Genomic DNA, 57671 nt, shown 5'->3' with positions numbered 1-57671 from the left:
CAGGAAGGATATCTAACTTAAAACGTTCGGCCAAATAAAACGCGCCTTTATGAAAACGATTTATTTTGTTGGTTTTAGACCTTGTGCCTTCTGGGAAGGCTATGAGGGAAAATCCTTGGTTTACTTTTTCCTTTAAATAAGCCTCTCCATTCTCAATGCCTCCAGATACTGGATATGCTCCAGCTAATTTTGCGGCACTACCAAAAATGGGGGAGTTATAAACCCAATCATTCACCAAAAAGATGATTTTTGGATGTAGCATACCAATACATAGAATATCAAGAAAGGAAGTGTGGTTGGCTATAATCATAGTTGGTTTTTCAAAAGTTTCCCCAAACGGATTTAGAATTTTCTTTTTTACAAATGGATTGGTGTATAATACCGAGCCCATTAACTTAGAGACCGATTTATGGAAGCCTAAATTTTCTTGATGGACCCTGTTAGGATTAATTTTCATTATAACCCAGGCGTACACAGAAAACAACAGTCCACCTAAGCCAAAATATAAAAATGAAAGTACCGAGTGCACAAAATACCGTAATGAAATTGGTCTCTTTTTGGTGTTCCCTACAAATAGATGGAACAACCAAGGTTGTAAGACAAAGGCAACAAAGGCAGCTGAGAAAATACCGATTAAAGAAACTTTTGAAATGGTATATAATGCTGGGTGCTTGGCAAAAATCATAACGCCAACACCTGCAATAGTAGTGATTACAGAGAAAAGTATAGATGTTTTGTGCGTTGGAAGACTCTTTTCCCCTGTTCTATATTCTGTAAGAAAACCATTGGTGATAAAAATACTATAATCTACACCAAGTCCAAAAATGAAACTACAGATGATAATGTTGAAAATATTAAATTCTATTCCCAAAAGCCCCATGACACCAACCGTTAAGAACCAACTTACAAATATGGGAATTGCCGTCACCATGGTCAAAGACAAACTTCTATAGAATAGTAGCAATATGACGACCACAGTTAACAATGAATAACCTAGAAGCCTGTTAAAATCGTTTTTTAAGGTGCCAAGAAAAGTCTCGTTTACCTGCTTGCGATTAATTAACAGGGTGTTAGGGGTGTTGCTAAAGGCAATAGTTAGATTTTCCAGTTGGCCTTCATTCAATTTAACAAGCGATGTGACCGTTATACCATTTTCATCCTCAACAATGTAGTCTTCAATGTTAAAGGCTTTAATATCCTGTATTTGTTGGATGGTGGCGGGTTTAAAATCACTTTGTAACCAATTGTAAAAAGGGTCAAAGGTATTTTGTTTAAAACCAAGGGTGTTTCCCGTGAAATTTAGTGTGTTTTGTAGTGAATCTACTTGTGGTGAAGTCCAAAAGTTATGCCAATCCGCAATTTTACTACCTTGCGTTTTATTTGATTTGGCAATACTGCCAACCGAAGTAAAATTAACAATCTTGTTGTCTTTTTTCAGCGCTTCTAGTTGATGAAATATCTGGTCATTTTGCTGTAACACTTCTTCTTGGTTTTTGCCAAAAGTGCTTAGATATATAGATTTTGATTCAATATCCGTTAGGTTTTCCAACTTTTTCCTGGCGGTGATCAATGCATCGGATTCGTAATTAAGCTTACTGATGTCTTGGTTAAAGTTCACTTTGGAATAGGTGAAAATACTTAGGAAGACAAGGAGTACTACAACACCTAGTGCCCATCGGTTTTTATGTATCTCAAAAATGGACAGGCGGTCTATAATGGTTTGTTTTGTGGACGTGATGGCTTTGTATTGATATAAATGTGGAATGCATAGCAATGCAAAAATAGACGCCCCTGAAACACTTACCGCGGCAAAAATACCTAGATCTTGTAGGGCCTGTGAGTCTAAAAACAAAAGGCATAAAAATGCTGAAGCTGTGGTAAGGCTGCTCATGATTACAGAGGAGGCTACTTCTTCATATAATTTTTTAATGGTACTTCCATTTCTAATATGTGTTAGTATGTGAAGGGCATAGTCTAAGGTCACACCAAGTAATATTGCCCCAATGCCCAGTGAAATGGCAGAAATGTGAGATCGAATTAAGGACAGGAAAGCAACAGCCAACAGGGCACCAAAAACCGTGGGGGCAAAAAGGATCAACGGTAGGGTTATTCTTTTATAAAATAGCATTAACAGTACAACCAATAGGGTCATGGCTATGCTAACGGTAAATTGTATATCGGTTTTAATTTGTCCGGCATTGGCAACAGCCACCAAGGAAGCACCAAAAAAGGAAACGCCAATTTGATTGCCAAATTTGTGCATTAGCTGATCTTTTAGGGCATATAGACCATCGGATAAGGGTTTATTTTCAACGGTGGCACTAGAAGGAAACGTGGGCGTTATAAAAAGAAGGATATTGGTTTCATCTTTGTTGACCAAGAATCCATTTTTTAAGGTAAAATCTTCTGCGACCCCTAGTTTTTGTAACTTTTTCAATGCTATAAAAGACATACCCAAAGGGTCCTTTAAGATGCTTTTTTTGGCAACGATACCCGTTGGTGACACCAAGGTCCTATAATTTTGTGCCATCCGTTCCTTTATACTGTCTTTTAAAAGACTGAGCTGGATTTTGGTATAGTCGGGCCCGTCCAAGAATAATGGAAGATTATCATATACAAAATCAAAGGTTTTAAGAACATCTTCATCATTTACCTTTCCCTGTATATGTTTTATATAATTGGGGTGGGAGTGCAGGATGCTATCCATAAATGCGGTAGCATATAGTGTTAGTTCATCAACGGAAGCATTAGGACCTTTTTCTATGTTCACAATAATTTTATCTGTGAACGAAATAGATTTTAATACCTTTTGTATGCGGATGGTTTCTTCGTTTGCTGGAATTAGGGATGTAATATCATCCTCAAATTTAATTTTAGATGCAAAGAATGATAGTATAGCAACAATAACGAGCAATACGCCGATGCTTATTATCCTATTTTTAGCGATTGTTTGGTATGTCCTATAAAAGAAGTTACCCATTGTTTACGGCTATTTTCCGCTTTCCAAAATAAGTAAGCATAAGGTAACCAATAGTGCCAAATACAAAGGCACCAACAACAGCTAAAATTAAACTTCCAACCACATAAGACCTCAGATTGGTAAGAAAGCTAAAATCTGTGGAGATAGACTCCAAAGACAACACAAAAGGCTCCCCCAAGGCCCAACTTCCCAACTGTAAGCTAAAAAGGACGATGAAGGGTATGAATGGTGGTAAACTAACGTTCGAAAATGCAAAAGCAATGGGTTTGTTAAGTTTAAAAACAAAGGCCAATAAAAGAACCAGTAAGGTGTGTAAACCCCAAAATGGACTAAATCCTATAAAAACACCTAAGGCTATTGAAGATGCTTTTTTACCCGGAGAATCTGAACTGCCCAACATGTCTTCGAACAGGAATTTTTTAACGCCCTTTTTTTTAAGATTTCTATAGAGATCCCTTGGTTTAATATAAAACAGTGCAACTAAAACCAACCAAGTATTTACAATGCTTATTCGTGTAAAATCTGGTATCGTCCTAAAATGGGAAACCCTTTCGTCTTCATCATAAAGAATTTTCACGGGAATGTTTTTGACCAAGGTACCCTGCCATGAAGCCTTAACAATAACTTCAATCTCAAATTCGAATTTGGGGGTAAGCAGCCTTAATTTTTCTATTTCACGCAAGGGGTACAAGCGGTATCCACATTGGGTATCGGTAAGCCAAATGCCTGTTTCAAACCAAAACCAAAAATTGGAAAACTTGTTTCCAAAACTACTTTTTCCGGGTACATCTGATTGATTCATATTACGTGCCCCTATATACAGTACATTTTTAGTGTTCTCTTTTTCTAGGGCATCAATGAATACTTCAATGTCTTCTGGAAAATGTTGCCCGTCAGAATCTATGGTAATTGCAAAATCATAATTATTTTCAAGCGCCGCTTGAAAACCTATTTGTAGCGCATTTCCTTTTCCTTTGTTCACAGGAAGATGAACTTGGGTAATTTGAGGAAATTCTTTAAGTAGCAATGCTGTATTGTCAGTAGCCCCATCATTTACAACAATAATATCTGGTGTTAATTCCATAACACCATGTATAACCCTAACCAGGGTTTTGGCATTGTTATAGGTAGGAATTAAAACAACGCAACGTAATTGTCGTAATCTTTCTGCTATGGTGGGTTTTTGGTCTGTCACACTTGTAAAAATTGGTAAGCTGCTTTTGGTTGATGGGAAATTATAAAACAAAGATAAGCATAAGGTAAGGCCTAAAACAACTGCTTTTCTTCATCGGTAAATAAGGCCGAAGTCACTATGTAGTTTTTAATCAACTTTTTCACCGCTTTTTCTTTGGCATTCTTAAAATCGGTCAGAATGAATAGTTTATCTTCTTGTAGGTTACTGTTATACTTCACTATTTTTGGCGCATGTTCTTGAATGCTTAGCCTGATGAAACGGAGTTCTAAATTCTCTGGATGGGCACCAATGGCAGTTTCTAACAAGGCGATGCCTTGTTTAAAGTATATTTTTTTCTCCTTTATTACCTTGCTATGTTTTGCCTTTAAAGTATATATTGCCCCTTTGTACCCTAACAAAACCCCATTGTTTCCTTCAGGTAAACCAATAAATTCAGCATAAAGTTCTTCGGTAACCTGTGGGTCGTTTAATGCTTGGGGATATTTAAGGCGTACTTCCGCTACATCAATAGTCAATGCAATGATAAAAGCAATTAACAATAGCTTCATACGGGCCTGTTTTTAAATGTAGCATTCAATTTTAATGCCAATATATCATCTATGTGTACGGTGTTCTTCACCTTAACGCCCTCTTCTGTTGATGTTATGTGTAGTTGTAGTTGAATGGTGTCATTTTTTTCTGGATTGATGACTGCCATAAACTTTACATTGGAAGCAACGGAAAGTATTAGGTTTTTTTGTAAGGCTTTTTCTGCCAGTTCCTTAATAATCTGGATGACACAAACCCCTGGTAAAACGGGATGTCCTGGGAAATGGCCTTCAAATATTTGATGGTCTTTGTTCAACCTTATGACAGCGTCAACAATATCGTCCTTGTATTTAAAATCCACAAGTTCATATAATCCTTCTATCAGCATTTACTTAAGTTTAAATTTATATGCAGCACCAAATTGTACTACCCCGTTTAAGTTACTACCATCTTTTTCATAAAGGTCGTCAGCACCAAAAAAATCTACGCTAACGGTCCCTTGTTTGTATCTTGCTTCCAAGATAAGGCCAAAGGGAAATTCATAACCTATTCCTCCAAAGACAACAACGTCAAAAGGTGATATTTCATCATCTCCGTCACCATTGAATAAATTGACAAAGTTGTTTTTTATATTAATGTCCAAACCGGCACCAAGATTAAAGTGAAAACCTTTATTGCTCCCTATAAAAAATTTATTGGCAGCGGCCAGTGACAAATAATCAATTTCTACATCTCCATATTCAGTGGAGTTAGAAGCACCACCTTGACTGGAATAAAATATTTCTGGTTGAAGGCTGTAATAGTCCGTAATACTAATATCCAGGATTCCTCCTATGTATAGACCGGTTTTGGTATCTAAAGTAGTCTTGCTTATGTTGCTATTGTTCCACCCCAATTTAAATCCGGGTCTAGCTTGGGAGTACGCTTTTGGGATAAAAAGTAACATACAAAAAAACACGAAAATTAAAGACTTCCTCATTTAGAATGCTGTTAGAGAGATGTTAAGTGCTAGGTTTTTGTGTTGAATCTCTATATTGTTTACAATGTTATCACTTATTTTCGAGAATGTAAAAAGCACCTTTTCTTTTTGATTTCCAACCCGTGTAATCTTATTTAGGGTATCGTTTTTATATTCGTAGTAGTGTAATTTTGAATCAATTTTTGTTGAAACTATAAGGCCATTATCATTTTGAAAATTTACTTTGGCAGTTCCTTTTTCATGAATTAAGGCTAGAAAATCCTTTTTAAGAATAGAAATAAGAATATTACGATCTAATGCTTTTATAATTCTATTGACCTTAAATCCGCTTTCCAAAAAGGAGAAATCAAAAATAGTATTGCCTAATTCCGTAGTAAATACAATACGATGCTCTTTAGGAGCGATTTTTTTTATAACCAGTATACCACCAAACTCCTTTTTAAAAGCCTTGATCCTCGCTTTATAAACATAGTCTTTTTCTACATTGGCGAAATAAGGATTTGTCGCCTCAAATACTGTTAATGGTGCTTTGGAATAGCCTAGCTTTTTTGGGTAGGGGGTACAGCCAAAGAACAGCAAAAGAATGCTAATGGGTAAAAACCTCATGTGGTATGGTTTGGTTTTCTACCCTGTTAGAGAATATAATGTGTGTATAGTCATTACTGGGTTCTATCATTTTAACCTCTAAAACCTCTCCTGTGTCAGAAAATAGGATATGAAAGACTTTTATAAACTCAGAAAATTGAGGATCTTTTGGTGTAAAATGGACCAGACTTTTTTCATCAACCTTAAAATAGTCCATATCAAAAGTTTCGGAAATAAACATATCGCCACTTATACTCGCCGTAATCAATTGATTCAATTGGGTAAAAATCGTATTCGAACTCAGGTCCATATTGCTTTTATTGCCATCATCGTTTATAAACAGTTTTTCTTCTTTAAAAAGTACGGTGTACGAGAATGGGGAAATATACTGCCAGCTTACCATATTTGGAGCTTTAAACGCTAGTTTTCCAGTAGACTTAATAGCGTTGGAAAGAAAATCTAAATGCTTGTATTGTACAAAATCACAAGTAATGGTTTGGGTTTTGGCGGCTTTGGCTTTTACCAATGAACGTAGGTTATTGGCTTCCGAATTGTTCATTTTAGTTTGCCCATGTACAGCACCAATAGTAAATAGAACAATTAACAAATATTTATACATAGGCATTAAGCTGTAGCAATTGGTCTACCGTGACCGATTGTAATTTTTTCTCCTGTAAAAATAACAATAACCGTTCCAAAACAGCTACAGTTTTAGCACTGGTGTCATGCAAAAGAACAATGTCGCCTTTAGTAACTTTGGAAGTTATCCTCAGCAATACCATAGCTTCATTGCGTGGGGTGGTGTCTAGGGATCTTACATTCCACCCAATAGAGTGTAACCCTAATTCTTGTACCGCCTTTTTTATGTTTGGATTGGTAACGCCAAAAGCAGGGCGGTAAAGGTTCATTTTTTTATCTGTAAGTTTTTTTACTAAGTCGGTAGTACGTTGCAATTCTTGTTGTACCCTGGCAGTGCCATAAAAACCAAAAGATTTGGAATGGGAATAGGTATGGTTGCCAACGGTATGGCCATTTTCCAAAATGGCATTCAATAGTTCTGGGTGCTGTTCTATTTTATGGCCAATACAGAAAAAAGTTGCCTTTGCATTATAGTGCTTTAATAGTTCCAAAACCTGAGGGGTGAAAATGGGATCAGGGCCATCGTCAAAAGTAAGTGCTATGCAATTATTGGGAATATTCTTATTGGAATGAATGGAAGTATAATGAAAATTCCAACGTATTAAAAAAGAACCGAGAAGGGTCATTAAAAACCACGTTATGAAGACCAAAAGATACATCCACCAAGGAATAGTCACAAAAAAAGAGCATATGGCCAATAAAACAACGGCAAGGATAGAAAGGATGTTTATCGGTTTTCTTTTTAGCATTTTTGTAATAAAACCAAACTATGATTTACACCTCTATACTGATTGTAAATTAAAATTGTTTTTGGTGCTGTTGTTTTTATGTTGTTCAGTAGGGTTGCCTTTGGCACACTACCTGTTTTTAGAATTTTATTGGCAAGCCAAAATGCAAATCCAGAAGCGGTATCATATTCGCCAGATAAATGTTTATAGGCCAATTGGGGTATGTTTTCAAAAAGCGTAGCGCCTAAATCATTGTAATAATGGTCAAATTCTACATCCCCGTTGTTGCCCATAATAACCGCATCAATAGATGCCAAGCTAACATTTGAATCTTCCAGAAACCTAGTTATGGTTTCGGGAACTTTTGATTTGTCCAAAGTGTTATACGTACGTATTGCCAAAAGCTTGGCATATGTGGAGTCCTGTTTTATATTTGAAAGGACAAAAAAATGAGATCCTTCACCAATAACACTTCCTTTGGTTTTAGATGTCAGCACATCTTCCAAGGCAATAGGCTCATTTTTAATATGGCCAATTAATCTATGGGTATCTACATGATGTTTTACCATTTCATCCACACCACCAACAAGAATATTGCTGGCTTCATCCGTTGCAAGCTGTAAATTTGCATCTATCAAACAGGATTCAAACGATATGGACGAATGTACGTATGTGAAATTATAGCCCTTGCAATCCATAGCTAAAGCTATTACGCCTGCTACCGTATTATGTGAGGACTGAATAAATCGGGTGGGGGTAAGGTATTGTTCATCGTTATCAATAATATCACTTACGAATTTTTCGGAGTCTCCAAGGCAACCTAATCCGGTACCAACTATTATAGCATCAACAGCCTCTAATCCAGCTTCCTTTAGTGCCGTTTGCGAGCTCACTGTGCTCATTTTTATACCTTTTGCCATTCTGCGTGCGGCAGCTGGCGGTATATAGGCCTTATAATCAGGATCCACTACTTTGAGCGTAGTATCCTTATAGCTTAGAATATCCTCTAAAAAAGAGGTGTCGTCAAACGTTTTCTGTACCGATACAGAACCTATACTGTTTATATAGACCGATTTCTTCATGCCTCTTTTGAAAATATTAAGGTGGAACAATTACCTCCAAAACCAAAAGAGTTTGATAATACGGTATTAATTTCTTTTCGCTTTAATTCTGTTTGCGGCAGTAGCTGAAACTCCTGCATTGGGGTCTTAAAGTTCAAATTAGGATAGACTACATTATTTTGTATGGCTAGAATTGCAAATATGGCCTCAATGCCTCCAGCAACAGCTAATGTGTGTCCCGTATACGCCTTTGTAGAGCTAAAATCTGGAACTTGGTCACCAAATATGCGTATCAAGGCCCTACCCTCAGAAAGGTCGTTATTTGGTGTGGCTGTACCATGGGCATTAATATAGTCTATATCTTTTGGCTGTAGTCCCGCTACTTTTAAGGCTTTTTCCATGGCAAGAACGGCCCCGTCGCCATTATCTGATGATGCTGTTTGGTGAAAGGCATCATTGGCATTACCATAGCCTTTTACATATCCCAGAACTTTTCTATTTTCTTTTGCTACCAGCTCACTGGATTCCAGAACTAAAAAAGCGGCTGCCTCACCTAAGTTTAATCCTTTTCGATCGTCGTCAAAAGGGGTGTTATAGGTGTCGGACAATATCATTAGGGTTTTAAACCCGTTAATAGTGAACTTCGAAAGCGCATCCGAGCCACCAACCACTACTCGGTCCAATTCTCCAGATTTTATCATTCTGGCACCCATCATTATAGCGTTGGCTGCAGACGAGCATGCGGTACTAATGGTAGTGACAAAACTTTCTTTTAAACCAATGGCATCAGCTATTTTATGGGTAGAATCACCGGCATGCAAGGCATTTATATGGTTCCAATGGGCGTCATTACTAAAGTAATCGTAAAAGTATTGTTCTGCCTTATCCATTCCCCCAACAGTAGTGCCAGATATAAGTCCAGTTCTATAGGCATTGATATCACGTATTCCTGCTTGTGCCAAAGCCTCCTTTGCAGCAACAATTCCAAGCATTGGGGTGCGGGAATGACTATTTGGTGCTAACTGTAGTATTTCCTCAAGTTTAGCATTGGTAAGGGGAATTTCGCCAACCATAATATCATTGGCATGTGCTGTCTGGATTTGTGAAATACGGCTAATTCCTTTTTTTCCGGAAATTAGTGACGCATAGTTTTCCTCTACATTGTTCCCAATAGCAGAAATCAAACCCATTCCCGTAATTGCAACTCCTTGATTCATATCGTCTATTAAACAGGACCCAGATTGCACATTCCTATTGAGAACGAACAAAAAAAGGAACAGTGCTATGCTTTATTGGCAGAAATATAAGCGGCCATAGTATCTATGGATTCAAAGATTTTACGACCTTCTTTTGGGTCGGCCAATTTTATGCCATAATCTTTATCTAACATCACAATAAGTTCCAAGGCATCTATGGAATCTAACCCTAGACCATCACCAAAAAGAGGGTCATTGTCAGCAATTTCATCAACAGAGATATCCTCTAAGTTTAATTGCTCTATTATTTTTTCTTTTAATTCTAATTTCAAATCACTCATGGTCTAATATAATCGGTTTATTTCAGCTATGGAATGTACAAAAGTACCCTTCTTTGCTACAACATACAAAAATGCATTATAATTTTCATTATCTATATCAACCCAGCCACAAAGTACTTTTTCAGCTTTGTTCGTGTCCAAAAGTTCATTAGCGTAAGTGAGTAAGTCATCTGGTGTAAATTCATCGGATACAAAGAAACTGTTTTCTGAATATAATTGGTGTTTTATACTGATTTCACCCATACAAATATTTGGCAAAGTGTATACAAAAACCGCTGGACTAGGGTAATATTGTGTAGCATCCTTAATGGATTCTTGATACTTCCTGTCCGTATCCAAACTCGATGCCCTGTTGGACAAGACCAAGGCCATATTCTTTTCTTTTTCCTGTTTTAAAAGCATATCTGAAGCAATAAAAGCAAGCTTGCTCAAATTATCCATTTTAAAAAATTTGGGATAATCGGTATTCAGTTCTTTGTAGGCAGATTTTATTACCGATTTAAATTCGGTGTCCAAAGATTTAAAGATAAGTTTTCCATTTACAGAAACCTCACCGTTTTTAACGTGACTATAATCTTGTATGTAATACTTGTTTTCCAAATACAGCTTATTTCTTTTTACAAACGAACAAGGTATGAAATTCGCCGAGACTAATATCCTCTTTTATATTCAGTCCGGCTTCTTGTGCAAGGGCAAGTAACTCGGTAGCCTTGTACATTTTACTATTGCCATTGGCAAGTGCCGTAAAATATAATGATGTGGCTTCTAAGGTAAATTTGGCATTAGCAAATTTCTGGCGATCGGTATAGGTTTCAATAATTATTAGCTCAGTATCATTGTCCATAGCATTTGCGGCAACTTTCAAGATTTTCAAAATCTCTTCTTTAGAAAAACAGTCCAAAAACTGACTCATCCAAATGGTGTCTGCGCCCATTGGAATTTGTGGGTTCTTTGACAGCCAATCTATTTCGGTTCCGCTTACTCGCTCTCCAAAACCTTTTTCGGCCGTATTTGCCAAAGCTTTTTTAAGTTGTCCTGGCAAATCAAAAATGTGTACGTTAACATTCTTATTGTAATCACAACATTGAATGGCAAATTTTCCGGTATTGCCACCAATATCAAAAAGTAATTTAGGTTTATGTTTAAAAACAATTTTCAAGGCATCCTCAAAAATACCGTCAGAATAAAAATGATCAAATTCAAACCAAGATTTCTGAATATGTGGGTCTAACTGTGAAAGGCCTTCATAAATGGTTTTCCAGTGCCCCAACTCCTTTAAGCCGGCGGGCTTTTCTTCTTTAATGGCTTCCTGTAAATGAAACAGACCTTGGTAGCAAACATCGTGGGTAAAGTTTAGGTTTACCTCGGTCATTGGATTGTAACTTAGGAAGTATCCTATTTTGGTGAGTTCATATTTACCCTCATTATCTAAGCTAACAATATCTGCACTTTCTGCAATTTCTAGTAGTACACTTAAGCTATATTCACTTAGCGTTAATTGCGATGCAATTTCGGAAAGGGTTACACCACCATTGGTATTGTTATTAAAAATAAAATCAAAAACACCTAGTTTTTTTAAGGAAACCGTGGTTTGAAAAACAAATGGGGCAAAGGCTATTTTTTGTGCTTCCTGTAAAGCATCAATTGCTCTTATATTCTTCTTGGACATTACAATTGTTTAACTGAACAAATTATGTCATTTGATGTAATGACGGAAATCTATTAATTTAAAACCGCGAATTTAAGGCTATTCCTATTATTTTTAAACTCATACTTTTTGAAAGATTGCTGCCGTGTTGGAGCCACCAAACCCTGAAGCGGTTTTCAAAAAAGTGGTTATATTCTTTGATGTTGTACTGCGTATTATGTTCAATGGTTGGGAAACACCCAGTTCTTGAAATCCTTTAGAGGCAAATAATGTATTTTGATGTAGCGAATGCATACCAATTATGGTTTCCAGCAATCCCGAAGCACCCAAAGTGTGTCCAAAATAACTTTTTAAGCTATTCAATGGGGTATTGGCCAGACCAGCACGGTTAAAGGCAATGGATTCCATTTCATCATTGAACATAGTTGCTGTACCGTGCGCCGAAATGTAATCTATTGCTGATGGATTTATATGGGCCTGTTCCAATGCAATGTTCACACTTCTATACAAACCTTCCCCTGTTCTTGACGGACCAGAGATATGGTTGGCATCATTACAGGATGCCTCACCCAAAATCCTAACCGATTCCGATGAAATTTTACTTTCATTCTTGGTGACCAAAACACTTGCCGCTACTTCGCCAATATTTATCCCTGTTCTTGTATTACAGTAAGGTCTACATGGAGCCACGCTTAAAGCTTGAAAGGCATTAAACCCAGATAATATAAACTGGGTTACCAAATCACCGGCAACCACAAAAACGTCATCATACCTGCCTTGCTGTATAAACCTTTTGGCTACAGCAATCGCTAAAACTCCGGATACACAGGCATTGGATACAATAATGGGCTTGCTTTGAAATCCAAAAAATTGCTGGATTTTTGTGCCTAGCGCAGATAAATAGGCTCTATCTTCAGGGAAAGGATTACCCTTCTCAAAAACATCTATATTCCCTTTGGTAGTTGATAGAATAATGCCAACTCTATTGGTAGGGGTAACGGCAGATTTTTTCATAGTATCCGCTAAAGACACTAAAAGCATTTGCTCCAAACGGGTATGGGCCTCCTTAGGATTTAGAGCCTCATATTGTTTTTTAAGACCAACCTGGTCTATTCGTGATGAACAAAAAGTCTCATGAAGCACATGTTTGTCATCGTATTGGGTAAGACTTGTAATTTCCTGCTTTATCTTATCAATGGCAGAAGTACTGTTAAACCCGTATGCGGAAACAATATTGTTATGTGATAAAAATATGTCATCCATGTAATAGGCCTACTTTTTTCTTCCAATCCTTAAAAAACTCTGGTATTACTAGAGAAAGGTCGCCGTGTAGCTCTACAAATACTTGTACTGTTTCCCCAGTACAAACTACCTTCCCTTCTGGATTTAGAATTTCGTATTTAAAAATCATTTTGGCCGCCGGACTATCCACATAGGTAGTTTTAATTTCCGCGACATCACCATATTTTAATGGTAATTTATGCTCACAGGTAGATTTTACGATAGGTGTGGAGAAATTATATTTTTTTTGGTCTAAATAGGATATGCCATGATGTCTACCAAAGGCTTCCCTGCCATCTTCAAAATACTGTATATAATTCCCGTGCCAAACAATACCCAATGGATCGGTCTCCGTAAAACGTACCCGAACCTTGCTTGTAAAACTAATTTCTTTAGACGGCATTTTTTCTCTTGTTATAAATGATAGCTATACCTGTTGTCATCAAAAAGAAAAACAATAATAGCGATAATTCCGGAATTAATTCTGACAAACCAACATCGCGTAAAAATACATCATAAAAGGCATTTAGGGCCCAATTCATGGGGGATAGATTTGAAATTGCCTGCATGAATTTTGGCATGGCAAATACAGGAACCCATACGCCCCCAATAGCAGCTAAGATAACTACAAATGTTGCTCCAAAGGGAGCAGATTGTTCTTGGGATTTTGCAATGGTGCCTAGTAATAAGCCAAGACCTGTTGCTGCCAAACCAGCAAAAAATGCAACCAAAAATAGTAAAGGCAGTCTTCCCCCTATTTCTAATTTAGGAAGGTTTATCAGTGGAAATAGATAAACACCAACCAAGAGCATTAGCCCAAATTGTAATAGAGACACGGTTAAGAATACTAAGGCCTTGCCCGATAAAACAATGGCATAAGGGACTGGTTGTGTGCGTAAACGGACAAATGTTCCTTGGTTTTTCTCGTTGACCATATTGATGGACAAAGGAAGGATAATAAAAAAAATAGCAAACAACGTCCAAGCCGGGATATTATGCTGGGTAGAATTTGGAATAAGTTCTTTTTTGCCAGAATTAGGTATGATTTCCTTAAAAGTGATAAAATTACCGGTGTCAAATAAAATATCAGAATCATCACTTCCCAATTCTTCTTGAAAGGCCTTATAGATAGATTCACTCTCTATCTGGGCAATCATTTTATCGATATTGTTACGAACAGAACTTTTAAAGGATTCCTGTGTAGCTGGATCAAAATAAAGCCGAATCTCCTTATTTTTAGCTGCCGTAGCTTGCTCTTCAGATTCCTCTTCAACACCAAACTTTGCCAATATACCCGATACATTTTCCTCAATCTTTAGATTTAAATCACGGGAGAGATTTTCAGGCAACACAATTGCTAATTGGTTCGTTCCTTTTTGGACCAAATCTTTAGCCTTCTTTTCTTCATTTTCTATGATCAATTCAAAATAATCCGCATTGGTCAATGTCGTTTTTATTTTGTCAGAGACAGATCCATTATCAAGATCAACCAATAGTATCGGGATCTTGTTTTCTTGTATTATTTTAAACGTATTGTCCTGAATTACAGTAATTGTAATTACCAATAACAAGGGCATAACAAATAAGACAGCTAACCCACCTAAATCCCTGGTGAGAAGTAATAACTCCTTATATGCTGAGATCCAAATTTTATACATGGTCTCGTAATGCTTTTCCGGTTACTGCTAAAAATACATCTTCTAAATGCTCGGCATCAATTTGATTTGAAATAAGCTCTTTCGGAGTTCCAACACTAATAATATGTCCATGGTCTATTATACCTACACGGGTACAAAAATGTTCAGCTTCATTTAAATGGTGTGACGTGTAAATTATTGTAGTGCCGTTTTTGTTCAATTTGGTCAGAAATTCTATAATAACAGATTTTGATTGTACGTCTACACCTACCGTGGGTTCATCTAGAAATAAAACCTTAGGTTGATGCAGTATACTTGCTATTAAATTGACCCGTCTTTTCATGCCTCCGGAAAAGCTTTTTATTTTTTTATTCGCAAATTCTGAAAGGCCTAAAATTTTCAGGTGCTCATGAATTTTGGTTTTAAGAGCATGGTCTTTTAGCCCATACATACAGCCAAAATAATGTAAGTTTTCATATGCGGTAAGACTTGGGTATAGGGCATATTCTTGGGGAACGATACCTAAAAAATGTTTAAGTGCCTTTTCATTGGCAATAAAGTTCATTGAATTGATATGAAAAGAACCGGATGTAGGTTTTAGTAATCCACACAACATTGAAATTAAGGTGGTCTTGCCGGCACCATTAGGGCCAAGAAGCCCAAATATTTCACCCTCTTCTATGTCCAAGTTTATATTGGAAACTGAATAGTGTGTGGCACTTTTATATTTTTTGGAAAGTTGTTCTAATTTGATCATGATAATCGTATTCTAAAAAATCAACTAGACAGCTTTTCTTAGCGTTCTGAAAAATTTTTCCTCGCGATCTGCTATGGCTTCCAATTGAATGGCGATGTCCTCGTAGCCATTGCTTGCAGCATTCCTGTTTTTATATATGCGCGAGGCATCCACAGCGAAATCCCGCCAGGCATCACCAATGGAAGTCATTTCTTTTGAGAGGTCCAATAGTTTGTTGTTTTGTAAAAGCTCACTTGATTCTTGAAGAAAAGCGGCATAAATATAACGGAATCCTCCACCACCAGTTCCAATCTCCTCTTGCATGCGTACAATTTGACCTAGATAGTGATTTGCTTTTTTAGCCCCTAGCTTTTTAGGCCATTTTCTGATGTTTTTGGCAACCCAACGCATGGCCTTTACCCCAACAATGGGCACTGGTGCGGTCATATCACGACTCGTTTGCCTTATGCCTTGAACAATGGCTTTTTCTAAGGTTAATTTCTCTGGAAAGGATACCGGGTAATACATGTGACCCTTTGGGGCAAAAGCACCTTTTGCAAAACGCACTTTTTCCAGTTCTTTGCTAGATAGACTGGTAACTATTTCCATTACGGGGTCACTTATTAAGTATCGATCTCCTTCCCTTCCATAAACTACCATGTTGTGGGCGTTAAAATGAAACCGATATTCATCTGGGAAATATAGAAGATTATAGACGCCTACCTGTAACCCTACCGGGGTATTATTGGCCAAATTTTCATCCAATCTGGCTTTTGCCATTTTAGGATTTTTAAATTTTTCCTTTTTCATTTTAATCCCAACGCGCTTGGCAAATTTATTAAAGATAAAACCTGGCATTGAACGGTAGGTAAAAACAGGCGCGTAATTTACTTTTAGAAATGGTAGATAACTAAAAAGTAATCCAGAGCCTATGCCAAATACCATAGGTTCGCTAATTTCAAAACCATTATGGCGCATAAGGTTAGAAATAACACCATTTTCACAATGTGCAGATTGTTTGTGCGCAAATTCTACTTTTGGGTCTTTAGCCATTACTGTTTTTTAGTTGTTCAATGCTTATCTCAAAAACTTCGGCATATTTTTCAAGTGTTCTTTTACTTAATTTTTTGAAAACAGATGGTTTAAAATGTCTTTTAACGCGCCACTGCCATATGCCAACATAACTGGCTAGTACGGGGATATCCATTTTATGGAGTTCCATATAGTAGGGTATAGGACTTGTCTCTTTTTTTAGTACTTTTTCTTTGGCAAGGGTAATACGTTCTTCTATTTCCTTTATGGCATTGTCAAGGGCTATTGTTTTTGGGTCCCAACCTGTACTTAAGGTAGTGGTGTATTTGCCATTTTCATCAACAGCATATACCATTTCTCTAATATTAGCGGATGCCAAATTGCTTTTATCTTGTGGTACTTCTTCTTTTTTCACCTGGCTAGTTTCTGAATAGTTAAACTTGCAACTTACAGTTTTGTTACTGTATATTGGATCTTATACTTCGTGAATAAGACAATTTAGGACACAATCTACAATTAAATCATCATTTCTAAAAGTGGAACAACTAATGGTGCATATGCTTAATTCGTCGGAGTCATAGCGCGAGATTAAATTTGCTTTGGTTATCAAGGATTCACCAACTTTGGGCAATTGATAAATTTTAACCGATTTAATAGCGCTTATATAACCAATTAAGTTGTTGCTGGTACCTTCCAAATCTTCATCATCATAATAACTTTGACCAACTATTGCAGAACAAGTTTGTGCCGCGTTTTCTATGAGGCCTGTTTCAACAAAATAATCGTCCTTAATAAAAATACAGTCGCTGGTAAGATGAAACTCTGTAATTACAGAGGTGTCATCAATAAAGGGCATGTTACTAACCAATAACATGGGAGGTCTATGTGGCAAGAACTTTCTAATATCAATTTTCTGTTGGCCTCCTCCCATAATTTAAGAAGCTAGTGCAGTTTTTATTTCACTACTGGCAATAAGGGTTTTACCACATTCTATTTTGGCCTTAACTAAGGTAACTCCCATAATATCATGAAGAATAGTAACGGTGGTAACAAGTTCATCGCCTAATTTAGGGAGGGTGAAAATTTCAGCCTTTTTAATAGCACCGATATATCCCACAGGGGCAGCTTCGTTTTTAAGATAATACGTATAGCCTTTATGCATTGCAACGGTTTGAGCCATATTTTCTATGAGGCCAGGTTCTTGGAATTCATTTGAGGAAAAGAATAGATTGGACGCGGTAATTGTTAATCCTGAAACAATTTCATTTTTGGAAAAATGATGCAACTTATCTACCATTACGAACGGCCATTTTTGTGGAATAAGCTCATTCACAAAAATTGAGTTTGTAATTGGTGGCTGCATTGGACTCATTTAACAAACGGTTAAATACGCGTACATATATGAAAAACGGGCACTTTCAGGTACATGTAACAATATTTTGTCGCCTTTTTTTAGTTTGCCAGAATCTATAAGTTCTTCTAGCATTACATAAATCGATGCTGCGCCAATATTACCTACATGTTCTAGGTTTAAGAACCACTTTTCCCAAGGTATTGGTATGCCTTGTTTTTCCATTTCTTTATAGAGCCCTTCTTTAAAGTAGTAAGAGGAAATATGTGGTAAGTAAAAGTCTACGTCATCTGGACCAATTCCGTGTTTGACAAAGGTTTGTTTTAAGCTATCTACCCCTTTTACCAAGATATTGCTTCCTAACAACCTTGTGTCCTGTTTCATGGCGAACAAAGACATTTTACCCCATTTATCTGCCGGAAATTCACTCCACGGTTGTAGATGGCCATTTTCTTGCTTTTCCCCACCGGCATACATACATGCCTCAATTTCATGGGCGTAAGAGTAGCCATCCATCCATTCTATTTTTAATGGATTGGGGCCATTCGCCTCACTCTCCAGTAACACCGCTCCGGCACCATCTGAGAGCATCCATCTTAAAAAATCTTTGTTAAAAGCGAGCATTGGATTATCTTCTAAATCCTTTAAATGTTCCACTTCATCTTCAAAAACATCACTTTTCATCCAAGAGGATGTGCGTTCAGATCCCGTGCATACCGCATTGTCTACTTGCCCGGTCATTACTGACAAAAAACCATATTTCAATGCATTCATTCCAGAACAACAGGCACCAGAGGGCGAGTTGATTTCCATATTGCCATTTTTTAAAAAACCATGAACCATGGCGGCATGTGATGGTAAAATTTGATCTGGACTAGAAGTGCCACAAGAAAGTAGTTGTATATCCTTGGTCGTGAAATTTTCATCACACAATACTTCTATGGCCTCTTTTGTTAATTGGGCATTGTTATGTGTGGTCTTGCCATTGTCATCTATGGCGTAGTAACGTTGTTTTATTTGATTATTCCTTAAAACAATACGACGTGCTTTTGATGCTTTACCATTGATGAAACCAAGTTTGTTTTCCATTTCTTCATTGGTAACCGGCTTGTTGGGTAGAAACTTCGCAATCTTTGTGATAAATACGTCCTTCATTAATTCTCTTTTAAGGCCACGGAGGAATAATAGGCCTTGTCAATTTTTCTTTGTTTAAAGCTTGGCAAATAAGTGATCAAAAATACGACAAAAACTATTGGTGCTATGACCCAAATGGCAAATAACAAATAAAATTTGAAGAAACCAATCCATTTTGATCGCTTTGGATTTCCGGGTTCACCTTTCTTAATAATTAGGTTGGCCCATTTAGAAAATAACACATTTCCACGTTTATCCGTCATTACCAAAAACGGGATTATTTTCACCCCGTTCAATGCTATTATTTCTTTTTGCAAGGTCCGGAAATTGTTCGACTTAATTGCCTTTTTAATAGGGGGTCCAAATCTTTCTGCTTGGGAAATATCCAAATCAGAAACTCCTGGTTTAGGAAAAATACCTAGATAACGGTCTTTTCTACCAGAAAACATCCAATGGGAAATTGTAATTACACTAACATGATTGATATGACGGTCTACCAATGCAATATGGCCTACTAAATTGGCGCCAATCACATGCAGTAGCTTTTTCATTTTTTCTTGGGCCTGTATCCACATATTTCTACAGGCAAGTATTGTTACTACTGGAGTGTTTTTCAATAATTGCTCGGCGTATTCTGATTTTAAAAAGGAATTGATTGGTATAGAAGGGGTGAGATACCAAACTTGGTAACCGAGAATAACCAAATCATACGACCTATCTAATATCTCTTTGGATGGTGCTTGAAAATCTCTTGGTACTTGTAAAAAGGATTCCGGAAAGGCATCATAAAATTTTTCTGGTTGCCATGGGAATTCAAATTTAGGTTTTGGAATAATTTCAAAATAGGATATGTTCACATCATCACCATGAATATGTTTGGCAACATTGTCCAAAATTGTACGAAGTTGCCCAGTTTGGGAATAATAAATGACTAAAACTTCTTTCATGGTTTTCTACTGTCTTTCCAAAAATCAAAATAATTAAACCATTGCAATGGATATTTTTTTAGCATCCACTCCATACTAAGAATATATTCCTTTAACAACGCTTGGGGATCTCTAGCTTTTGCAACGGCTTGTCTAGCATATAAATGGTATTCTTTTTTTGGCCCCTTCATCACATAGACAAACAAAACAGGTACTTTTAACCGAGTGGCCAATAAATAAGGTCCTAAAGGGAAATTGGCTTCGGCACCCAAAAACCTTTCCTTTAAAACTTTTGAACCAGGTAAATAACGGTCGCCTGTAAAAACCACTAAACCGCCTTGGTCCAATGCTGAATGTATCTCAAAGATATGGGACATATCATCTTGGACAACAATAAATTTCATGGAAGACTTAGCCACAATACCATCCATGTATTCTTTAATATTTTCATGTTCAGCATGGGTCGTTACCATATATATTTTTGAAATGGAATACCTGTCTTCTAAAAAGTACTGGGATACTTCAAAATTTCCAAGGTGGCCACTTATCAAGATACCACCTTTATTCTGTTTAAGTAAGTAGTCTATATGTTCAATACCATCATGGGTGTACGAATATCTGTCCCTAAATTTTGTGCTTATAGCAACGCGATCGGTGAGTACTTTCCCCAACGTAAAATAGCTTTTGTAAATATGGGCAATACTTTTTAGAACTGAATACTTTAACCTTTTGTGGAAATAGTGATAAATAGCTTTAGAACTCCTATAAGAGAAGAGAAAGTAGTAGGCGACTAAAAATCGCAAAATAAAATAGGCAATGCCAATACCAAAAGTATTAAGAAAGAAAATAAATAGTTTATACCCTAAAAGGGTGCCTTTAGACTTTCCTTCCCACTCGGTTGCCATGTAGTTTGGTTCTTAGGATTGGATTAATCCAACTTTGTTTCAATAAGATTATAAAAATCTTGCAGTGTTACTACATTGGTAAAATCTTCGCCAACAAGTTTAATGCCGAAATTGCTTTCTACTGCCACAACCAAATCTACGAAGTCCAAACTATCAAGACCTATGGCATCCTTTAAGTTGGCGCCTGGTATTAATTCTTCTGCTTCAACTTCAAAATCATCTATAAGAAAATCGTTGGTTTTTTCAATTATGGTTTCCTTGGTCATCATCTATAGCTAACATTTTTTTACGATCAAGGCGGAATTTGTGCCGCCAAATCCAAATGAATTGGACAAAAATACATCAATTTTTTTATCTATCGTTTTACTGGCAATGTTTAGTTTTAAGGCATCTTCATCCGGATTTTCCAGATTTATATTTGGTGCTACAAAACTGTTTTCCATCATAATCATGGAATATATTATTTCACTCGCACCTGCCATCCAACATTCATGACCGGTCATTGATTTGGTTGAACTTACAAGTGGGGCACTCTTGCCAAATACCTCAAAAATAGCTTTGGCCTCGTTTGCATCTCCAACTGGTGTGGAAGTGGCATGTGCATTTACATAATCAATAACCGAAGCTTCTAAAGATGCGTCTGATAAGGCTTTTTTCATTGCCTTTGCAGGGCCTTCTACGTTAGGTGTCGAAATATGTGCCCCGTTAGAGGAAAAACCATAACCTACTATTTCCCCTAGTATTGTTGCCCCTCTTTTTACAGCAGACTCATAACTTTCTAAAATCACGGTTGCTGCTCCACCGCTTGGTATTAAGCCGTTTCTGTCGCTGTCAAAAGGGCGTGAAGCTTTCGTTGGGTCTCCATCCCTTTTGGCAAACACGCCAAGTCCATCAAAACTGGCCATGGCTATATGGTTTATTTCTTGTGCACCACCAGTAATGATACAGTCTTGTAAACCGCTTTTTATCAAATGATAGGCAACTCCAATGGAGTGCGAACCGCTCGCACAGGCTGCACTAAGTGTAAAATTTACCCCTGTTAATTTGAACAGTGTAGATAGGTTCATGGTTACCGTAGAGTTCATGGCCTTGAAGATTGCCCCAGACCCTACTAACGTGGTGTCTTTTTTATCTCTTATGGTATCAATAGATTCTACAACCGATAATGCCGTACTATCATTGCCATAAATAATGCCTACCTCGTTATGGTCCAAGTAATCTTGGTCTAAGTTTGCATTTTTTAAGGCTTCTATCGTTGCTATGTATGCATACCTACTTTCCTCTCCCATACTGATCCTTTCCCGCCTAGAGAGAAGTTTTTTTAGATCGGGATCTTCAACGAAACCAGTTAGGGGTGACCTATAACCAAACTCAATTCTATTTTGATCTATGATAATGCCCGATTTGCCCCGATAGAGCGAATTTTTTACTTCTTCCATATTCTTGCCAATGCAAGAATATATGCCCATGCCTGTTATTACTACTCGCTTCATTGAACTAAGAATAGATGCCTCCGTTGATATTAATGACCTCACCTGTTATATAGGATGATTTGTCCGATGCTAAAAAGGAAACAATATGGGCTACTTCTTCTGGTTTTCCAAACCGGTTAGCTGGAATCATTTTCTTAAGCTCCGATTCATCCAAATCTGCGGTCATATCCGTTGCTATGAAACCAGGCGCTACCGCGTTAACCGTAACGTTTCTTTTTGCCACTTCTTGGGCCAATGCCTTAGTGGCCCCAATTACGGCTCCTTTTGCGGCAGAATAGTTTGCTTGTCCTGGAGTTCCCTTTAACCCCGAGACCGAGACCATATTTATGATACGGCCATATTTATTAACCAATAATTTTTGAATTAGGTTGTTGGTTACGTTATAAAAGCCGTTTAAGCTAGTATCAATAACTTTGGACCAGTCTTCATTGGTCATCCACATAAAGAGACCGTCTTTGGTAATGCCTGCATTGTTTATCAATACTTCTATTACGGCATTTTTATTGGTCTCATGCCAACTATTTAAGGTGGTGGTTACATTTTCTGCATTGGTTACATCAAACTGTAACAATTCACCGGTGCCTCCGGCATCGGATACCATTTGCAATGTCTCCTCGGCTGCTTTGTGGTTGCCTTGATAGTTTATAAGTAATCTATAATTTAGATCTTTTGCCAATTGAATACATATTGCCCTTCCAATTCCTCTAGAACCTCCAGTTATGAGAGCGTATTTGGCCTTTTCTTCTTTCATCTATCTTATTGTTCAATTTTGTACAAAAGGCTCGGCGTTCTGATACCATTTATTGCCTAATAATACCCCTTTTTCGTTAAAATAACCCCAGCCTTTTTTAGATTTTAACCTGGCCAGATCTCCAATAAAACCTTTATCGTCATTACCGGATAAAAATGCTAATCCCGCCGTAATACTATAATTTGTTGGTATGATAATAGTGCCCGAAGTATCTATAAATCCCCAGTCTTTTTCTTTTACAGGCGCTAAACCATTGGCAGCAAAAACCTCTGCATCTTTATATTGGAAATCAATTACGGTTTCACCTTTTGTGTTTATATAACCCCAAGCTTTGTCCTTTGCTACAGGGGCCAATCCGTTAGAGAAAGCTCTGGCCTTATCAAAAGCAGGTGCAATAACCCAAGCTCCTTTAGAATTTACAAAACCTATTTTTTTATCTTTTCTGGCATACGTAAGGCCTGAATCGCCATGAAAGTTCCAAACTTTATCTGCCCCTTCTATCACATTAAAGGAACCGTTATGGATAATTCCAAAATCACCACCTTTTTTACCATAAACCCCAGATGGGTTAAATGTATTGCCAATTTCTTCGTATTCTATCGGGATAATGGTTTTACCTGTATTATCAATCATACCCCAAAGCTCACCATTTCTCACCTTGGCATAGCCATTTCTAAAGGTCTTAATTTCGTCTAGAGTAGGTTCTAGGATAATTTGCCCGTCAGTACCAATAAAACCAATTTTATCATTTTGTCGAATTAAAGCAACTCCTTCCTCAAAATCATAATATTTTTCTGTGTTAGGAACCTTAAGCTCTTGGCCGCTTTTATCTATATAACTCCATTGGTCGTTTTTAAGTACTAGGGCATAGCCAGAGTTAAAGTACTTTACTTTATCGTATTCAGGTTGTAGGGCCCACTCCCCTTTGGTATCAATAAAACCCCATTTTTTTTCTTGTTCAACCGCGGCTAGTCCCTCAGAAAAACTCTTTGCGCTTTCAAATTGTGGTTTAATAACATATTCACCTGATTTGTTGATATAGCCAAACAAATCATTGTCACGCACCAAGGCAAGTTCCTGTGCATAGGAAACAGTTAAACAAAGGGTCAACAATAAACTTAAAACAGTTCTCATGATTTTTTATTTTGATGGTTTATAATATAGTTCTTTACTTCATTTACATAAGGATACATTACCTCATCTTTTTTAAACGGGGGAACTATGTTACGAACGGCATCGTACATTTTTTTGGTTTTTGAGGAAACCTTATCCTTAAAATCCAAATATTCTATTGCCTGTACTATGGTTATCATTTCTATGGCCACTACCTCAAAGGCATTTTCTATTACTTTTTTTGTAATCAAGGCGGCATTGGTACCCATGCTCACAATATCTTGATTATCATTATTGTTAGGTATGCTATGTACATACATTGGGTTCGCTAGCATTTGATTTTCAGCAGTGGTTGATGTTGCTGTAAACTGTACGCCTTGCATACCAAAATTTAGACCTAAGGTACCTAAATTAACAAACGGAGGCAAGATGTTATTTAATTTAGAATTCAATAAATAATTTAATTGCCGCTCTGCCAACATACTCATTTTGGTAACAACTATTTTCAACTTGTCCATCTCCAAGGATACATAATCACCATGAAAGTTACCGCCATGGTATACATGTTTTTTGGCCACATTTACAATTGGATTATCATTTGCACTGTTTACCTCTTCCAATAATATTTGCTCAACACCATTCAAGGTGTCTAAAACTGGTCCTAATATTTGGGGCACACATCTAATAGAGTAGTACTCCTGAACTTTTTCTTCAAATATGGTGATTTCATCATTTTCCTTATATAAATGATGCTCCCTTTTTCTTGTTAATGAACTGTCTAGTAAATGGCTGCGCATAGCCCTTGCGATCTCGCGCTGGCCGTGGTGTTTTTTCGAAGCATTAAGTTCCTCGGACAAATGGTCATCATAGGCTTGCATTATTTCATTAATGGCCGCAGAACAAGCAATTTGCCATTCTAGTATTCTTCTAGTATAAATGGCATTGACAATTCCTATTCCGGTCATAACCGATGTGCCGTTCATTAGTCCCAGCCCTTCCCGTAACGCTATGGTAATAGGTGCTATTCCTTCAATTTTAAAAACCTCCTTTGTAGGTCTTCGTTCCCCTTTATAAAAAACCTCACCCTCACCAATAAGTACCAAGGCCAAATGTGCCAATTGAACCAAATCACCACTTGCCCCAACACCGCCATGTTCATATATCAAAGGAGTAATATCCTTGTTTATAAGTTTAGACATGACCGTTATAACAGAGACATGTACACCAGAATTACCCAAGCCCAATGTGTTTAAACGAGCTAACATAGCTGCTTTCACATATTTAGGGGCTAAAGGTTGTCCGGTGCCAGAGGCATGGCTACGTATAAGGTTATACTGTAATTCTAAAGTTTCAGAATCTTTTATTTTGTATTGGGCCATGGGTCCAAAGCCTGTATTTACACCATAGATAACCTTATTTCTTGAAAATTCCTTTAGGAAAGTAAAACTATCATTGACGGTATTTAGCAATTCTTCTGATAGGCTTATCTCTTTGTTCTCGAAAATTATTTCGTAGAATTCACGTAATCCTAACCTTCCTTTAATTTCTGGCATGTATGGTTGATTCTGTCCGGTTTATATAATACCTTAGTCTATTAATTATTGGCTTGGTTCGCAAATTTAAAGTTTTTAGCGAATTAGGATAATTATTGTTTCGCAAATAATCAAAAGATGTCAATAGAACATGTAGACATATTAATTATAGGGGCTGGGCCATCTGGAGCTGTTGCTGCCGCATATCTTCATGATAAAGGTTTTAAGGTAAAGGTGGTTGAGAGAAATTCCTTCCCTAGGTTTGTTATTGGGGAAAGTCTTATACCAAGGTGCATGGACCATTTTGATGCTGTTGGATTTATGCCTTGTCTAGAGAAAAAAGGATTTGAGGTTAAAACTGGCGCACGATTTCTACAAGGTGAAAAAGTCTGTGAATTTGATTTTAGCAAAAAACATACTGATGGTTGGGACTGGACTTGGCAAGTGCCTCGTGCCGAGTTTGATAAAACACTTACCGATGAGCTTGAACGTTGGGGCGTGGATATTGCTTTTGAAAAGGAGGTGGTAGACGTTAAATTGACCAATGGGAAATCTATTACGACGATTAAAAATAAAAAAGGGGACACTTCTGAAATTGAGGCAAAATTTATTATAGATTCTAGTGGTTTTGGCCGTGTATTGCCTAGATTGTTACATTTGGACAAACCTTCTGAAATTCCCAAACACTCTTCTATATTCACCCATGTTAAAGATAGTAGGCGGCCTGAAGGTTGGGAAGGCCATAGAATTACTTTTGATATTGTAAGTAGGGAAACCTGGTTATGGGTAATCCCATTTTCCAATGGGTATACAAGTATTGGTTACGTTGGGCCTACAGCGTATTTGGAATCTTTTGGAGGGAATGCAGAAGATAAGCTTCGTGAAATGATGAAGTTATCCAATCATTATCATGACCGTTTTAGTGGTTTGCCCTTTGAATTTGAGCCTAAAATGATAAAGAATATTGCCAAATCTGTTACACAGCTCTATGGTGATGGGTATGTGCTTACGGGTAATAGTGCTGAATTTTTAGATCCCGTTTTTTCAAGTGGGGTAACGTTTGCCACCGAGTCCGCACATTTGGCCGCCAAATTAATCACAAAAGAATTACAAGGTGAAGCTGTAGATTGGGAAACAGATTATTCAAAATATATTTTAGAAGGGGTCAATGTTTTTTCTACCTATGTAAAGGAATGGTACACCGGAAACCTACAGAAAATATTTTTTGCAGATTCTGAAAACCCGATTATAAAATCACAAATTTGTGCCGTATTGGCGGGTTATGTTTGGGACAAGACCAATCCTTTTGTGAAAAATCATCATAGGTTGGTAAAGACCGTAGCCCGTATAACCGAAATGGAAAAAGAAAACGCCAGCAAATAATTGCGGCGTTTATTATTATCTTGACAGATTCTTACTAGAGTGCTTTCTTTTTAATTTCCCCAGCAATGTTTTTTGCTAGCTTGGCGTAGCATTCAGAAATTCTATAACCGGAGTTATAGTCGTAACCCATAGCGCCACTTCCTTGCACGTCTTTGTAATTTCCCGAAAATAGGATGTTTGTAGGATCATTGGTTTTATACACGGTGAATGTGGCATCAATTTCTGCATTGTGCCTTACAATACCAACATTATACCCAGGATAGATCTTCGAAGTATGTATTTTCATGGTGTAGTCGGCAGCATCTTCCGTGACCCCAACTTTGCCATCATCAAATCGTTTGTTAAAGGATTCGATAAATTTAGGATGGTATTGGTCAGGCCGATCATTGAACCATTCATTTTTAAAGCGTTCTCCATCACCAGCTTTTTTTTCTTCCCTTTTGCCCATTTTGTCCTTTAAAAAATCATCTTCATTATCAAACTTTGGAATCTGTACATCTGTATAATCAAAAATAAGGCTATAGGTGTCAATTCCTTTTAGGTTTTTAAAATTTCCCTCTTGAATTTTTAATTTTTGAGCAGATGCGCTTACCATTATAAGCATAACTATGGCAGATAAAAATTGTTTTTTCATGGTTTTGTTTAAGATATATTTGTTAACGATTTTTGAGGGAAGTTTCTTTATAACGTAATTAAGTACGTTTTATTCTCATTCTTTCTAATCATCGATAGAAGCAAAAACCATTTGTCTAAACATCCAACCAGAATCATCATTGATAGGTCCCTGTGTTTGTTTCAATAGAACGCCAATGATATTCTCATTTGGGTCTGCAAAATATTGTGTATTAAAGTAACCGCCCCAATCAAAAGTGCCAGTACTACCTTCACCACCGGCAATCTCACCTTTTTTATTGATTACAGAAAAAGCAAGCCCATAATGTTTGCCTCCATCCCAAATAGTTCCAATTTGGTTACCCATGATGCTTTTTACAGTGGTTCTGCTTAACAGTCGTGTACCGTTTAGCTCACCCCCGTTAAGATACATTTGTAAAAAAGTGGCATAGTCTTTTGCTGTACTAGATAAACCTGCACCTCCAGAAAAAAATGTTTTGGCACCGCTAATTGGGTAATTGGTATCATAAAATGTAACAGGATATTCAACCCATTGTCCATTTACTTTTTGTTGTACAGTTACTAGCCTATCTGATTTATCCTTAGGGAGGTAAAAACCTGTATCATCCATTCTTAAAGGTTCAAAAATTCGAGTTTTCAAAAAAACATCAAATGGTTGGCCAGATATAATTTCTATAAAATAGCCTAGTACATCCAAGCCTTCGCTGTAGGTCCATGCTTCACCAGGTTCATGATGTAATGGAAGCTGGGCTAGTTTTTTAATACTTTCACCAATGGTTATGTTTTTTGTAGTAAACAAATCTGTGATCCCAGCCTTAGCGTAGATTTTTTTAAAGCGATCGTCACCATCAATTACTCCATAACCAATACCTGATGTGTGGGTTATTAAATCTCTAATGGTAATTTGGTTTTCAGCGGGCTTGGTTGTATAGGTAGAATCAGATTCATTGAAGGTATCCAGTATTTCTGCTTTTCCAAACTCTGGCATGTATTTGGAGATTGGGTCATCTAACTTAAATTTACCTTCTTCCCAAAGCATCATGATCGCTGTAGCGGTAATGGCCTTTGTTTGGGAGGCAATTCTAAAAATAGCATCCTTTTCCATTGTTTTTTTAGAATCGGTATTGGCCATGCCATAAGACTTATGTAAAACTATTTTGCCATTTCTAGCTACCAGTGCAACAACTCCAGGCAGGTTGCCATCTGTTACTTGTTGTTGTAACATTTGATCTATTTTGTGTAATCTTTCTGCCGACATTCCTACTTCTACAGCTTCTCCATTAATAAGTGGCGCCGAATTTTTTAAGGATTTTGTCTGGGAGTAGCCGTAAATGCCAATGGCGAAAAATAAAATTAAGATGTGATTTTTCATGTTGTGGAAAGGTTTACTGTTTTATAGAAGTTTAGTTTTGAAAGGATTTTGATGATTTGTTTTAGGTCAAAGTCATGTATTAAGGTCATGGTATACCAAAACATGGTTTAAAGATAAGTATGTAATTAATTATCGCATCTAAAATTGGTTTGCTTGTTTACTATGTATTATATTAGTCAGCTGCTATTATTTTATGTTTTATATTAAACATATCGTTATAAAATTAGTGTTAAAATAATGATAATACAATAGCTTCATTTACAACTAACTAAACAACCAATTTTATTTTATGGATTTCTTGTCTATTTTCTCATTCTTAGGATTCACCTTATTAGTTGCTGCAATTGCATGGTACGCAACAAGAAGTACCAATGAAAAATCTTCGGACGGTTATTTTTTAGGAGGTAGAAGCCTTACCGCAGGCGTAATTGCAGGTTCGTTATTATTGACCAACCTTTCTACAGAGCAAATTGTTGGATTAAATGGAAGCGCATATAAGGATGGGTTGTCTGTTATGGCATGGGAGACTTTAGCGGCAATCGCGATGGTGGTAACTGCTGTTTTTCTATTGCCTAGATATTTAAAAGGTGGTCTAACTACAGTACCACAATTTTTAGCTGAGCGGTTTGATGTTTCCACAAAAACAATTACCTCAGGGTTATTTTTAACCGGTTATGTAGTTGTATTACTTCCGGTGATTCTTTATTCCGGCTCTGTGGCTATAAGTGGTATGTTCAACGTAGCAGAAATGTTTAATGTTTCTGAGTCGACGGCTTTAGGATATTGTATTTGGGGAATAGGAATCATTGGTTCTATATACGCTGTTTTTGGTGGATTAAAAGCAGTTGCGGTTTCTGACAGTATCAATGCTATTGGATTGATGATAGGGGGTATATTGATACCTGTTTTTGGTTTAATGGCCATAGGTGATGGTAGTTTGTCTAACGGTTTACATGAATTAATGACAACCAACCCAGAACGTTTTGACTCTACTGGGGAACATGGCCAAGAAGTGCCATTCGTCACCATATTTACCGGGATGATGCTCGTACAGTTATTTTATTGGGGAACCAACCAACAAATTATTCAAAGGGCACTCGGAGCCAAAAGTTTGGCAGAAGGACAAAAAGGACTTCTTTTAGCATCTTTTTTAAAGATATTGGGGCCCTTAATCCTAGTATTGCCGGGGATGATCGCCTATCATTATTTTGATGGTGGATTGACATCGAGTGATTTGGCATATCCAGAATTGGTTCGTGCCGTTCTTCCAAAACCTTTGGTAGGATTTTTTGCAGCTGTTTTGTTCGGTGCTATTTTAAGTTCATTTAATAGTGTATTAAATAGCTCTGTTACACTTTTCGGAATAGACATTTACAAACAACATATTAATAAAGAAGCGTCTGAGGCCACCGTGGTTAAGTACGGTAAGATCTTTGGTATTTGTTTGGCATTGGCTGCGATGTTCATTGCTCCATTAATTGCAAATGCAGGTAGTCTTTTCAATTATTTACAGGAAATTAATGGTATCTATAGTATTCCAATTTTCACCATTATCGTAGTTGGGTATTTAACTAAGCGCGTACCTGCCATAGCCGCTAAAATTGGTATTTTTTCGGGGTCTGCATTGTATATCATCAGTCAGTTTTTTATGAAGCCTAATTTTGTGGGCAAGGCATTGGAGAATGCCAAAGCTGCTGGAGTGACTGATGCTTCAGAATTGGCAATGGTAGAAGCAGATGCGTATCCGCATTATTTACATGTAATGGCTATTTTGTTTGTAATGAACTGTATTATAATGTTACTTATTGGCAAGTTTGCACCAAGAAAAGAGCAATTTGAACTAAAATATACCAAGCAAGTTGATATAACTCCATTTAAGTATGTAAATCAGGTTGGTATTGGTGTGGTGGCGATTGTTGTCTGTATTTATATCTATTTTGCCAAATAGGGAAATTTTTAAGTCGGCAACATTAGTTTAATTACTAGTGTTGCTAATCAAATTTCTAAGATTAAGGGCTTTACTGTGTTTTTCCAAAACACATATTAAATCTTTTTGTTTTGCTGGTTTTATAAGAATATCTGTGCACCCAGCTTCCTTTATAGATTGTGCCTCATCATTCATAGCGTAGGCTGTATGCGCTATTATAGGAATTGTTGTATTTGATTTTCTAATTTCTTTAGTAACTTCTAAACCATTTAAAATAGGCATTCTAATGTCCATAACTATGATTTCAATGTCGGGATTGGCGTAAAATAAGTCCAAAGCTTCTTGGCCATTTTTTGCGTGAAGTACAGTACCCAAATCTTTCAACCATATATTTAGTAAGTAAAAGTTGATTTCCTCATCTTCCGCAACTAAGATCTTTATGTCTTTTGGTCTTTTTTTATCTTCGTTTTTGTATGGTATGTAAGGAATTTTAAAAAAGAATTCGCTTCCCTGGTTTAATTCAGAGTACAACCAAATTTCACCTTCAAAAAGTGCTATAAGTCCCTTAACTATGGACATTCCCAATCCGGATCCCGAATCATTTTTTGCGGCACTGTTATTAATTTGACCAAACCTTTTAAAAATTATAGATTGATTTTCTGGCTTTATGCCAATTCCCGTATCCTTTACAAAAAATTCCAAAAAGCCATCTTTTATGGAATAACCAAATGTAATTTCACCTTCCTCCGTAAATTTGAAGGCATTCTCCAATAGGTTGGATAAAATTTGGTTAAGCCTTTTATCATCAGTCTTAATGCAACTGTTATTATCTTCTAGCGCCACTTCTAAGGTCAATATTATTTTTTTGTCACTGTTGGCAAGGGTAAACTGATCTCTTATATCGTACATTAAATGATTCAGGTTGTGTACGTCAAATATTAATTTTTGTTGCTGCGAATCTATTTTAGAAATATCAACGATATCAGAAATTAAACTTAACAATCTATTCCCTGACGATTTAATATGTTGTAAGCATTTTTTGTGTTCCTCTTTGTCTAAATTTTCGTTTCCAAGCAATTCTGAACATCCTAAAATGGCATTCATAGGTGTTCGTATGTCATGTGACATATTAGCAAGAAAAGCAGACTTTAAATTATCACTTTCTTCTGCCTTTTTATACGCTTTCTCAAGTTTTAAGCGTTCATTTTCCCTTTCTGTACAGTCTCTTACAAAAAGGGCAAACTCTCCATAAGTTGGACTAAAGGCTGAAATGTCATAGTATTTTCCGGTGTTATGGTTAAAGTCTATAAAGTTTTTGGATTTCCCTGTGGTAGCAACATTACATAGTGTTTCTATCCATGATTTTTCTATATCGGGAAAAATTTGCAGCATTGTTTTACCAATTATTTCCTCCCTTTTTAATCCTGTTTGGGTCTCATAGGCTTTATTGACCTCTAAAATCTTAAAATCGTAAGGCAAATTATCTTCGTCAAGAAGAATTTCACAATGTTTAAACCCTTCTAACATATTGTTTAGAAGATAATTTTTTTCTTCTTTCTGTTTTTTGATTTCAATTTGGGCAATCTCAAGATCTTTTTCTTCAGTTATATCCCTAAACAACATTACAAATTGGTCTTGACCATTGGAATAGGCTGTTGTAACATAATGTCTTTTAGTATTATGGTCGAAACCGGTCATTGAGTTTGGTTTTTTTGCCAAAACCACTTCCCCATAAAAATCTAACCACTTTTTATCCATTTCAGGATATACTTCCAATATTCGTTTACCAACTATCATTTCCTTTTCCATACCAGTATGGAATGGGAATGCTTCATTGATTCGAAGAACCTTATAATCATTAGGTTTGCCTTTGCTGTCATAAACTATTTCGCATTGGGCGAAACCTTCTCTTATTGTATTGGAGAAAATTTCAAATTTTGATTGCTGCTCAATCAAACTTAATTTTAAAAGTGTTAATAGCGTTTTGAATTCTTCAGTGTCACAATTTTCTATACTTAGAGCTTCTAACTTTTCTAAAATCTGTAAGCTATTTTGCATTTGTGGTTTTTTAAGATAATTGAATAGGTAATTGCCTCGGCTCTAAATAATTCTTTTGCCACTGTCCGTCAATACTTTAGTCTCTTAATTTACTAAAAATTTATATTAGTATAACCGTTATAATGCTGAAAAATGGATTAAGGCTTAAACGAATGGGTTGTTAATAAATATCAACTTTTAGTAATTATACGAAAATCCTTTATTAACCGTATATATGGATTCAACTATATAAATCCGCTTGGGGTTGGAGTAGTGGCACTGGTAATTTGCATTGCTATCTTTTTTGCCAACGGGCATTTTAAAATGCTATGTTTAAACCTACTTGTCCTGGTCCAAAGCTGAGGTCCCACGCTACTTTTTTGGAGCTGTCATTATATTTCTGGTCATATTTGGAATCTAAGTAACGATCTATTGATTCTACGGTAAAAATACTAATAGCCACACCTAATACTACATCTGATAACCAGTGTTTGCCTTCCCATAAACGGGATATCGCTGGGACTGAACCTAGTGTGTAAATACCCGTCTTTACCCAAATATTTTTAAATTGCTTTGCAATGGCATGTGCATTGGTCATTGCCAGTATGGCGTGTCCAGAAGGGAAAGAATGGTATTGTCTGTCACCAGCCCATAACGGTTTATAGGTGTCCTTGTTTTGGCCACTTAGTGGTCTTGCCCTACCTACGGCCGATTTTAAGATTTGTTGTAAAAGTCCAGCTGAGGATGCAGAGGATATTAACAATACGCCAGTTCTCCTTAACTTTTCGTTTTTGGTGATAAGGCCCGATAAATAAACAGCACCGGTTATCATATAATTATTTTCTGGGCTACCATATTCAAAGCCATAGTCACGTATAAACTTTGGTACATCTTCCTTAATGCCAACAAAATAGTCGCTTGTAGGTGTATCAATCAAATAACTTATTCCTGTGCCGCCCAAAACATATCCAAATTTAGTCCAGTCATTCCCTTTCCAATGTAAGGGCCTACTATAGGAATGCCCCATGCCTTTAAATACATTCCCCATGTCATAGGTGAACATTTCCCACCTGGTATCTACAGAATCATGTACCGTATTTTGGGCATTCAGTAAATATGAAAAGAAGCAAAAGAAGAGAAATGTGTATTTCAAAATGAAAGATTTAAGATCACTAAACTATTAAAAGTCAAGATAAAAAAGTGCTCTAATATTATATTATTTAACGTGATCCATAATTTTGGTTCTATTTAAAGTAACGTTTATTACTTATGTAGCTTAAGCTGAATTCTTTTTCTGGGAACATCAACTTGTAACACTTTTACAATAATTTGCTGATTAAGATGTACATGCTGATTAACATCTTTTACAAAAGTGTCTGCCAAATTGGAAACATGGATAAGGCCACTTTCCTTGATGCCAATATCTACAAAACATCCAAAGTTGGTAATGTTATTTACGATGCCTGGTAGCAGTTGACCTTCGCTAATGTCTTTAATAGTTTTTATGTTTTGGTTAAAAGTAAATGTTTTAGCCTTCTCCCTACGGTCAACCCCTGGTTTTTCCAATTCGCTAAGAATATCTTGTAAGGTGGGCAACCCAAAGTTGTCGGTCACATATTTTTCTGGCGTTATGCTTTTCAATACTGCTTTATTGCCAATTAACCCTGATATTTTTATGTTATGGTCTTTTGCCATTTTTTGAACCACAGTGTAACTCTCTGGGTGCACTGCAGAATCATCCAAAGGGTTTGTGGCATCTTTAATTCGTAAAAAAGCGGCCCCTTGTTCAAAAGCCTTGTCACCCAATCGGGGTACATTTTTAATTTCATCCCTATTCTTAAATCCACCCAATTCAGTGCGTTTTTCAACAATATTCTCTGCTAGTTTATGGCCTATGCCGGATACATAGCTCAACAGAGGCACGCTGGCTGTATTTATGTTCACCCCAATGGCGTTTACACAGCTCTCCACAACCGTGTCCAAGCTTGTTTTTAGCTTGTTTTGGTCTACATCGTGCTGGTATTGACCTACACCAATAGATTTAGGGTCAATCTTTACCAATTCTGCCAAGGGGTCTGCAAGTCGTCTACCAATAGAAACGGCCCCACGTACGGTAACATCATAATTGGGAAATTCATCCCTGGCAATCTTGGAGGCGGAATAGATAGAGGCACCTGCCTCACTAACCACAAAAACCTCAATAGGATTTTTAAATTGTATTTTTTTAACCAGTTGTTCCGTTTCTCTTGAAGCGGTTCCGTTTCCTATGGCAATGGCCTCTATTTTGTAAGCATCGGCCAAGGTGCTTATTTTTTTTATTGCACCAGAAAAATCATTCTGCGGTGCGTGCGGAAATATAGTTTCGTTGTGTTTTAGGTTGCCTTGGGCATCTAAACAGACCACTTTGCAACCTGTTCTAAACCCTGGGTCTATAGCCAAAATTCTTTTTTCGCCCAATGGCGCACCCAATAGCAGCTGTCTTAAATTTTTTGAAAATACCATAATGGCCTCATCATCTGCTTTTTCTTTGGCATTTTTCAATAACTCATTGGAGAGGGAAGGAAATAATAAACGCTTGTAGGCATCTGTGATAGCCAATTGGATATGTTTTGTACAATCGTTATTAGACTTTACTAGCCTATTTTCAATTCTTTCCAATAATCTCTCATCATCCAATTCTATTTTAACCCGGATAAACTTCTCCGATTCCGCACGTAGGATGGCCAATAAACGATGCGACGGACACCGATTTAATGGTTCGCTCCAGTCAAAATAATCACGGTATTTTTGTGCTTTTTCGCTTGTGCCGAGCGGAGCAGAGGTGTTGTCTTTTTTTGTTCCAATGACCTTGGTGGTAATAATGGCAAATCGCTCTAACTGGTTACGTACTTGGTTGCGAATATCGGTACGTTCATTTATCCATTCAGAAATAATATGTCGGGCACCTTCCAGTGCCATATCTTCATTCACGATTTCACTGGATAGGTATTTTGAGGCTAAATAATCAATATTATCCGAACGTTGCGCCATGATGATTTTTGCCAAAGGTTCCAAGCCTTGTTTACGGGCTACTTCCGCTTTGGTTTTTTTACTTTTTTTAAAGGGAAGGTACAGGTCTTCCAATTGGGTCAAATCGACTGCCGATTCAAATTTTGATTTAAGTTCTGGAGTTAATACACCCTGTTCTTCAACAGCTTTTAGTATTGCCTGTTTTCTTTTGCTTAGTGCGTCAAATAACTCTTTGTACTTTACTATTTCACCTATCTGCACCTCATCTAGATTGCCGGTCTTTTCTTTTCTGTAACGAGATATAAATGGTACGGTGCAGTCTTGGTTCAAGAGCGCTATGGTGTTTTGTATGCCATTTTCTGGTAGTTGGGTGTGTCGTATAACATACTTGACCAAAGTATTATTTTCGGTAATCTTCATTTGAAATATGAATTAAATAAAGGATTTGCTTAACTAATAGTAAGCCCATTTGTAACCCCATCCTCATCAGGATTAACAAATACCAATTTACCTTCTGCATTTTCGGTCATGAGGATCATTCCCTCACTCTCAATACCTCGTAATGCCCTTGGTGCTAAATTGATAAGAACCGTTACTTTTTTTCCGATGATTTTTTCTGGGGAAAAACTTTCGGCAATACCTGAAACAATAGTTCTTGTGTCTAATCCAGTATCAACCTTAAGTACTAATAATTTTTTTGCTTTAGCCATTTTTTCAGCTTCTACTATAGTACCCACGCGCATGTCCAGTTTAGAAAAATCATCGAAGGTAATCGTATCTTTTTGTGACATAAGTACTTTATTTTCTAGGTCATTTGCTTTTTTAGTAGCCTCAAGTTTATCTAGCTGCGTCTGTATTTCAGCATCCTCAACTTTTCTAAACAGTAATTCCGCTTTGTTAATTTGATGTTTGGCCGGTAGCAAAACATCGGACTTAGAGATATCATCCCATCCCAGACTTCGACTATGCTCAGTCTCTAAATTATGGTCGCTGAGCGGAGCCGAAGCGATGTTCAATATATTCTTAAGTTTCTCAGATGTAAACGGCAAAAAAGGTTCACTTAAAATAGCCAAGCCCGTTGCAATTTGTAAAGCAACAAACATGATGGTCTTAACACGTTCCTCATCTTGTTTTATCACCTTCCATGGTTCTTCATCTGCCAAATATTTATTTCCCAAACGTGCAAGGTTCATTAATTCTTGTCCTGCTTCCCTAAATCTATAACGTTCCAAAGAACTTGAAATAATACCGGGATATTTTTTAAGCATTTCCAAGGTCTCTAAATCTACGGTTGAGAACTCAGATGGTGCTGGAACTATGCCGTTATAATATTTATTGGTTAGAACTACCACGCGGTTGATGAAATTCCCAAATATGGCAACTAGCTCATTGTTGTTTCTGGCCTGAAAATCCTTCCAGGTAAAGTCATTGTCCTTGGTTTCGGGTGCATTTGCTGTTAAAGTATACCGCAATACATCTTGCATATCAGGAAAATCTACCAAATATTCATGAAGCCAAACGGCCCAATTTTTTGATGTTGAGAGTTTATTGCCCTCTAGGTTTAAAAACTCATTCGCCGGCACATTATCCGGTAGTATATAATCTCCATGGGCTTTTAAAATGGCCGGAAATATGATACAGTGAAAAACAATATTGTCCTTGCCTATAAAGTGCAACAGTTTGGTGTCTTTATCTTTCCAGTATGGTTCCCAATCCTTGCCTTCTCGTGCGGCCCATTCTTTAGTGGATGAAATATAGCCAATAGGCGCGTCAAACCAAACATAAAGTACTTTCCCTTCACCACCTTTTACAGGTACCGGTATACCCCAATCTAAATCCCTAGTTACTGCCCTTGGTTCCAAGCCACCATCTATCCATGATTTGCATTGTCCATATACATTAGGTTTCCAGTCGTCTTTATGGCCTTCTAAAATCCATTTCCTTAGAAAATCCTCATATCTATTTAGGGGTAAAAACCAATGTGTAGTTTCCTTAGTGGTTGGAACCGTTCCGGTAATCGTTGATTTAGGATTTATAAGGTCTGTGGCATTCAATGATGACCCACAGTTTTCACATTGGTCACCATAGGCCTCCTCGTTTCCACACTTTGGGCAAGTACCAATTACAAATCTATCTGCCAAAAATTGTTTAGCTTCCTCGTCATATAGCTGGGCCGTAGTTTCTTCTATAAAATCACCTTGTTCATACAGCTTTTTAAAAAAATTGGAAGCTGTTTCATGATGAATTGGTGCAGATGTCCTAGAGTAATTATCAAAGGCAATACCGAAATCGGCGAAGGATTGCTTTATAATACCATGGTACTTGTCAATGACATCTTTTGGTGAAATGCCTTCCTTTTTGGCCTTCATGGAAATAGCCACACCATGTTCATCACTTCCACAAACAAAGACAACATCTTTACCTGTTAAACGAAGGTATCTGGTATAAATATCCGCGGGCACATAAACTCCTGCTAAATGACCAATGTGTATTGGGCCATTAGTGTAAGGTAATGCTGCGGTAATGGTATATCTTTTTGGGGTGTTTGTTGTGGACATCAATTTTATTTAAGCCACAAAAATAAAGATTTTTATATCGGTGGAATAGTGCTTCTTAAAAAAAGAGAAACCCTCGGTGTACCATAGAGATACTACCGAAGGTTAAGTTGCATAGTGGGGAAACAGATTAAGCTACCATAACTGACTTACTCATCTTTTGATTCTGTACGCTTATGCGATAAATGTACTTGCCAGTAGATAGTTGCTTGGGCATGCGCTCTCGTATGTTAATCTCTGTGGAGCCCTCTAGCATCATCTCGTTGAAGACGGTACCTACATGCTGCCCTAAAATGTTATATAATTGTATGTCTACCTGTGCGGTAAAAGGCATTTCCAAGTATATATGTGGTGTGCTATCCGTTGGGTAGAACGGCTTATGCACTATGGCATTTAAGATATTTGGATCTATTGGATCTGTGCCTTCTTCATCTGGAGGTGTTGGCGGGGTTACGTCGCCATCACTATATACAATATCCGGAAAATCTACACCGCTACAATTGAAACCTAAGTTTACGGGAGCATAGGGGTGGTCCAATAAATGTTGTTCTACCAAAGGAATGTCTACGCAGAGCCACTCTGCCAAAACGGTTGCATATAAATCCCTGAAGTCCATCGTGTATTCTAGATTTCCACGTCCGTCCGGGTTATCCAAGGTTGGGTGGTCACCTACAAAGGCACTGCCATTTAAACCTGACCCAAAGAATAGGGTTGGGGCAGCCTTGCCATGATCGGTGCCATTTGACCCATTTTCAAAAATACGACGACCAAATTCTGAAAAAGTCATACTCAATACCTTATCGTCTTGTTGTGTACAAGCTAAGTCCTCATAAAAACTAGTAATGGCAATTGAAAGGTTGGACATTAATCTCTCATGTGCCAGAGGCTGGTTGCCATGTGTGTCAAAACCACCCATGGAAATCATATAAACCTTGGTGCCTAAATTACCTTTGATCAATTTTGAAATAACCGATAATTGTCTAGCAAAGGAGTTGTCTTGATATTCAATACCACAACCTAGGGCTTCACCTCTTTGATAAGCTTCATGAATCAATCCTGAATACTCGTAGGTTGTATTGGCGACCCCTCTTAAGAACTTTAATTGGTCTCCATACATACAATCATTAAAAAGCGAATTATCTAAACCATACACAACACCAGATGCTGCTATTTCTTCTAACTGGTTAATATTGGAGGTTACAAAAGCGTAATTTGTCTCTTCACCTTGAAAAACCAAACTTCCGAATTGCCCTATTTGAATGGCAGCTGGGGCAGCTGGCGGATTCACTAAATAATCTGGATATATATTTTCAAAATGCCTGCCCATCCAGCCTGTATTCAAGCCACTGAAACCAGTGGTAGTCAAATCGGTATTTGCAAAAATATCAGAGCCGGTAAAGTGGGAGAGACTTTGGCCTTCATACCCTACGCCGTGTACTGCTTTAAACTGCCCATTGCCCCACATAGGTTCCAGGGCGCTCATATAAGATGGTACACCAAACTCATCCGTAAGCTTTAAAACCTTACTTTCTGGGATGTAAATATTAGGTCTTGCATTGGCATAGCTGTCATACTGTTCTATGGGGATAACGGTACTTAAACCATCATTACCGCCTGAAAGACGAATTAGAATAAGAATGTTGTCTGTTTCAGCGGCTGCGATACCTGCGGATAATGGGGAAGGGGCAGATGCTGTTAACATATTTGCGCCCAGCATCATGGAACCAGAACCTGCGATTCCCAAAGCTTGTAGAAAAGAACGTCTGCTCCAGTACTGATGTTCATGATCATGACCATCATGTTCTAGGCCTTTATGAGGTGAATGGTGTGTATTGCACATAGTAGTAGGTGTTGTTATTTTAATTGAAACTCTGGTTGTCTAGCCAAGTATTGCATTAATAGATACACTTGGTATGGTGCCTGTGGCCAAGTGGCCAAGGTCCAAGATTCTTGATTTCCACCTTCGTAGTACACCTCCTCTACATCACTCCTAAAAATAGCAAAGGCTTTATCATACTCACTTTCATTAAGAAGACCTTTTGGAAGGATAAAATCAATTATTAGTCTAGCAACCACATCGGGGTTTGTGCTTGTGAGACCGGCATTTCCTGAAATGGACAATCCCAGGTCTCTATATTGTTCGTTATTGGCCTGGTAAAAGGCTTCCAACATACTTTCTATGGTTAACCAGCGACCAATTATAAAATTGGTATTGATCCAGGTTCTGTTTCGTTGCCAACCCGCAACATCCACAGGGTCAAAAAGTTCTTGGCTCAGTAAGCCACTGTAATTGATTATTTCACTTATTATGGTGTCGTTATAAGCGAAATTAGTCTCTTTTAATGTATTCAAATAAAAATCATACGGACTTTTTATGATAACACCTATAGCCTCATCATCAAAAAAGTGTTCACTTTTAAAGAGTTGTCTTAAAACTGGCGCAATCTCAAAATTGTTTGCAACAAAGGTAGTGGCCATACCAGAAATTATAGCTTGTGCATTTCCGGCATCATCATTTGAATCTGGATGAACAAAGAATTCATATAGTTTTAGACATATAAATGAAGCAATTTCATTGGATCTCTGTTGAAATAAAATAGTAATGACATCATCATACCCCCAGTTTCCTGTTTGGCCAAAAATTGTCTTGGCGCCAGCATCATGTGCATCGGCTCTAAAAGTTACTGGGGAACAGCCTATCTCGCCTCGTTCTACATAGCCGCTAAGTGCTTTTGCCGTTTCTATAATGTCATCCTCAGTATACCCATTACCGTCACCTAAACTAAAAAGTTCATAAAGTTCACGGGCATAATTCTCGTTAGGGTTATTACCATTATTGTAAACACCATCTAAGTAATAAAGCATGGCATTGGTTAAACCTATTTCACTAACAAAGGTTCTGAAATTTCCAATAGCGTTTCTTTGAAGACAGTTTATATATTCATACAGAAATGAATTACATTCATAAACATCTAACTCAGTAACAAAATGGTTACTCCAAAAAAAGCTTAATCTATCACTAAGATTATTGTTAAGCATTCCATTTGCATAGTTTAATGCAAATTCGGAGCGCTGTTGATTTACCAGCTGTCTTCTTGCATCATCATCTGCCGGATAATCTGCATTTGTCCAATTGGCCCATGCTGGTGTAGGAATTGGAGCCATGTTTACCGCTTGGTCAACAAGGCTGTCTACTAAAGTACCTGCATTTTGTCCAACTGCCTGATTTATGGTTTCAACAGAAGCACTAAAACCTAGCCGTCTGTATAGATGGGATGCTCTTAGCTGGTCTAAAGGGGCATTGTAAGGTGCAAGAGTAGAAGTATTACAATTAATGAAATATTCCATAGTCTTTGGTATGGCGTTAGTAATTTACGTTCATAGAGTTGGGGCTTCTATTTAACGATACGAAATTTGGGTTAGTATGCCATTCCCCTTATTTTCGTTAACTGGGATATAAAACTACGGTCTCTTTTTTAAAAAAGACGGTAAGGGGCATATATTTTCGACGAACTACATGTTTTTAATGCAATTTTATGGGAAAGCATAATGATTTTGGAAAAGAAGGTGAAGAAATAGCTGTGCGGCATCTGCAAAAAAATGGATATAAGATTCGCTTTAGAAATTATAGGTATTTAAAGGCAGAAATTGACATTATTGCTGAAAAGGATAGTATAATTGCCATAATTGAAGTTCGTTCCAGAAGTACAGATTTTATTGAAAACATAGGAGAAACCATAACACCAAAAAAAATTAAGCTTTTGGTTACGGCTGCAGATCATTATGTTATTGATCAAGATTTAGATATGGAAATCCGTTTTGATGTAATTACTATTTTGAAAAATAAGTCTAGGTTTGAGTTAGAGCATATGGAAGGTGCTTTTTACCATTTTTAAAATAGATTCAAAGTTGTAGATATTAATTTAAAAACATTTTGTTTTATTTATAACAAGTTGTTATATTTGCATGCAACCTAGAAATTATGAAGACAATATCATCCGTAGTAGAACAGTATATTAAGAAAAAACCTTTCCTTCAAAGTGCTTTGGGACAAGGAATTATAAATTTAACATCCTTATCTAGAATAGTAAAACCGGAGATAGAAGAGGAATTGGGTAAGGACATTCGTAATGGCGCTATAGTGATGGCGTTAAAGCGTTTATCTGATGATTTGGAATTTAGGGCAACCCATAAAATTTTAAAAGTATTAAAGAATATTGGAGAAATTACTGTTCGCTCCTCATTAACGGACTATACTTTTTTAGCATCGGACCGTATTCTAGTTCAACAAGCAAAATTGTTGGAAGAGATTAATAATAACAAAGATGTATTCTACACATCCTCTAGAGGTGTTAATGAAATAAACATTGTTATTAGCAATATAATGGACAAGACTGTTGAGGAATTGTTTAAAGATGAGAAGTGTACCCAAAAGGCGGAAGACCTTTCATCTATAACTGTAAAACTTCCTGCTGAGAATGTATCTGTGCCAGGTATTTATTACTTTATTTTTCAGCGTTTGGCTTGGGAAGGGATAGTGCTTTATGAGGTTATATCCACTACCAACGAATTTACTATTTTGGTAAATGATGAGCAGGTAGATATTGCTTTTAAGACCATAAAAGACCTAAAGGGGCTATAATAATTAGTTTTTATTTGGCGCTTAAATAATCGATAACATCTTCACTGTTTTCTGGCCTGGCAACTATTCGTTTGTCATTGTCCAATATATAGTATGAGGGTGTTTGGTGAATATCAAAGGTTTTAACATACTTACTGTCCCATTTTTCCAATGCAATTGCATGGTGAAACCCTGCTAAAATTGGTATGGTTTTCTTCCAGTTTTCTGCGTTGTCCTCTAGTCCTACCGCAACCACTTGCAAGCTTTTTACATTTTTTAATTTTTCATAGAGACCAGGTAGCTCATTTAAGCAATGGGAACAAGTACTGCTCCAAAAAATAATTAGATAATTGGAGGCACCATCTAGGCCCGTTAAGGATTTGGGCATGCCATCTTCTTCCCAAGTTATCTCAGGAGACACAGCGCCAATCCGTAACCTTGTTTTTGTTTCAATATTCGAAATCAAATTTTCATTCCCTTCCTTTAAGGCTAGATTTTTTAAGTAATTATTGAAAATATAATCAGAAACTTCGTAGACCTTATTTTCATTGGCCTTCTTCCATGCCTTACTCCAAATACTTACTTGTAACGGCTCTGGAACCGCCTGTAGCTTGGAGGCAAGAAAGTCAGCATTCTTGTTAATTTCATGAACAAGCTCCTTTCTTTCTGTTGTGCCAGGTGGAACGGCCCAAAACAGGTAATTCAATATTTTATCGGCTAGGAACTCAGATGCCTGTAAGGTTGTATTCTTAAAATTGATTTCATCAAAAAAGTGGTTTTTCTTTTTTATCAAATACTCGTTCAGGGGTAGAAATCCTTGTGGTAGATAGTGTCTATTGGCTTTCACAAAATGACTGGCTATGGTCCCTTCAGAGTCAGACTCATACTTATCCTGGATCTGTTTAAGGTTGTTAACCAACTGCATGTATTTCTGCACGTTTGATTCTCCTGTACTGTAGAAATCCATTAACCTATCTCCCGCTTCATCGATATCTGAAAAGTACTCAATGAAAAGTTTATTTTCAACGGAGCTTACCAACTGAAGGCCAGATTTTAAATCAAAATTAAGGACAATATCTTCCTCACAGTTATAGATTAGGTCAATATAATACTCGTCTTGGGGTACGGCATACACCAATCTATAGATGCCAGGTGAAACGGAACTGGGTAATGTCAAAGAAAAATGGCCGTCTTTTACGGCGGTATCGGTTATGTATTGCGCACCATTGGTATCTAAACGATAGACCATTAGCCATTTGAAGGAATTTGCTGGTGAAAAATTACCGGATATCGAGTTTTGTGCATTAACACCAACGGCAAGTGTTAACATAAATATATAATGTAAAAGTTTCATATGTTTATAAAGTCATTTATTGAACCAAAGTACAGTTTAATCTAAAGTTAAAATATTTATAAAGTATTTTTTTGTTGGTGTATTGCTTACAGGGAATTAAATACCATGAGTTTTAGCACACCTAATACATGCTTGGAATTTTTAAGTTGAAAAGTTTCTCTAGCAATGACCATGTGGTTTAAAATTTCCAAAATTAGGATTTTAAGATGCAAATACCATTGATAAAATTAGTACAGTATTTGAAATAGAATTTTGATAATATTAGGTTTTAATGAAAATAATGGAACCTTTTAATTCATAACTATTTAAACTAATGGTATTTCCTATAGGCCTCTTTAAAATTATATGTATTTAATCGAATAATAGTAGGGTATAGCCTTTCATGCTTGTTCTATAACCATAAACCCCAAATATTAAATACTTATGAAACTATTAAATCGACCATTCGGACTTTTATTATTTAGTGTAATAACCTTAATTTCCTGTACTAAGGATAATATCGGTTCAGATTATGGTAAACTAGCGTTAAGCGCAAAAAGCACATTCATATCAACATCAGCTGCCAAACAGGGAACTGCTTCTAATTCCGTTGCTCAAGGTGTCGAGGTCACAGATTTTCTAATAAATCTTGTGGAATTTGAGCTGGAGATTGATATGGAAGGTGTAGAAATGGAAAATGACCCGAACGACTTATGGGACGATGACGGTTCTTTTGATTTTGAAGATGAACTAAAACTTGAAGGACCATTTACACTAGATTTAATGGCTGGTCAGATTAGTTTTGTTGAGGTAACCGTTCCCAATGGCCGCTATGAAGAAATAGAGTTCAAGATTAACAAAAATAAGGATGAGAGCAGTGAAATGTTTGATAAATCAATAATTATAAAAGGTACGGTCAATGAAGTTCCTTTTATATTTTGGCACAATTTTATGGACGAATTGGAAGTGGATTTTGAAGATCCTACAGTGGATGTTTCTATCTCTGGCAATACCGAAAGTCTTGTCTTGGACTTTGACCTTTCTCTATTGTTCAATTCCGTTGGTGGGATAGACCTGAGCCAAGCTACGGATAACAATAATGACGGGATTATTGAAATATCACCTAGTGATGAGGATGGCAACAATGTTTTGGCACAGACCATACGAGATAGAATGAGGGATGTCATCGATTTACTTGATGATTAATATTGACAGAGAAAAGTTGTTTAATAAAAACCTGGCAGTATTGCTGGGTTTTTTTAATATTAAGGAAAACAATATCACTCAAGACCAAGGTCAGTTTAGACGGCTTAATATGATGTAAATAAATAAATAAGATTAGGTTATTTGTTTTTTGAAGGGTACTATTCATCAAATTCATAAGGGCCATACACGGCATCCCTAAAAGATTTATGTAAGCCAATTTGATCATAAGGGAATAATTGAACAAAAAGCACAGCGGTAAGCTTGTTTACCGGATCAACCCAGAATAAGGTAGATGCTGCACCGTCCCAGTAAAATTCCCCTACGACGCCATTATTTTCTTCCGGTGTCTTTGGTGGGGCAACCCTAACGGCAAAATCAATTCCAAAGCCAACCTGGCCTTTGGAAGGTAACCAAGATCGCTCCGTTACACTATCTGCCAATTGATTGGTCGCCATTAGTTTTACGGTTTCTTCTTTTAAAACCTTAGTTGAATCCGAACTTCCTCCATTAACCAACATCTGGGCAAACTTCATATAATCATCTAGGGTAGAGGTCAAACCAGAACCACCTCTGGTAAGTGGCCAATGTTGGGTGTAGTTACTGTACGTAAGGGTGTCTTTTTGTAATTCCCCTTCCCCTTTTCTAATGTAAAGTCGCGCAAATCTATCCCTATCACCTTCTGGAATAAAATATCTGGTTTCTCTCATATTTAGGGGGTCAAGAATATGTTCACGTACGTATTTACCGTAGGGGATTCCGGATATTCTCTCTACCAATAATGCCTGTACATCTACTGATGGCCCGTATTCCCATTGCGTACCTGGTTGAAACCATAAAGGTAATTTTCCTAACTTTTCGCCCATTTGGCTCAGGGTATTTTCACGGTCCATAGGTTTAGCATCTTCTAAAAGTTCACTTAGTCCTGGAATATCTCCACGGTTCGGAAAACCAGCAGTATGCCTGGTAACATCTCTAATAGTAACTGGTCTGTCCAAAGGTTCAGTCAAGACTTCGCCATTTATATCAACCCCAGTGTAAACGGACATGTTGGCAAATTCAGGCGCGTATTTTGAAATGGGATCATCCAATTCAAATTTCCCTTCTTCATATAAAGTCATTAAAGCGGTACCTGTAATGGGCTTTGTCATGGAATAAATTTGGACTATAGTATTCCTGTCCATTGGCACCTTGTTTTCCAAATCGGCAAAACCAAAGGCATTATAATACACTTCTTCTCCTTGCTCAAATATAAGGGCTGACACTCCTGCAATATTCCCTGTGTTCACGAATGCGCTTAAAGTGGAGTCTATTCTTTTTATTGCCAATTCGTTGACAATAGTTATTTCTAGTTTAAGGGTGTCATTGGATTTTTGCTTGCAAGAAAGGGTGATTAGTGAGCTAAATATTAGTAGAAAGGTCCAATTTTTCATTCTGTATTTTGGTTTAGTGGTTGTTGTAAGTCAACTAAAGATACTAGAAATAAAAAAAGAAAAAGAATTAACTTTTTTCAAAAAATGAAGGAAACTTAAGATTTATAGGTTTAGCAAGGTTTATAATTATAGGTTGTTTGCTCTTGTTTTGAAAGTAAATAACTAAAAAGGATTAGGCTGGCTAATTATTGGTGATTTGATATTCAATACCAATTAATGAAATAACATTGTTCATTACTGCAATTTCCTTTTCATGTACAAAACCATCAGAGGCCGCTACTTCCTCCAAAATCTCTACTAGGCGCTTCTTTTTATCTGTACTCATTTCTTTAAGAACATCCCAATACACGTCTGTGCCTAAATTTCGTGCTTGTAGCAAAAGGTTACTGTCAAAATCCAAAATATGCATTAAGCGACTCAATGAATTTATTTCGCCAATGTGAATTGTGCCGTCTGCCATAATTAATGACTCAATAACATGAACAACGGCCAATTTTTCAGAAATATCTAATTTCATTTTATGTCGTTACGTTTTCTCTTTTTTCAAAAGGATGAAGTGCCTCCAAGGCTTTGTACGTATTGGTTATACCTTCAAACACTAAAAGTAAACGTAAGCCATTTCTTGTGTTTTTTTCTTTTATTTTGCATTTGTGTGTATGGTGTTGTACATACTGTAATACTCTAGTAAAGTTTGGTGTTTGATAAAATTCCGATTGTTGGTCACTTATAAAATACCCAATCATTTTTCCTTGTTTCATTACAATTTTTTCAAGACCAATGCCGTTGGCAATCCACTTTATACGAACGGAATTTAGTAAATCTTCTGCTTGCGTAGGTAATTGCCCAAAGCGATCAACTAATTGTGCTTCAAATGTTTGAAGTTCTTTCTCGTCCTTAATTTGGTTTAAATCGGTATATAGGGTTAAGCGTTCGGTTATATTGTTAATGTAGTCATCTGGAAATAACAGTTCAAAATCAGAATCTATTTGCGTTTCTTTTACAAAAACCTTTTCATGGGGACCTTCAACTTCGTCATACAAATCCTTAAATTCATTTTCTTTGAGTTCTTCAATAGCTTCCACCAATATTTTTTGGTAGGTCTCAAATCCTATTTCATTTATAAATCCACTTTGTTCCCCTCCTAAAAGATCGCCAGCGCCACGTATCTCTAAGTCTTTCATGGCAATATTAAATCCGCTACCAAGTTCTGTGAATTGCTCTAAGGCCTCAATTCTTTTTCTCGCATCTGGAGTCATAACTTCATAAGGCGGTGTAATAAAATAACAGAAGGCTTTTTTATTTCCACGGCCAACCCTTCCACGCATTTGGTGCAGGTCACTTAGACCAAAATTATTGGCATTATTAATAAAAATGGTATTGGCATTGGTTACATCTAAACCGCTTTCTACAATAGTGGTAGAAACTAGTACATCAAAATCCCCATTGATAAAGCCTAACATTAAATTTTCTAGCTTTTTGCCTTCCATCTGACCGTGGCCAATTCCAATTTTAGCATCAGGCACCAAACGCTGCAACATTCCAGCAACTTCTTTTATATTTTCAATGCGATTATGTATAAAAAATACTTGTCCGCCCCGTTCAATCTCATAACGAACTGCATCTCTTATCGTTTCCTCGGTAAATCTTACCACATGACTTTCTATGGGATATCTATTTGGTGGTGCCGTGGTAATGGTAGATAGGTCCCTTGCCGCCATCAAACTAAATTGTAAGGTGCGGGGAATGGGAGTTGCGGTCAGTGTAAGAACATCCACATTTTCTTTTATTGATTTTAACTTGTCCTTTACGGCAACCCCAAATTTTTGTTCCTCGTCAACAATTAATAGCCCAAGGTCTTTGAAAACAATATTCTTATTAGCTAATTGGTGTGTGCCAATGATGATGTCTACTTTGCCAGCTGCCAATCTTTCTAACGTTTCTTTTTTTTCCTTTGCCGTTCTAAATCGGTTCAAATAATCTACCGTTACCGGCATATCCTTTAATCGTTCGGAAAATGTTCTGTGATGTTGAAATGCCAAAATAGTGGTAGGGACTAGAACAGCCACCTGTTTACCATTATCTACAGCCTTAAAAGCGGCACGTATGGCAACTTCTGTCTTGCCAAAACCAACATCACCACAAATAAGACGGTCCATGGGACGCTCACTTTCCATATCCTTTTTTACATCTTCCGTTGCTGAACTTTGATCAGGGGTATCTTCATAAATAAATGAGGCTTCCAGTTCATTTTGGAGGTAACTGTCTGGTGCGTATTGGAAACCTTTTTCCAAACGTCTTTTCGCATATACCTTAATGAGGTCAAAAGCAATTTTTTTGACTCTGGTCTTGGTCTTGTTTTTAATTTTTTTCCATGCTCCAGACCCTAATTTGTAAATTTTAGGTGGGGCTCCGTCTTTTCCATTGAACTTAGTTATTTTATGTAGTGAATGTATGCTAACATATAAAATATCACGTTCCCCATACATCAATTTAATAGCTTCTTGCTTATTACCTTCTACATCTATTTTTTGAAGCCCGCCAAATTTTCCAATACCATGATCAATATGGGTTACATAATCCCCAATTTCCAACTTGTTTAATTCCTTTAGGGTAATGGCCTGTTTTTTAGCGTACCCATTTTTAAGGTTAAACTTATGATAGCGTTCAAAAATTTGATGATCTGTATAACAGACTAGTTTTTGATCGTCATCTACAAAACCTTGGTGTAAAGGCAAGACTAAAGTTTGGTAATGTACTTTTTCATTTACTTCTTCAAAAATATCATGGAATCGCTTTGCCTGTTGTTCACTAGCGCAAAAAATATAATTGGTATATTTTTTTGCCCTGTAATCGTTTAAATTGGAAATCAACAAATTAAATTTTTTGTTGAAAGACGGCTGTGGTTTGGTGCTGAAAGTTATGGACGGGGTTTTGTCTTTACCAGAATCGGAGTTAAGTACCGTGAAATCATTTAATTTTTCCCTTAAAACATTGCCGTTCACAAAAAGCTCATTAGGCTCGGCGTGTTTAATGTCGGTGGACAATGTTAAAAAAGCTTCTTTCGCCTTTTTAAAGAAATCATCCAAACGGGCAAAAAGTAAATCAGTGTTCTTCACATAAACCAAGGTTTTAGAAGAAACATAGGTTAAAAAGCTTTGGCGTTTTTCGGCCATAAACTTGTTGGCCATGTTTGGTACAATGGTGATGGATTTGGTTTTTTCCTTAGACAACTGACTTTCTACATCAAATGTTCTGATGCTATCTATCTCATCCCCAAAAAACTCAATCCGGTAGGGTTCGTCATGTGAAAATGAAAACACATCTACGATGCCACCACGTACTGAAAACTCGCCGGGCTCAGTTACAAAATCGACACGTTTAAATTGATATTCAAACAATACCTCGTTTAAAAAATCAAGTGAAAGTGAATCACCCAGTTTCATTTTAAGGGTGTTCTTATCCAGTTCTTTTCTAGTGACTACTTTTTCAAATAACGCATCTGGGTAGGTAACTATAATTGCAGGTTTTTTTCTGGAATTTATGCGGTTCAGTACCTCTGCCCTTAAAAGTACATTGGCATTATCCGTTTCCTCTATTTGATATGGTCTGCGATAACTACCGGGATAAAAAAGAACATCATCCGGTGACACAAGTTTTTCAAGATCGTTTAGGTAATAGGCAGCTTCTTCCTTATCATTAAAAATGGCTAAAAAAGGTTGTTCCTGTCTATTGAAAATTTCAGCCAACACAAATGAAAGGGCAGAACCCGTGAGTCCTTTAAGGCCTATATACTTCTGTTGGTTTGTTCTGGAATCTTGGGTTTGGACAATAGCCTCCTGCAAGTTCCCTATTTGGGGAGACTGTGCGTAACGTTGTTGGATCTGGGATTGGCTCAACAATAAAAATTTTTGCAAATATAGGGCTTAATCTCTACTTGTTAGTCATTCAAATATGCCATAGCTAACTGTAAATTTTTGGGGTCTTATACTTTGATTACCTGGTTGTCCGCTATGACAAATATTTCATCCTCTTTGCTTGGTGTCATGGCAAAAGTGCCCGTGAATGTGCCAAAAGCAGGTAAAATAAGTTGTTTATGGGACTTATAGAAACAGGGGAGTTTTAAGCGCTGCCTGCCATAACCTTCCAATTTTATTGAGGGGTGAATATGTCCACATAGATTAAAGAAACCCGCTCTTTCTTCAGGGTGATGTGTTAATAGGAAGTCATCTACTAAAAGTTCTTCGATTTGGTCGATCCCCAACATTTCAAATTTTTCAGGGGCAATAATATCATGGTTTCCTGTTATTAAGGTGATTTTGGCTGGAGTTCTTGCAATCCAGTTCTCAAATAAAGCCCATTCTTTATTTATTGATGAATGAAAGAGGTCGCCTAAAAAACAGACATTAAAGGGTTTGTATAAATGAATAAGCTCATCTAACCAAATATAATTTTTGTGTAATGCATGTTTTGGAACAGCGGCACCAAATTTTCTAAAATGGGAAATTTTACCCAAATGTACGTCGCTTACCAGAAGCACCGATTTTTCGGACCAAAACATAGCGCCATGGGGATGTAAAACAAAATTTTGGGAATTTATTTTAATTGATATACTCACGTTATTAGTTCCTAGGTTCCATTATTCAAAATACGGTTATTTCAATAGGATTTTTGTCATTCGTTTAATTCTGTCTGCTAATTTTTCGTTGCTTAATTTTTCTCGAAGTCTGTCTGTAATAATGGGGAAGGAAAAGGGAGTAGCTTTTGAACATTGCCTCCAAACAATGTCTTGCTGTTCTATGCGTTCCAATGCAATTCTAAGACGGCCTTCTTCCAGTTGATGTTCAAAGGTTTCTGTAAAGGCTTGTTGATAAAGAAGGTTGTCTGCCTCATAATCTCTAAACACATCAAATAGTAATTGGGAACTACTTTGAAGGTGTTTCATTTTTACCACTTTTTCTGGATAGCCCGTAAACACCATGCCACTTATAACTGCTATGTCGCGAAATTTACGTCTTGCCATTTCGTTGGAATTTAGGCTTTTTTGTAGGTCGGACAACATATAAGCTGTAGTGAACAAATTATTGTCCAAAACGGCGTGAATGTCAATGGGCTTGTCACTCAACATTTCAAACCCATAGTCATTAAATGCCAAGGAACAGGTGATAGGCGATAAGAGGCTTATACGGTATGATAATAAGCTACTCATGGCCTCATGTACCGCCCTACCCTCAAAAGGATAGAAGATATGGTGGTAACCATCTCGGCTCTTAAAGGTTTCAATTAAAAATTCATTTGGGGCAGGAACAATGCTTTCTTCCCGTTGTTTGTCAAAAATGTGTTTAAGCGATTTCAATTCTGGACCTGGTAATTGATTGGCTGCAGCCTTATATAGTTCTTGTCGTAATAATTCTGACATTTGAGCCGAAAAACTAAGTCTACCGCCCATCCAACTAGGCACTTTATTTGTTTTTTTGTTGGAGTTACGTACGTGTGCCTGCATTCCTTTTATACGTATGAATTCTAGATTTCTACCAGCAAAAGTAAAAACATCGCCCTGTGTAAGTTTAGAAATAAAGTATTCTTCAATTGATCCAATATATCCTCCTGATTGATACTTTACGGTGATGGTGGCATCACCAACAATGGTTCCAATCTGAAAACGATGCCGCATGGCTACACCGCGATTGTTGACCTTAAACTTGCCGTCTGCTTCTACTGCTACTTTTTTGTACTCATCATAACTGCTCAAACTTTGGCTTCCCATAACCAAAAAATTAAGAAGCCATTGCCAATGGGCTTCCGTGATACCCTGATAGCAAAAGGTTTGTTTGATTTCTGGAAAAATTTCATTGGGATAAAATCCATCCGAAACTGCCAATGTGGTCAAATATTGGAGTAGTACATCATAGCTATTAAGATAGGGTAGACGGTCTTCTACGGCTTTATCTTTTACTGCCACTTGCAAGGCAGACGCTTCTATGAGTTCCATGGCATGGGTAGGTAAAAAATAGATTATACTTTCTTTTCCCGGTCTGTGCCCACTTCGCCCTGCACGTTGTAAAAAACGTGCCACACCTTTAGGGCCACCAATCTGTATTACGGTTTCCACAGGAGCAAAATCTACACCCAGATCCAAACTCGAGGTACAGACAACGGCCTTTAGGCTTTCGTTTCTGATGGCCTGCTCTACCCATAGCCTTGTTTCTTTGTTGATGCTACCATGGTGCATAGCTATTTCACCAGCAAATTCTGGATATTTCTCTAAAATTTTCTGGAACCAGATTTCGCACTGGCTACGGGTATTTGTAAAAAGCAGCGTGGTTTTGCTACCATTGATGATGGGTACCACATCATCTAAAAGGTGAAGGCCTAAATGTCCCCGCCAAGGAAAGGTCTCCATGGTTTTGGGAATAATGCTTTTAACGGTAATTTTCTTGTTTAGATTTGCTCGTATCATTACCGAGTTTTCCAATTGGGGTGAAGTTGGGCCCAAAAGAACTTCCCGGGCTTGTTCCAGATTGCCGATTGTTGCAGAAATACCCCAAATTCGCAATTCACTACATATGGTTTTAAGTCTGCTCAGGCCCAATTCCATTTGTACGCCACGTTTGGTGCCTAAAAGTTCATGCCATTCATCTACCACAATGGCCGTACAGTCTTTAAATGTCTTCTCGTAGTTTTTGGATGATAGTAATAGATGTAGACTTTCTGGAGTGGTAATAAGCAAATCTGGCAGAGAAGTCCGTTGTTGGGAGCGTTCTTTAGCACTGGTATCCCCAGTGCGAATTCCCACCGTAAATTGTGTGCCTAAATCTTTGGTTATCCGTTCTGCGGATTGTTTTATTTCTTGGGATAGGGCACGGAGGGGGGTAATCCATATCGCTTTTAATCCCTTTGCGTGTTTTGTCTTATAATATGGATTTTGATTGATGTAATTTAGAACTATAGGAAACCATAGGGCATAGGTTTTTCCGCTACCGGTAGGTGCATTGAGTAAACCGTGCTTTCCCTGTAAAAAAGCAGTCCAAGTTTCTTTTTGAAACGGGAAAGGTTTCCAGCCTTGCTGTCCAAACCATGTGCTTGCTATGTTAATAAGTTCTGTTCTGTTCATAACTGGGAACGAAGCAATGAGGATTTAAATTTAATTGGTTTTGGTTATTTTGCTTGGAATTAGTGATTTTAAATCCTCCAAGGTATTCGCTTCTTCTATCTTCTTGTCTTTTCGCCATTTTAAAATTCTTGGAAAACGGGTCGCTATTCCGCTCTTATGCCTCTTGGATAATGCAATACCTTCAAATGCAATTTCAAAAACATGAAATGGGGTTACACTACGCACAGGACCAAAACGTTCCAGTGTATTTTTTTTAATCCAGGCGTCAACCTTTCTAAATTCGGCATCGGTAAGTCCGGAATACGCTTTTGCGAAGGTCACCAATTCCTGTTCCCCATTGTCATTTACCTGCCATAATCCGAAGGTGTAATCGGTAAAGAGATTACTTCGCCTTCCATGGCCTCGCATGGCATAAGTAAGTACAGCATCAATGGTTAACGGGTCTATTTTCCATTTCCACCAATTGCCTTTTTTTCTACCGACTAGATATGGCGAGTCATTTCGTTTTAGCATTAACCCCTCACTTCTTTTTTCTCTTGCTAATTTTCTTTCTTGGGCGACTTCTTGCCAAGAATCAAATTGCATACGTTCGGAGAGGAATAGGGGAAGGCCCTTGAATGTAGTGGAGGGGAACTTGGCGCTATTTTTACTTCGGCCACGCTCAGTGTCCATACTATTTGTGAATTCATCATTTTTAATTGGTTCAGAAATCTTTTGCAAAGGGTTAAGCGTTGTAGGGACCATAGTTTCTAAAATTTTTCTTCGCTCCAAATAGCTATTTTGACGTATGTCCTTTCCTTGCCATTCCAATAGGTCATAAGCTTTTACAATAATTGGTGTCTTTGTCAATAACGCTTTGGAAGCTTTTTTACGACCAATACGAGTTTGTAAATCGTTGAACGTGCCAATTTCATTATTTGGGTAGGGTAGAATTTCCCCATCTATTACAGTTCCGTTTGGGATTTTTCCCATACATGCCTCTAATTCTGGGTACTTGTCGGTTACCAATTCTTCACCACGGCTCCAAACAAAAAGTTCATTGTTTCTTACAATAATCTGTGCACGAATACCATCCCATTTATGTTCAAATGTCCAATCTTTTACATTTCCCAAATTAGTTACTTCGTCTTCAATGGCATAGGCAAGGTAAAAAGGGTAGGGCTTGGAGAGATAATCCGATTCGTTTTTCTCCAGAATTAATTCTTGAAAAGTAATCTTCTCTGGATCCCAATTCCCCATGAGTTTATAGGCTAAAATATCCTCATCTATATTTGTTGCTTTTGCCAAGGCACGAGTCATTAATTTTTGACTAACCCCAATTCTAAAACCGCCCGTAATAAGCTTTGTAAAAACAAAACGACCGTAATAATCCAATTGCTTCCAATTCTCAAATAGGTAGGCTTTTTTGTCCGTATCGCTTTGTGATTTTAACCAAATCATTTCCTCTAAAAATTTGGTGAGTTTTTTTTCAGTGGATTTATTGTCGGATGCAACTATCAGGGCAATGGTCTCTGCTAGATCTCCTACAATATGATAGCTTTCCTCAAAAAGCCAAGGGGGAATGTTGGTAAGTTCGGATGCCCATTCTCGAAGAAGGGTGGTATTCACAGGTCTAGGAGGCCTTCTATTACTAAGAATAGCTATAGTCCATACCTTATCAGTATCTGTAGCGGTTGCAAAATATTTAGTTAATGCCGCCACTTTAATATTGGTCTTGGTAGTGCCGTCCAAGGTTTTTATGAGCTGCGAAAATTGTTTCATGTAGTTTCCGTGGTTTCTGATGCTACAATGATCTCTTCGTTGTCTTCATTGAACTGGGTGGCCTCAGTTCTGGCATCATAGCCTAATTCACATAGATATTTGGAGAAAATATCAGTGTAGCCATGAGTGCATATAACTTTGTTTGCACCAGTGTTTTTAATGGCACTCAACAACCCTTGCCAATCACAATGGTCGCTTAAGACAAAACCTTTGTCAACAGCCCTCCTTCTGCGGGCACCCCTAAAGGCCATCCAACCACTTGCAGAAGCTGTCTCAAAAGGGGCCATTTTACGGATCCAAGTGTTGCCTTGTGCAGAAGGCGGCGCCAATATAATGTTTCCTTTGATGTCTTCTTTTTTTGTGTCTGGCGTAATAAGTTCGGTATGCGGGAAGTTTACCATTGGCCTTAGGACATTGGTCATATTCTCAATAGCTCCATGGGTGTAAATTTTTCCAATGTTGGGGTCTAAATGTTTTAAAAGACGTTGTGCTTTCCCTAAAGAATACCCAAACAGTACAGAGGTTTGTCCATTGGCCTTGTTCTGTGCCCACCATTCATTTATATCTGTATAAACCTCTTGTTGGGGTTGCCACAAAAATGCTGGTAGACCAAAGGTACATTCGGTAATAAATGTGTGGCATTTTAGTGGTTCGTAGGGAGTGGCTACACCATCGTCCTCTATCTTGTAATCACCGGTAAACACCCAAACTTCGCCCTTATGTTCAACCCGTATTTGTGAGGAACCTATAATATGACCTGCTGGGTATAAAGTGAATTTTACCCCATTGATGCTAAAAGGTTCCCCCCATTTTTTACCAGTAATATTTACATCACCTAAACGATGTTTTACAATAGGTACATTGCGTTCATGGGTAATATATTGTTTATGTCCCCAACGACTATGGTCTGCATGGCCGTGTGAAATAATGGCCTTGTCCACAGGTTTCCATGGGTCTAAATATACTTTTGCAATGCTGCAGTAAATGCCTAGGTCTGTAAATTTGAGTAGGGGAGTTTTCATAGCTTTGTGAAGTTACAAATTTTGTGCTTTAACAAAGTTTGTAAGTATATCGGCAATGACCTTTAAAAAAATTATATTTGCCTTATAAATTTAAAATTAAACTATGTCTTTTGCAGATTTATATTCTAGTGGAGAACACCGAAGAAATTTAGCGCATTTTACAGCTTTAGCTACATTGGCTTCAGTAGATGGTGAAATTAGCACGGAAGAAAAGCAATTATTGGATCGTTTTGCAACCAAACTGGATATTACCAAAACCGAGTATGAAGAAGTATTGAAAAAGGAAAATAAATATCCCATTGATACCATTTCTGATTCAGAAAAAAGATTGGAACGACTTTTTGACCTTTTCAGAATTGTATATTCTGATCATAAGATTGATAATGAGGAAATGATTCTAATTAAAAAGTATGCCATAGGCCTCGGTTTTACTGGTGACAAAGCAAATAAAGTAATAGAACGTTCTGTAGCTATCTTCGGTGGTGCCTTAGAATTTGAAG

51 protein-coding genes (2 of these 51 only partly in view) are annotated in these 57671 nt (G+C 37.2%); 6 read left to right on the top strand and 45 right to left on the bottom strand.

The features are described 5' to 3' along the window. The 29 genes from ACOCEA_RS02945 to flxA all read right to left on the bottom strand — a co-directional run. Positions 1-2980, bottom strand: the 5' portion of a protein-coding gene (locus ACOCEA_RS02945; protein WP_420754702.1) for a 1-acyl-sn-glycerol-3-phosphate acyltransferase. It extends 707 nt beyond the left edge of the window; the window shows 2980 of its 3687 coding nt (coding positions 1-2980); it begins with the start codon at positions 2978-2980; the stop codon falls past the left edge of the window. Further along, on the bottom strand, positions 2973-4175 hold the full coding sequence (locus ACOCEA_RS02940) for a DUF2062 domain-containing protein (RefSeq protein WP_420754701.1): 1203 nt from the start codon (positions 4173-4175) through the stop codon (positions 2973-2975). The genes ACOCEA_RS02945 and ACOCEA_RS02940 overlap by 8 nt, the downstream gene beginning before the upstream one ends. A 71-nt stretch (positions 4176-4246) precedes the next feature. Next, positions 4247-4723, bottom strand: coding sequence for a hypothetical protein (locus tag ACOCEA_RS02935; protein ID WP_420754700.1), 477 nt, complete (start codon positions 4721-4723; stop codon positions 4247-4249). After that, a complete protein-coding gene (locus ACOCEA_RS02930; RefSeq protein ID WP_420754699.1) occupies positions 4720-5091 on the bottom strand; it encodes an ApeI family dehydratase in 372 nt (123 codons plus the stop codon). Before ACOCEA_RS02930 ends, ACOCEA_RS02935 begins: the two co-directional genes overlap by 4 nt. Continuing rightward, entirely contained in the window at positions 5092-5682 is a 591-nt protein-coding gene (locus ACOCEA_RS02925; protein WP_420754698.1) for an outer membrane beta-barrel protein, read from the bottom strand. Further along, positions 5683-6288: a flexirubin biosynthesis protein LolB2 gene (gene lolB2 / locus ACOCEA_RS02920; RefSeq protein WP_420754697.1), complete on the bottom strand. Its 606-nt coding sequence runs from the start codon at positions 6286-6288 to the stop codon at positions 5683-5685. Beyond that, complete coding sequence (gene lolA2 / locus ACOCEA_RS02915; RefSeq protein ID WP_420754696.1) at positions 6269-6886, bottom strand: flexirubin biosynthesis/transport protein LolA2; 618 nt, start codon at positions 6884-6886, stop codon at positions 6269-6271. The genes lolB2 and lolA2 overlap by 20 nt, the downstream gene beginning before the upstream one ends. Continuing rightward, positions 6879-7655 (bottom strand): polysaccharide deacetylase family protein, encoded by a 777-nt coding sequence (locus ACOCEA_RS02910; RefSeq protein ID WP_420754695.1) that lies wholly within the window; start codon positions 7653-7655, stop codon positions 6879-6881. The genes lolA2 and ACOCEA_RS02910 overlap by 8 nt, the downstream gene beginning before the upstream one ends. Beyond that, entirely contained in the window at positions 7649-8716 is a 1068-nt protein-coding gene (locus ACOCEA_RS02905; protein WP_420754694.1) for a beta-ketoacyl synthase N-terminal-like domain-containing protein, read from the bottom strand. The genes ACOCEA_RS02910 and ACOCEA_RS02905 overlap by 7 nt, the downstream gene beginning before the upstream one ends. Beyond that, on the bottom strand, positions 8713-9912 hold the full coding sequence (locus ACOCEA_RS02900; protein WP_420754693.1) for a beta-ketoacyl-[acyl-carrier-protein] synthase family protein: 1200 nt from the start codon (positions 9910-9912) through the stop codon (positions 8713-8715). The genes ACOCEA_RS02905 and ACOCEA_RS02900 overlap by 4 nt, the downstream gene beginning before the upstream one ends. Before the next feature lie 65 nt (positions 9913-9977). Beyond that, positions 9978-10232 carry a phosphopantetheine-binding protein gene (locus ACOCEA_RS02895; RefSeq protein ID WP_420754692.1) on the bottom strand — a complete coding sequence of 85 codons (255 nt, stop codon included), beginning with the start codon at positions 10230-10232 and terminating at the stop codon, positions 9978-9980. Between the two features lie 3 nt (positions 10233-10235). Then, positions 10236-10832: a 3-oxoacyl-ACP synthase gene (locus ACOCEA_RS02890; RefSeq protein ID WP_420754691.1), complete on the bottom strand. Its 597-nt coding sequence runs from the start codon at positions 10830-10832 to the stop codon at positions 10236-10238. A gap of 7 nt (positions 10833-10839) precedes the next feature. Then, positions 10840-11901: a methyltransferase gene (locus tag ACOCEA_RS02885; RefSeq protein WP_420754690.1), complete on the bottom strand. Its 1062-nt coding sequence runs from the start codon at positions 11899-11901 to the stop codon at positions 10840-10842. A 99-nt stretch (positions 11902-12000) separates the two neighbouring features. Further along, positions 12001-13143 carry a beta-ketoacyl-[acyl-carrier-protein] synthase family protein gene (locus tag ACOCEA_RS02880; RefSeq protein ID WP_420754689.1) on the bottom strand — a complete coding sequence of 381 codons (1143 nt, stop codon included), beginning with the start codon at positions 13141-13143 and terminating at the stop codon, positions 12001-12003. Further along, on the bottom strand, positions 13136-13564 hold the full coding sequence (locus ACOCEA_RS02875; RefSeq protein ID WP_420754688.1) for an acyl-CoA thioesterase: 429 nt from the start codon (positions 13562-13564) through the stop codon (positions 13136-13138). The genes ACOCEA_RS02880 and ACOCEA_RS02875 overlap by 8 nt, the downstream gene beginning before the upstream one ends. Further along, complete coding sequence (locus ACOCEA_RS02870) at positions 13554-14819, bottom strand: ABC transporter permease (protein WP_420754687.1); 1266 nt, start codon at positions 14817-14819, stop codon at positions 13554-13556. The genes ACOCEA_RS02875 and ACOCEA_RS02870 overlap by 11 nt, the downstream gene beginning before the upstream one ends. Next, the gene (locus ACOCEA_RS02865; protein WP_420754686.1) at positions 14812-15555 is read right to left on the bottom strand and encodes an ABC transporter ATP-binding protein; all 744 of its coding nucleotides are present in this window, start codon (positions 15553-15555) and stop codon (positions 14812-14814) included. Before ACOCEA_RS02865 ends, ACOCEA_RS02870 begins: the two co-directional genes overlap by 8 nt. 24 nt (positions 15556-15579) lie before the next feature. Next, positions 15580-16587 (bottom strand): BtrH-related acyltransferase DarH, encoded by a 1008-nt coding sequence (gene darH / locus ACOCEA_RS02860; RefSeq protein WP_420754685.1) that lies wholly within the window; start codon positions 16585-16587, stop codon positions 15580-15582. After that, a complete protein-coding gene (gene DarG / locus ACOCEA_RS02855; RefSeq protein ID WP_420754684.1) occupies positions 16580-16981 on the bottom strand; it encodes a flexirubin biosynthesis protein DarG in 402 nt (133 codons plus the stop codon). Before DarG ends, darH begins: the two co-directional genes overlap by 8 nt. Before the next feature lie 60 nt (positions 16982-17041). Then, positions 17042-17497, bottom strand: a complete 456-nt coding sequence (locus ACOCEA_RS02850; protein WP_420754683.1) for a hotdog family protein — start codon at positions 17495-17497, stop codon at positions 17042-17044. Positions 17498-17500: 3 nt separating this feature from the next. Continuing rightward, complete coding sequence (locus tag ACOCEA_RS02845) at positions 17501-17938, bottom strand: hotdog family protein (protein WP_420754682.1); 438 nt, start codon at positions 17936-17938, stop codon at positions 17501-17503. Beyond that, positions 17939-19072 carry a dialkylresorcinol biosynthesis protein DarB gene (gene darB, locus ACOCEA_RS02840; RefSeq protein ID WP_420754681.1) on the bottom strand — a complete coding sequence of 378 codons (1134 nt, stop codon included), beginning with the start codon at positions 19070-19072 and terminating at the stop codon, positions 17939-17941. Then, positions 19072-19998, bottom strand: a complete 927-nt coding sequence (locus ACOCEA_RS02835) for a flavodoxin family protein (RefSeq protein WP_420754680.1) — start codon at positions 19996-19998, stop codon at positions 19072-19074. Before ACOCEA_RS02835 ends, darB begins: the two co-directional genes overlap by 1 nt. Further along, positions 19995-20882 carry an LpxL/LpxP family acyltransferase gene (locus tag ACOCEA_RS02830; protein ID WP_420754679.1) on the bottom strand — a complete coding sequence of 296 codons (888 nt, stop codon included), beginning with the start codon at positions 20880-20882 and terminating at the stop codon, positions 19995-19997. Before ACOCEA_RS02830 ends, ACOCEA_RS02835 begins: the two co-directional genes overlap by 4 nt. Positions 20883-20905: 23 nt before the next feature. After that, a complete protein-coding gene (locus ACOCEA_RS02825; protein ID WP_420755029.1) occupies positions 20906-21148 on the bottom strand; it encodes an acyl carrier protein in 243 nt (80 codons plus the stop codon). 9 nt (positions 21149-21157) lie between these two features. Then, on the bottom strand, positions 21158-22375 hold the full coding sequence (locus ACOCEA_RS02820; RefSeq protein ID WP_420754678.1) for a beta-ketoacyl-[acyl-carrier-protein] synthase family protein: 1218 nt from the start codon (positions 22373-22375) through the stop codon (positions 21158-21160). 4 nt (positions 22376-22379) lie between these two features. Then, positions 22380-23126: a flexirubin biosynthesis SDR family reductase FlxB gene (flxB, locus tag ACOCEA_RS02815; RefSeq protein ID WP_420754677.1), complete on the bottom strand. Its 747-nt coding sequence runs from the start codon at positions 23124-23126 to the stop codon at positions 22380-22382. Between the two features lie 12 nt (positions 23127-23138). Continuing rightward, positions 23139-24260 (bottom strand): WG repeat-containing protein, encoded by a 1122-nt coding sequence (locus ACOCEA_RS02810; RefSeq protein WP_420754676.1) that lies wholly within the window; start codon positions 24258-24260, stop codon positions 23139-23141. Then, the gene (gene flxA, locus ACOCEA_RS02805; protein ID WP_420754675.1) at positions 24257-25792 is read right to left on the bottom strand and encodes a flexirubin biosynthesis tyrosine ammonia-lyase FlxA; all 1536 of its coding nucleotides are present in this window, start codon (positions 25790-25792) and stop codon (positions 24257-24259) included. The genes ACOCEA_RS02810 and flxA overlap by 4 nt, the downstream gene beginning before the upstream one ends. 117 nt (positions 25793-25909) lie before the next feature. Here flxA and ACOCEA_RS02800 point away from each other — a divergent pair, with 117 nt between their 5' ends. Beyond that, positions 25910-27154, top strand: coding sequence for an NAD(P)/FAD-dependent oxidoreductase (locus ACOCEA_RS02800; RefSeq protein ID WP_420754674.1), 1245 nt, complete (start codon positions 25910-25912; stop codon positions 27152-27154). Positions 27155-27188: 34 nt separating this feature from the next. Here the strand turns inward: ACOCEA_RS02800 and ACOCEA_RS02795 are convergent, their stop codons facing one another. Then, the gene (locus ACOCEA_RS02795; protein WP_420754673.1) at positions 27189-27788 is read right to left on the bottom strand and encodes a hypothetical protein; all 600 of its coding nucleotides are present in this window, start codon (positions 27786-27788) and stop codon (positions 27189-27191) included. A gap of 84 nt (positions 27789-27872) precedes the next feature. Beyond that, entirely contained in the window at positions 27873-29159 is a 1287-nt protein-coding gene (locus ACOCEA_RS02790; protein WP_420754672.1) for a serine hydrolase domain-containing protein, read from the bottom strand. Positions 29160-29448: 289 nt separating this feature from the next. On the opposite strand from ACOCEA_RS02790, the gene ACOCEA_RS02785 reads away from it, so the two are divergent. Further along, positions 29449-31107 (top strand): solute:sodium symporter family transporter, encoded by a 1659-nt coding sequence (locus ACOCEA_RS02785; RefSeq protein ID WP_420754671.1) that lies wholly within the window; start codon positions 29449-29451, stop codon positions 31105-31107. Positions 31108-31134: 27 nt separating this feature from the next. Here the strand turns inward: ACOCEA_RS02785 and ACOCEA_RS02780 are convergent, their stop codons facing one another. The 6 genes from ACOCEA_RS02780 to ACOCEA_RS02755 form a co-directional block, all read right to left on the bottom strand. Next, positions 31135-33144 carry a PAS domain-containing hybrid sensor histidine kinase/response regulator gene (locus tag ACOCEA_RS02780; protein WP_420754670.1) on the bottom strand — a complete coding sequence of 670 codons (2010 nt, stop codon included), beginning with the start codon at positions 33142-33144 and terminating at the stop codon, positions 31135-31137. 298 nt (positions 33145-33442) lie between these two features. Then, positions 33443-34276: a phosphatase PAP2 family protein gene (locus ACOCEA_RS02775; protein ID WP_420754669.1), complete on the bottom strand. Its 834-nt coding sequence runs from the start codon at positions 34274-34276 to the stop codon at positions 33443-33445. Positions 34277-34386: 110 nt separating this feature from the next. Then, on the bottom strand, positions 34387-36552 hold the full coding sequence (locus ACOCEA_RS02770; RefSeq protein ID WP_420754668.1) for a Tex family protein: 2166 nt from the start codon (positions 36550-36552) through the stop codon (positions 34387-34389). A gap of 29 nt (positions 36553-36581) precedes the next feature. Then, entirely contained in the window at positions 36582-38690 is a 2109-nt protein-coding gene (gene metG, locus ACOCEA_RS02765) for a methionine--tRNA ligase (RefSeq protein ID WP_420754667.1), read from the bottom strand. A gap of 127 nt (positions 38691-38817) precedes the next feature. Then, complete coding sequence (locus tag ACOCEA_RS02760) at positions 38818-40527, bottom strand: DUF1501 domain-containing protein (protein ID WP_420754666.1); 1710 nt, start codon at positions 40525-40527, stop codon at positions 38818-38820. A 14-nt stretch (positions 40528-40541) separates the two neighbouring features. After that, positions 40542-42035, bottom strand: a complete 1494-nt coding sequence (locus ACOCEA_RS02755; RefSeq protein ID WP_420754665.1) for a DUF1800 domain-containing protein — start codon at positions 42033-42035, stop codon at positions 40542-40544. Between the two features lie 188 nt (positions 42036-42223). Here ACOCEA_RS02755 and ACOCEA_RS02750 point away from each other — a divergent pair, with 188 nt between their 5' ends. Together ACOCEA_RS02750 and ACOCEA_RS02745 are read left to right on the top strand one after the other, a co-directional pair. Next, the gene (locus ACOCEA_RS02750; RefSeq protein WP_420754664.1) at positions 42224-42583 is read left to right on the top strand and encodes a YraN family protein; all 360 of its coding nucleotides are present in this window, start codon (positions 42224-42226) and stop codon (positions 42581-42583) included. Positions 42584-42669: 86 nt separating this feature from the next. Next, positions 42670-43329: an aspartate kinase gene (locus tag ACOCEA_RS02745; protein WP_420754663.1), complete on the top strand. Its 660-nt coding sequence runs from the start codon at positions 42670-42672 to the stop codon at positions 43327-43329. A 10-nt stretch (positions 43330-43339) separates the two neighbouring features. Here ACOCEA_RS02745 and ACOCEA_RS02740 read toward each other — a convergent pair whose 3' ends face one another. Next, the gene (locus tag ACOCEA_RS02740; RefSeq protein WP_420754662.1) at positions 43340-44662 is read right to left on the bottom strand and encodes a thioredoxin-like domain-containing protein; all 1323 of its coding nucleotides are present in this window, start codon (positions 44660-44662) and stop codon (positions 43340-43342) included. A 423-nt stretch (positions 44663-45085) separates the two neighbouring features. On the opposite strand from ACOCEA_RS02740, the gene ACOCEA_RS02735 reads away from it, so the two are divergent. Then, complete coding sequence (locus ACOCEA_RS02735; protein ID WP_420754661.1) at positions 45086-45847, top strand: hypothetical protein; 762 nt, start codon at positions 45086-45088, stop codon at positions 45845-45847. A gap of 158 nt (positions 45848-46005) precedes the next feature. Here the strand turns inward: ACOCEA_RS02735 and ACOCEA_RS02730 are convergent, their stop codons facing one another. From ACOCEA_RS02730 to ACOCEA_RS02700, 7 genes are all read right to left on the bottom strand, one after another. Then, a complete protein-coding gene (locus tag ACOCEA_RS02730) occupies positions 46006-47277 on the bottom strand; it encodes a serine hydrolase domain-containing protein (protein ID WP_420754660.1) in 1272 nt (423 codons plus the stop codon). Between the two features lie 181 nt (positions 47278-47458). Continuing rightward, on the bottom strand, positions 47459-47794 hold the full coding sequence (locus tag ACOCEA_RS02725) for a TerB family tellurite resistance protein (RefSeq protein WP_420754659.1): 336 nt from the start codon (positions 47792-47794) through the stop codon (positions 47459-47461). A gap of 1 nt (position 47795) precedes the next feature. Beyond that, a complete protein-coding gene (gene mfd, locus ACOCEA_RS02720; RefSeq protein ID WP_420754658.1) occupies positions 47796-51173 on the bottom strand; it encodes a transcription-repair coupling factor in 3378 nt (1125 codons plus the stop codon). Between the two features lie 86 nt (positions 51174-51259). Next, complete coding sequence (pdeM, locus tag ACOCEA_RS02715) at positions 51260-51892, bottom strand: ligase-associated DNA damage response endonuclease PdeM (protein WP_420754657.1); 633 nt, start codon at positions 51890-51892, stop codon at positions 51260-51262. 36 nt (positions 51893-51928) lie between these two features. Beyond that, a complete protein-coding gene (locus ACOCEA_RS02710; RefSeq protein WP_420754656.1) occupies positions 51929-54388 on the bottom strand; it encodes a ligase-associated DNA damage response DEXH box helicase in 2460 nt (819 codons plus the stop codon). Positions 54389-54418: 30 nt separating this feature from the next. Then, on the bottom strand, positions 54419-56149 hold the full coding sequence (locus ACOCEA_RS02705; RefSeq protein ID WP_420754655.1) for an ATP-dependent DNA ligase: 1731 nt from the start codon (positions 56147-56149) through the stop codon (positions 54419-54421). After that, a complete protein-coding gene (locus ACOCEA_RS02700) occupies positions 56146-57171 on the bottom strand; it encodes a ligase-associated DNA damage response exonuclease (protein WP_420754654.1) in 1026 nt (341 codons plus the stop codon). Before ACOCEA_RS02700 ends, ACOCEA_RS02705 begins: the two co-directional genes overlap by 4 nt. A 103-nt stretch (positions 57172-57274) precedes the next feature. Between ACOCEA_RS02700 and ACOCEA_RS02695 the strand changes: the two genes are divergently transcribed. After that, positions 57275-57671: the 5' portion of a tellurite resistance TerB family protein gene (locus ACOCEA_RS02695; protein ID WP_420754653.1), read on the top strand. The gene runs 26 nt beyond the window's last position; 397 of the gene's 423 nt are visible here — the first part of the coding sequence; its start codon is at positions 57275-57277; the stop codon falls past the right edge of the window.

The organism is Maribacter luteocoastalis, from assembly GCF_048890225.1.
In the GTDB taxonomy this organism is placed as follows: domain Bacteria; phylum Bacteroidota; class Bacteroidia; order Flavobacteriales; family Flavobacteriaceae; genus Maribacter; species Maribacter luteocoastalis.
The sequence above is the reverse complement of the archived record's forward strand: the minus strand, read 5'-3'. Positions and strand labels throughout refer to the sequence as shown.

Excerpts from the sequence above, each read along its gene's own strand:
- ACOCEA_RS02935 (WP_420754700.1), bottom strand. The coding sequence starts at position 4,723 with ATGAAGCTATTGTTAATTGCTTTTATCATTGCATTGACTATTGATGTA.
- ACOCEA_RS02930 (WP_420754699.1), bottom strand. The coding sequence starts at position 5,091 with ATGCTGATAGAAGGATTATATGAACTTGTGGATTTTAAATACAAGGAC.
- ACOCEA_RS02925 (WP_420754698.1), bottom strand. The coding sequence starts at position 5,682 with ATGAGGAAGTCTTTAATTTTCGTGTTTTTTTGTATGTTACTTTTTATC.
- lolB2 (WP_420754697.1), bottom strand. The coding sequence starts at position 6,288 with ATGAGGTTTTTACCCATTAGCATTCTTTTGCTGTTCTTTGGCTGTACC.
- lolA2 (WP_420754696.1), bottom strand. The coding sequence starts at position 6,886 with ATGTATAAATATTTGTTAATTGTTCTATTTACTATTGGTGCTGTACAT.
- ACOCEA_RS02910 (WP_420754695.1), bottom strand. The coding sequence starts at position 7,655 with ATGCTAAAAAGAAAACCGATAAACATCCTTTCTATCCTTGCCGTTGTT.
- ACOCEA_RS02905 (WP_420754694.1), bottom strand. The coding sequence starts at position 8,716 with ATGAAGAAATCGGTCTATATAAACAGTATAGGTTCTGTATCGGTACAG.
- ACOCEA_RS02900 (WP_420754693.1), bottom strand. The coding sequence starts at position 9,912 with ATGAATCAAGGAGTTGCAATTACGGGAATGGGTTTGATTTCTGCTATT.
- ACOCEA_RS02895 (WP_420754692.1), bottom strand. The coding sequence starts at position 10,232 with ATGAGTGATTTGAAATTAGAATTAAAAGAAAAAATAATAGAGCAATTA.
- ACOCEA_RS02885 (WP_420754690.1), bottom strand. The coding sequence starts at position 11,901 with ATGTCCAAGAAGAATATAAGAGCAATTGATGCTTTACAGGAAGCACAA.
- ACOCEA_RS02880 (WP_420754689.1), bottom strand. The coding sequence starts at position 13,143 with ATGGATGACATATTTTTATCACATAACAATATTGTTTCCGCATACGGG.
- ACOCEA_RS02875 (WP_420754688.1), bottom strand. The coding sequence starts at position 13,564 with ATGCCGTCTAAAGAAATTAGTTTTACAAGCAAGGTTCGGGTACGTTTT.
- ACOCEA_RS02870 (WP_420754687.1), bottom strand. The coding sequence starts at position 14,819 with ATGTATAAAATTTGGATCTCAGCATATAAGGAGTTATTACTTCTCACC.
- ACOCEA_RS02865 (WP_420754686.1), bottom strand. The coding sequence starts at position 15,555 with ATGATCAAATTAGAACAACTTTCCAAAAAATATAAAAGTGCCACACAC.
- darH (WP_420754685.1), bottom strand. The coding sequence starts at position 16,587 with ATGGCTAAAGACCCAAAAGTAGAATTTGCGCACAAACAATCTGCACAT.
- ACOCEA_RS02850 (WP_420754683.1), bottom strand. The coding sequence starts at position 17,497 with ATGGGAGGAGGCCAACAGAAAATTGATATTAGAAAGTTCTTGCCACAT.
- ACOCEA_RS02845 (WP_420754682.1), bottom strand. The coding sequence starts at position 17,938 with ATGAGTCCAATGCAGCCACCAATTACAAACTCAATTTTTGTGAATGAG.
- darB (WP_420754681.1), bottom strand. The coding sequence starts at position 19,072 with ATGAAGGACGTATTTATCACAAAGATTGCGAAGTTTCTACCCAACAAG.
- ACOCEA_RS02835 (WP_420754680.1), bottom strand. The coding sequence starts at position 19,998 with ATGAAAGAAGTTTTAGTCATTTATTATTCCCAAACTGGGCAACTTCGT.
- ACOCEA_RS02830 (WP_420754679.1), bottom strand. The coding sequence starts at position 20,882 with ATGGCAACCGAGTGGGAAGGAAAGTCTAAAGGCACCCTTTTAGGGTAT.
- ACOCEA_RS02825 (WP_420755029.1), bottom strand. The coding sequence starts at position 21,148 with ATGACCAAGGAAACCATAATTGAAAAAACCAACGATTTTCTTATAGAT.
- ACOCEA_RS02820 (WP_420754678.1), bottom strand. The coding sequence starts at position 22,375 with ATGAAGCGAGTAGTAATAACAGGCATGGGCATATATTCTTGCATTGGC.
- flxB (WP_420754677.1), bottom strand. The coding sequence starts at position 23,126 with ATGAAAGAAGAAAAGGCCAAATACGCTCTCATAACTGGAGGTTCTAGA.
- ACOCEA_RS02810 (WP_420754676.1), bottom strand. The coding sequence starts at position 24,260 with ATGAGAACTGTTTTAAGTTTATTGTTGACCCTTTGTTTAACTGTTTCC.
- flxA (WP_420754675.1), bottom strand. The coding sequence starts at position 25,792 with ATGCCAGAAATTAAAGGAAGGTTAGGATTACGTGAATTCTACGAAATA.
- ACOCEA_RS02800 (WP_420754674.1), top strand. The coding sequence starts at position 25,910 with ATGTCAATAGAACATGTAGACATATTAATTATAGGGGCTGGGCCATCT.
- ACOCEA_RS02795 (WP_420754673.1), bottom strand. The coding sequence starts at position 27,788 with ATGAAAAAACAATTTTTATCTGCCATAGTTATGCTTATAATGGTAAGC.
- ACOCEA_RS02790 (WP_420754672.1), bottom strand. The coding sequence starts at position 29,159 with ATGAAAAATCACATCTTAATTTTATTTTTCGCCATTGGCATTTACGGC.
- ACOCEA_RS02785 (WP_420754671.1), top strand. The coding sequence starts at position 29,449 with ATGGATTTCTTGTCTATTTTCTCATTCTTAGGATTCACCTTATTAGTT.
- ACOCEA_RS02780 (WP_420754670.1), bottom strand. The coding sequence starts at position 33,144 with ATGCAAAATAGCTTACAGATTTTAGAAAAGTTAGAAGCTCTAAGTATA.
- ACOCEA_RS02770 (WP_420754668.1), bottom strand. The coding sequence starts at position 36,552 with ATGAAGATTACCGAAAATAATACTTTGGTCAAGTATGTTATACGACAC.
- metG (WP_420754667.1), bottom strand. The coding sequence starts at position 38,690 with ATGTCCACAACAAACACCCCAAAAAGATATACCATTACCGCAGCATTA.
- ACOCEA_RS02760 (WP_420754666.1), bottom strand. The coding sequence starts at position 40,527 with ATGTGCAATACACACCATTCACCTCATAAAGGCCTAGAACATGATGGT.
- ACOCEA_RS02755 (WP_420754665.1), bottom strand. The coding sequence starts at position 42,035 with ATGGAATATTTCATTAATTGTAATACTTCTACTCTTGCACCTTACAAT.
- ACOCEA_RS02750 (WP_420754664.1), top strand. The coding sequence starts at position 42,224 with ATGGGAAAGCATAATGATTTTGGAAAAGAAGGTGAAGAAATAGCTGTG.
- ACOCEA_RS02745 (WP_420754663.1), top strand. The coding sequence starts at position 42,670 with ATGAAGACAATATCATCCGTAGTAGAACAGTATATTAAGAAAAAACCT.
- ACOCEA_RS02740 (WP_420754662.1), bottom strand. The coding sequence starts at position 44,662 with ATGAAACTTTTACATTATATATTTATGTTAACACTTGCCGTTGGTGTT.
- ACOCEA_RS02735 (WP_420754661.1), top strand. The coding sequence starts at position 45,086 with ATGAAACTATTAAATCGACCATTCGGACTTTTATTATTTAGTGTAATA.
- ACOCEA_RS02730 (WP_420754660.1), bottom strand. The coding sequence starts at position 47,277 with ATGAAAAATTGGACCTTTCTACTAATATTTAGCTCACTAATCACCCTT.
- ACOCEA_RS02725 (WP_420754659.1), bottom strand. The coding sequence starts at position 47,794 with ATGAAATTAGATATTTCTGAAAAATTGGCCGTTGTTCATGTTATTGAG.
- ACOCEA_RS02710 (WP_420754656.1), bottom strand. The coding sequence starts at position 54,388 with ATGAACAGAACAGAACTTATTAACATAGCAAGCACATGGTTTGGACAG.
- ACOCEA_RS02705 (WP_420754655.1), bottom strand. The coding sequence starts at position 56,149 with ATGAAACAATTTTCGCAGCTCATAAAAACCTTGGACGGCACTACCAAG.
- ACOCEA_RS02700 (WP_420754654.1), bottom strand. The coding sequence starts at position 57,171 with ATGAAAACTCCCCTACTCAAATTTACAGACCTAGGCATTTACTGCAGC.